The 53,474-nt window shown below is 71.9% G+C and carries 61 protein-coding genes, 1 tRNA gene and 1 pseudogene (2 of these 63 cut by a window edge); 33 read left to right on the forward strand and 30 right to left on the reverse strand.

Going from position 1 to position 53,474, the window contains the following annotated elements:
- The 6 genes from tmk to GA0070609_RS31060 form a co-directional block, all read left to right on the forward strand.
- Positions 1-291 carry the end of a dTMP kinase gene (gene tmk, locus GA0070609_RS31035; protein ID WP_269459264.1) on the forward strand. Its footprint begins 1,959 nt before the window's first position, so the window shows 291 of its 2,250 coding nt (coding positions 1,960-2,250); its start codon lies off the left edge, out of view; the stop codon is at positions 289-291.
- Complete coding sequence (locus tag GA0070609_RS31040) at positions 291-1,568, forward strand: DNA polymerase III subunit delta' (protein ID WP_088997071.1); 1,278 nt, start codon at positions 291-293, stop codon at positions 1,566-1,568. Before tmk ends, GA0070609_RS31040 begins: the two co-directional genes overlap by 1 nt.
- 152 nt (positions 1,569-1,720) lie before the next feature.
- On the forward strand, positions 1,721-2,050 hold the full coding sequence (locus GA0070609_RS31045) for a YbaB/EbfC family nucleoid-associated protein (RefSeq protein ID WP_088997072.1): 330 nt from the start codon (positions 1,721-1,723) through the stop codon (positions 2,048-2,050).
- Between the two features lies 1 nt (position 2,051).
- Positions 2,052-2,357, forward strand: a complete 306-nt coding sequence (locus GA0070609_RS31050) for a hypothetical protein (protein WP_088997073.1) — start codon at positions 2,052-2,054, stop codon at positions 2,355-2,357.
- Positions 2,357-3,040, forward strand: coding sequence for a hypothetical protein (locus GA0070609_RS31055; protein ID WP_088997074.1), 684 nt, complete (start codon positions 2,357-2,359; stop codon positions 3,038-3,040). The genes GA0070609_RS31050 and GA0070609_RS31055 overlap by 1 nt, the downstream gene beginning before the upstream one ends.
- Before the next feature lie 491 nt (positions 3,041-3,531).
- The gene (locus GA0070609_RS31060; RefSeq protein ID WP_088997075.1) at positions 3,532-4,392 is read left to right on the forward strand and encodes a PSP1 domain-containing protein; all 861 of its coding nucleotides are present in this window, start codon (positions 3,532-3,534) and stop codon (positions 4,390-4,392) included.
- A 134-nt stretch (positions 4,393-4,526) separates the two neighbouring features.
- On the opposite strand, the gene GA0070609_RS31065 is transcribed toward GA0070609_RS31060, so the two are convergent.
- A complete protein-coding gene (locus GA0070609_RS31065; RefSeq protein WP_408630617.1) occupies positions 4,527-6,269 on the reverse strand; it encodes a metallophosphoesterase family protein in 1,743 nt (580 codons plus the stop codon).
- Positions 6,270-6,408: 139 nt separating this feature from the next.
- Between GA0070609_RS31065 and GA0070609_RS31070 the strand changes: the two genes are divergently transcribed.
- From GA0070609_RS31070 to GA0070609_RS31080, 3 genes and pseudogenes are all read left to right on the forward strand, one after another.
- Positions 6,409-6,482 (forward strand) — tRNA-Thr (locus GA0070609_RS31070).
- 366 nt (positions 6,483-6,848) lie between these two features.
- The gene (locus GA0070609_RS31075; protein ID WP_088997076.1) at positions 6,849-7,370 is read left to right on the forward strand and encodes a hypothetical protein; all 522 of its coding nucleotides are present in this window, start codon (positions 6,849-6,851) and stop codon (positions 7,368-7,370) included.
- A gap of 627 nt (positions 7,371-7,997) precedes the next feature.
- Positions 7,998-8,198, forward strand: a pseudogene (locus GA0070609_RS31080) (ASCH domain-containing protein); the annotation flags it as partial.
- Positions 8,199-8,216: 18 nt separating this feature from the next.
- Here GA0070609_RS31080 and GA0070609_RS31085 read toward each other — a convergent pair.
- Positions 8,217-8,861: a dihydrofolate reductase family protein gene (locus GA0070609_RS31085; protein ID WP_088997077.1), complete on the reverse strand. Its 645-nt coding sequence runs from the start codon at positions 8,859-8,861 to the stop codon at positions 8,217-8,219.
- A 74-nt stretch (positions 8,862-8,935) separates the two neighbouring features.
- On the opposite strand from GA0070609_RS31085, the gene GA0070609_RS31090 reads away from it, so the two are divergent.
- The gene (locus GA0070609_RS31090) at positions 8,936-9,469 is read left to right on the forward strand and encodes a winged helix-turn-helix transcriptional regulator (protein ID WP_088997078.1); all 534 of its coding nucleotides are present in this window, start codon (positions 8,936-8,938) and stop codon (positions 9,467-9,469) included.
- A gap of 57 nt (positions 9,470-9,526) precedes the next feature.
- Here the strand turns inward: GA0070609_RS31090 and GA0070609_RS31095 are convergent, their stop codons facing one another.
- Positions 9,527-9,991 carry a hypothetical protein gene (locus GA0070609_RS31095; protein WP_157748337.1) on the reverse strand — a complete coding sequence of 155 codons (465 nt, stop codon included), beginning with the start codon at positions 9,989-9,991 and terminating at the stop codon, positions 9,527-9,529.
- Positions 9,992-10,161: 170 nt separating this feature from the next.
- Between GA0070609_RS31095 and GA0070609_RS31100 the strand changes: the two genes are divergently transcribed.
- Complete coding sequence (locus tag GA0070609_RS31100; RefSeq protein ID WP_157748338.1) at positions 10,162-10,524, forward strand: hypothetical protein; 363 nt, start codon at positions 10,162-10,164, stop codon at positions 10,522-10,524.
- 29 nt (positions 10,525-10,553) lie between these two features.
- The gene (locus GA0070609_RS31105; RefSeq protein WP_088997081.1) at positions 10,554-10,937 is read left to right on the forward strand and encodes a VOC family protein; all 384 of its coding nucleotides are present in this window, start codon (positions 10,554-10,556) and stop codon (positions 10,935-10,937) included.
- 43 nt (positions 10,938-10,980) lie between these two features.
- Here GA0070609_RS31105 and GA0070609_RS31110 read toward each other — a convergent pair whose 3' ends face one another.
- Positions 10,981-11,496 (reverse strand): CGNR zinc finger domain-containing protein, encoded by a 516-nt coding sequence (locus GA0070609_RS31110; RefSeq protein WP_088997082.1) that lies wholly within the window; start codon positions 11,494-11,496, stop codon positions 10,981-10,983.
- A 48-nt stretch (positions 11,497-11,544) separates the two neighbouring features.
- On the opposite strand from GA0070609_RS31110, the gene GA0070609_RS31115 reads away from it, so the two are divergent.
- Both GA0070609_RS31115 and GA0070609_RS31120 read left to right on the forward strand, forming a co-directional pair.
- Positions 11,545-12,699, forward strand: a complete 1,155-nt coding sequence (locus GA0070609_RS31115) for an MFS transporter (protein ID WP_157748339.1) — start codon at positions 11,545-11,547, stop codon at positions 12,697-12,699.
- Between the two features lie 116 nt (positions 12,700-12,815).
- Positions 12,816-13,490, forward strand: coding sequence for an MOSC domain-containing protein (locus GA0070609_RS31120; protein WP_088997084.1), 675 nt, complete (start codon positions 12,816-12,818; stop codon positions 13,488-13,490).
- Between the two features lie 87 nt (positions 13,491-13,577).
- Here the strand turns inward: GA0070609_RS31120 and GA0070609_RS31125 are convergent, their stop codons facing one another.
- The 4 genes from GA0070609_RS31125 to GA0070609_RS31140 form a co-directional block, all read right to left on the reverse strand.
- On the reverse strand, positions 13,578-13,985 hold the full coding sequence (locus tag GA0070609_RS31125) for a hypothetical protein (RefSeq protein ID WP_157748341.1): 408 nt from the start codon (positions 13,983-13,985) through the stop codon (positions 13,578-13,580).
- A gap of 250 nt (positions 13,986-14,235) precedes the next feature.
- Entirely contained in the window at positions 14,236-15,531 is a 1,296-nt protein-coding gene (locus tag GA0070609_RS31130) for an MFS transporter (protein WP_088997086.1), read from the reverse strand.
- Positions 15,528-16,286, reverse strand: a complete 759-nt coding sequence (locus tag GA0070609_RS31135; RefSeq protein ID WP_088997087.1) for a winged helix-turn-helix domain-containing protein — start codon at positions 16,284-16,286, stop codon at positions 15,528-15,530. The genes GA0070609_RS31130 and GA0070609_RS31135 overlap by 4 nt, the downstream gene beginning before the upstream one ends.
- A 123-nt stretch (positions 16,287-16,409) precedes the next feature.
- Entirely contained in the window at positions 16,410-17,027 is a 618-nt protein-coding gene (locus GA0070609_RS31140; RefSeq protein ID WP_088997088.1) for a pyridoxamine 5'-phosphate oxidase family protein, read from the reverse strand.
- Between the two features lie 149 nt (positions 17,028-17,176).
- Between GA0070609_RS31140 and GA0070609_RS31145 the strand changes: the two genes are divergently transcribed.
- From GA0070609_RS31145 to GA0070609_RS31155, 3 genes are all read left to right on the forward strand, one after another.
- Positions 17,177-17,680, forward strand: coding sequence for a DUF2231 domain-containing protein (locus GA0070609_RS31145; RefSeq protein ID WP_088997089.1), 504 nt, complete (start codon positions 17,177-17,179; stop codon positions 17,678-17,680).
- A 96-nt stretch (positions 17,681-17,776) separates the two neighbouring features.
- A complete protein-coding gene (locus GA0070609_RS31150) occupies positions 17,777-18,313 on the forward strand; it encodes an Hsp20/alpha crystallin family protein (protein WP_088997090.1) in 537 nt (178 codons plus the stop codon).
- A 10-nt stretch (positions 18,314-18,323) separates the two neighbouring features.
- On the forward strand, positions 18,324-19,445 hold the full coding sequence (locus GA0070609_RS31155) for a glycosyltransferase family 9 protein (RefSeq protein WP_088997091.1): 1,122 nt from the start codon (positions 18,324-18,326) through the stop codon (positions 19,443-19,445).
- An 18-nt stretch (positions 19,446-19,463) separates the two neighbouring features.
- On the opposite strand, the gene GA0070609_RS31160 is transcribed toward GA0070609_RS31155, so the two are convergent.
- Both GA0070609_RS31160 and rfaE2 read right to left on the reverse strand, forming a co-directional pair.
- Entirely contained in the window at positions 19,464-20,339 is an 876-nt protein-coding gene (locus GA0070609_RS31160) for a glycosyltransferase family 2 protein (protein WP_088997092.1), read from the reverse strand.
- Positions 20,336-22,153 (reverse strand): D-glycero-beta-D-manno-heptose 1-phosphate adenylyltransferase, encoded by a 1,818-nt coding sequence (rfaE2, locus tag GA0070609_RS31165; RefSeq protein ID WP_088997093.1) that lies wholly within the window; start codon positions 22,151-22,153, stop codon positions 20,336-20,338. The genes GA0070609_RS31160 and rfaE2 overlap by 4 nt, the downstream gene beginning before the upstream one ends.
- A 199-nt stretch (positions 22,154-22,352) precedes the next feature.
- Between rfaE2 and GA0070609_RS31170 the strand changes: the two genes are divergently transcribed.
- Positions 22,353-22,892 carry a type 1 glutamine amidotransferase domain-containing protein gene (locus GA0070609_RS31170; RefSeq protein WP_088997094.1) on the forward strand — a complete coding sequence of 180 codons (540 nt, stop codon included), beginning with the start codon at positions 22,353-22,355 and terminating at the stop codon, positions 22,890-22,892.
- A 122-nt stretch (positions 22,893-23,014) separates the two neighbouring features.
- A complete protein-coding gene (locus tag GA0070609_RS31175; RefSeq protein ID WP_088997095.1) occupies positions 23,015-24,691 on the forward strand; it encodes an MDR family MFS transporter in 1,677 nt (558 codons plus the stop codon).
- A 41-nt stretch (positions 24,692-24,732) separates the two neighbouring features.
- Here GA0070609_RS31175 and GA0070609_RS31180 read toward each other — a convergent pair whose 3' ends face one another.
- The gene (locus tag GA0070609_RS31180; RefSeq protein ID WP_088997096.1) at positions 24,733-25,224 is read right to left on the reverse strand and encodes an NUDIX domain-containing protein; all 492 of its coding nucleotides are present in this window, start codon (positions 25,222-25,224) and stop codon (positions 24,733-24,735) included.
- Positions 25,225-25,307: 83 nt separating this feature from the next.
- Here GA0070609_RS31180 and GA0070609_RS31185 point away from each other — a divergent pair, with 83 nt between their 5' ends.
- Positions 25,308-26,957: a fatty acid--CoA ligase gene (locus tag GA0070609_RS31185; RefSeq protein WP_088997097.1), complete on the forward strand. Its 1,650-nt coding sequence runs from the start codon at positions 25,308-25,310 to the stop codon at positions 26,955-26,957.
- Positions 26,958-27,238: 281 nt separating this feature from the next.
- On the forward strand, positions 27,239-27,661 hold the full coding sequence (locus GA0070609_RS31190; RefSeq protein WP_088997098.1) for a DUF1801 domain-containing protein: 423 nt from the start codon (positions 27,239-27,241) through the stop codon (positions 27,659-27,661).
- Between the two features lie 36 nt (positions 27,662-27,697).
- Here GA0070609_RS31190 and GA0070609_RS31195 read toward each other — a convergent pair whose 3' ends face one another.
- The 3 genes from GA0070609_RS31195 to GA0070609_RS31205 all read right to left on the reverse strand — a co-directional run bounded on the left by GA0070609_RS31195 (position 27,698) and on the right by GA0070609_RS31205 (position 29,778).
- A complete protein-coding gene (locus GA0070609_RS31195) occupies positions 27,698-28,708 on the reverse strand; it encodes an NADPH:quinone reductase (RefSeq protein WP_088997099.1) in 1,011 nt (336 codons plus the stop codon).
- A 129-nt stretch (positions 28,709-28,837) separates the two neighbouring features.
- Positions 28,838-29,491, reverse strand: coding sequence for an HAD family hydrolase (locus GA0070609_RS31200; RefSeq protein WP_088997100.1), 654 nt, complete (start codon positions 29,489-29,491; stop codon positions 28,838-28,840).
- A gap of 26 nt (positions 29,492-29,517) precedes the next feature.
- Complete coding sequence (locus GA0070609_RS31205; RefSeq protein ID WP_088997101.1) at positions 29,518-29,778, reverse strand: YciI family protein; 261 nt, start codon at positions 29,776-29,778, stop codon at positions 29,518-29,520.
- Between the two features lie 50 nt (positions 29,779-29,828).
- Between GA0070609_RS31205 and GA0070609_RS34970 the strand changes: the two genes are divergently transcribed.
- Positions 29,829-30,470 (forward strand): Crp/Fnr family transcriptional regulator, encoded by a 642-nt coding sequence (locus tag GA0070609_RS34970; protein ID WP_088997102.1) that lies wholly within the window; start codon positions 29,829-29,831, stop codon positions 30,468-30,470.
- Positions 30,471-30,666: 196 nt separating this feature from the next.
- Here GA0070609_RS34970 and GA0070609_RS31215 read toward each other — a convergent pair whose 3' ends face one another.
- The 5 genes from GA0070609_RS31215 to GA0070609_RS31235 all read right to left on the reverse strand — a co-directional run bounded on the left by GA0070609_RS31215 (position 30,667) and on the right by GA0070609_RS31235 (position 33,850).
- The gene (locus GA0070609_RS31215; protein ID WP_088997103.1) at positions 30,667-31,524 is read right to left on the reverse strand and encodes an SCO6745 family protein; all 858 of its coding nucleotides are present in this window, start codon (positions 31,522-31,524) and stop codon (positions 30,667-30,669) included.
- A gap of 148 nt (positions 31,525-31,672) precedes the next feature.
- Complete coding sequence (locus GA0070609_RS31220; protein WP_088997104.1) at positions 31,673-32,266, reverse strand: FKBP-type peptidyl-prolyl cis-trans isomerase; 594 nt, start codon at positions 32,264-32,266, stop codon at positions 31,673-31,675.
- Positions 32,267-32,431: 165 nt separating this feature from the next.
- A complete protein-coding gene (locus GA0070609_RS31225) occupies positions 32,432-33,076 on the reverse strand; it encodes a DUF4241 domain-containing protein (RefSeq protein WP_088997105.1) in 645 nt (214 codons plus the stop codon).
- Positions 33,077-33,137: 61 nt separating this feature from the next.
- Positions 33,138-33,488, reverse strand: coding sequence for a thioredoxin (trxA, locus tag GA0070609_RS31230; protein ID WP_088997106.1), 351 nt, complete (start codon positions 33,486-33,488; stop codon positions 33,138-33,140).
- Entirely contained in the window at positions 33,458-33,850 is a 393-nt protein-coding gene (locus GA0070609_RS31235; RefSeq protein ID WP_088998076.1) for a MerR family transcriptional regulator, read from the reverse strand. The genes trxA and GA0070609_RS31235 overlap by 31 nt, the downstream gene beginning before the upstream one ends.
- A 108-nt stretch (positions 33,851-33,958) precedes the next feature.
- Here GA0070609_RS31235 and GA0070609_RS31240 point away from each other — a divergent pair, with 108 nt between their 5' ends.
- Complete coding sequence (locus GA0070609_RS31240; protein ID WP_088997107.1) at positions 33,959-34,351, forward strand: PPOX class F420-dependent oxidoreductase; 393 nt, start codon at positions 33,959-33,961, stop codon at positions 34,349-34,351.
- 92 nt (positions 34,352-34,443) lie between these two features.
- On the opposite strand, the gene GA0070609_RS33445 is transcribed toward GA0070609_RS31240, so the two are convergent.
- Entirely contained in the window at positions 34,444-34,653 is a 210-nt protein-coding gene (locus GA0070609_RS33445; RefSeq protein WP_157748342.1) for a PASTA domain-containing protein, read from the reverse strand.
- Between the two features lie 558 nt (positions 34,654-35,211).
- Positions 35,212-36,228, reverse strand: a complete 1,017-nt coding sequence (gene ku / locus GA0070609_RS31250; RefSeq protein WP_088997109.1) for a non-homologous end joining protein Ku — start codon at positions 36,226-36,228, stop codon at positions 35,212-35,214.
- Between the two features lie 85 nt (positions 36,229-36,313).
- Here ku and ligD (GA0070609_RS31255) point away from each other — a divergent pair, with 85 nt between their 5' ends.
- The 3 genes from ligD (GA0070609_RS31255) (at position 36,314) to GA0070609_RS31265 (ending at position 39,284) form a co-directional block, all read left to right on the forward strand.
- Positions 36,314-37,255 (forward strand): non-homologous end-joining DNA ligase, encoded by a 942-nt coding sequence (gene ligD / locus GA0070609_RS31255; RefSeq protein ID WP_088998077.1) that lies wholly within the window; start codon positions 36,314-36,316, stop codon positions 37,253-37,255.
- Complete coding sequence (gene ligD / locus GA0070609_RS31260) at positions 37,245-38,159, forward strand: non-homologous end-joining DNA ligase (RefSeq protein ID WP_088997110.1); 915 nt, start codon at positions 37,245-37,247, stop codon at positions 38,157-38,159. Before ligD (GA0070609_RS31255) ends, ligD (GA0070609_RS31260) begins: the two co-directional genes overlap by 11 nt.
- A gap of 225 nt (positions 38,160-38,384) precedes the next feature.
- Entirely contained in the window at positions 38,385-39,284 is a 900-nt protein-coding gene (locus GA0070609_RS31265) for a GNAT family N-acetyltransferase (protein WP_088997111.1), read from the forward strand.
- A gap of 28 nt (positions 39,285-39,312) precedes the next feature.
- Here the strand turns inward: GA0070609_RS31265 and GA0070609_RS31270 are convergent, their stop codons facing one another.
- Together GA0070609_RS31270 and GA0070609_RS31275 are read right to left on the reverse strand one after the other, a co-directional pair.
- A complete protein-coding gene (locus GA0070609_RS31270; protein ID WP_157748343.1) occupies positions 39,313-40,470 on the reverse strand; it encodes a hypothetical protein in 1,158 nt (385 codons plus the stop codon).
- Positions 40,471-40,648: 178 nt separating this feature from the next.
- The gene (locus tag GA0070609_RS31275; protein WP_088997113.1) at positions 40,649-41,698 is read right to left on the reverse strand and encodes a hypothetical protein; all 1,050 of its coding nucleotides are present in this window, start codon (positions 41,696-41,698) and stop codon (positions 40,649-40,651) included.
- Positions 41,699-41,878: 180 nt separating this feature from the next.
- On the opposite strand from GA0070609_RS31275, the gene GA0070609_RS31280 reads away from it, so the two are divergent.
- The 3 genes from GA0070609_RS31280 (at position 41,879) to GA0070609_RS31290 (ending at position 44,166) form a co-directional block, all read left to right on the forward strand.
- On the forward strand, positions 41,879-42,397 hold the full coding sequence (locus GA0070609_RS31280) for a SigE family RNA polymerase sigma factor (protein WP_088997114.1): 519 nt from the start codon (positions 41,879-41,881) through the stop codon (positions 42,395-42,397).
- 6 nt (positions 42,398-42,403) lie between these two features.
- Complete coding sequence (locus tag GA0070609_RS31285) at positions 42,404-43,291, forward strand: hypothetical protein (protein WP_088997115.1); 888 nt, start codon at positions 42,404-42,406, stop codon at positions 43,289-43,291.
- A 119-nt stretch (positions 43,292-43,410) separates the two neighbouring features.
- Positions 43,411-44,166, forward strand: a complete 756-nt coding sequence (locus GA0070609_RS31290) for a TIGR03089 family protein (protein WP_088997116.1) — start codon at positions 43,411-43,413, stop codon at positions 44,164-44,166.
- Positions 44,167-44,179: 13 nt separating this feature from the next.
- Here the strand turns inward: GA0070609_RS31290 and GA0070609_RS31295 are convergent, their stop codons facing one another.
- A complete protein-coding gene (locus tag GA0070609_RS31295) occupies positions 44,180-44,401 on the reverse strand; it encodes a hypothetical protein (protein WP_088998078.1) in 222 nt (73 codons plus the stop codon).
- A gap of 374 nt (positions 44,402-44,775) precedes the next feature.
- On the opposite strand from GA0070609_RS31295, the gene GA0070609_RS31300 reads away from it, so the two are divergent.
- Positions 44,776-45,735, forward strand: a complete 960-nt coding sequence (locus tag GA0070609_RS31300; RefSeq protein WP_088997117.1) for a zinc metalloprotease — start codon at positions 44,776-44,778, stop codon at positions 45,733-45,735.
- A 91-nt stretch (positions 45,736-45,826) separates the two neighbouring features.
- Here GA0070609_RS31300 and GA0070609_RS31305 read toward each other — a convergent pair whose 3' ends face one another.
- Entirely contained in the window at positions 45,827-46,072 is a 246-nt protein-coding gene (locus GA0070609_RS31305) for a hypothetical protein (RefSeq protein WP_088997118.1), read from the reverse strand.
- The gene (locus GA0070609_RS31310) at positions 46,069-46,335 is read right to left on the reverse strand and encodes a DivIVA domain-containing protein (RefSeq protein WP_331716946.1); all 267 of its coding nucleotides are present in this window, start codon (positions 46,333-46,335) and stop codon (positions 46,069-46,071) included. The genes GA0070609_RS31305 and GA0070609_RS31310 overlap by 4 nt, the downstream gene beginning before the upstream one ends.
- A gap of 381 nt (positions 46,336-46,716) precedes the next feature.
- Here GA0070609_RS31310 and GA0070609_RS31315 point away from each other — a divergent pair, with 381 nt between their 5' ends.
- A complete protein-coding gene (locus GA0070609_RS31315) occupies positions 46,717-46,944 on the forward strand; it encodes a winged helix-turn-helix domain-containing protein (protein ID WP_172899438.1) in 228 nt (75 codons plus the stop codon).
- Positions 46,945-47,332: 388 nt separating this feature from the next.
- Here GA0070609_RS31315 and GA0070609_RS35320 read toward each other — a convergent pair whose 3' ends face one another.
- On the reverse strand, positions 47,333-48,205 hold the full coding sequence (locus GA0070609_RS35320; protein WP_157748345.1) for a DUF4231 domain-containing protein: 873 nt from the start codon (positions 48,203-48,205) through the stop codon (positions 47,333-47,335).
- A gap of 261 nt (positions 48,206-48,466) precedes the next feature.
- Here GA0070609_RS35320 and GA0070609_RS31325 point away from each other — a divergent pair, with 261 nt between their 5' ends.
- Positions 48,467-49,675, forward strand: coding sequence for a hypothetical protein (locus GA0070609_RS31325; RefSeq protein WP_157748346.1), 1,209 nt, complete (start codon positions 48,467-48,469; stop codon positions 49,673-49,675).
- A gap of 145 nt (positions 49,676-49,820) precedes the next feature.
- Here GA0070609_RS31325 and GA0070609_RS31330 read toward each other — a convergent pair whose 3' ends face one another.
- The 3 genes from GA0070609_RS31330 to GA0070609_RS31340 form a co-directional block, all read right to left on the reverse strand.
- Positions 49,821-50,285, reverse strand: coding sequence for an SIR2 family NAD-dependent protein deacylase (locus GA0070609_RS31330; RefSeq protein ID WP_197700201.1), 465 nt, complete (start codon positions 50,283-50,285; stop codon positions 49,821-49,823).
- 1 nt (position 50,286) lies between these two features.
- Positions 50,287-51,186 carry a TIR domain-containing protein gene (locus GA0070609_RS31335; RefSeq protein ID WP_088997122.1) on the reverse strand — a complete coding sequence of 300 codons (900 nt, stop codon included), beginning with the start codon at positions 51,184-51,186 and terminating at the stop codon, positions 50,287-50,289.
- 194 nt (positions 51,187-51,380) lie between these two features.
- On the reverse strand, positions 51,381-53,060 hold the full coding sequence (locus GA0070609_RS31340; protein WP_088997123.1) for a DNA repair helicase XPB: 1,680 nt from the start codon (positions 53,058-53,060) through the stop codon (positions 51,381-51,383).
- A gap of 174 nt (positions 53,061-53,234) precedes the next feature.
- On the opposite strand from GA0070609_RS31340, the gene GA0070609_RS31345 reads away from it, so the two are divergent.
- Positions 53,235-53,474, forward strand: the start of a protein-coding gene (locus GA0070609_RS31345) for a L,D-transpeptidase family protein (RefSeq protein ID WP_088997124.1). It continues 633 nt past the right edge of the window; the window shows 240 of its 873 coding nt (coding positions 1-240); the start codon lies at positions 53,235-53,237; its stop codon lies beyond the right edge, outside the window.

Below are 53,474 nucleotides of genomic sequence, written 5' to 3' on the forward strand. Positions count from 1 at the left end.
GTGGCGCAGCGCAACGAGGAGGCCGACCACGTGGAGGCCGAGTCGGTCGCCTTCCACGAGCGGGTCCGGTACGCCTTCCTCGACCTCGCCGCCGCCGACCCGAAGCGCTACCTGGTGCTGGACGCGTCCCGGCCGATCGAGCAGATCGCCGAGCAGGTGGCCCGCCGGGTGGAGGAGCTGCTCGGCGCCCCCGGCGGCATCGTGCACCCGCGCCCGGCGCAGGGGCCGGACACTTCGGTGCAGCCGGAGTTATCCGAAACGGAGCTGGTGACGATGGAGCATCGGACCTGATGCCGGACGTCTTCGCCGATCTGGTCGGGCAGGACGAGGCGGTCGAGACGTTGCGCCGGGCCGCCGCGGCGGCGGCCGCCGTGCTGCGCGTCCCCGCCGCCGGGGCGGTGCCCGACCCCGCCGACGACGAGCTTGCCGCCCTGGTCGAGGAGGCCGACGCCGGGGCCGTCCCGGGTCCGGCGGGCGATCCCGGTGCGGGGATGACGCACGCCTGGATCTTCACCGGGCCGCCGGGATCGGGTCGGTCGGTGGCCGCCCGCGCCTTCGCCGCCGCGCTGCAGTGCGCGTACGGCACCGGCTGTGGCGAGTGCCCGGGCTGCCACACCACCATGGCGGGCACCCACGCCGACGTACGGCTGGTGGTGCCGGAGGGGCTCTCGATCGGCGTCGGCGAGATGCGCGCCCTGGTGCTGCGGGCCGCCAGCACGCCGTCCGGCGGCCGTTGGCAGGTGGTGATCATCGAGGACGCCGACCGGCTCACCGAGGCGGCCGGCAACGCCCTGCTCAAGGCGGTCGAGGAACCGCCGCCCCGGACGGTCTTCCTGCTCTGCGCCCCGTCCACCCACCCGGACGACATCTCGGTGACGATCCGGTCGCGCTGCCGGGTCGTACCGCTGCGGCAGCCGCCGGCCGAGGCGGTGGCCGAGGTGCTGGTGCGCCGGGACGGCATCGCGCCCGACGTGGCGGCGTGGGCGGCGGCGGCCGCCCAGGGGCATGTGGGGCGGGCCCGGCGGCTGGCCCGCGACCCGGAGGCCCGCGGCCGGCGGGAGGCGGTGCTGGCGGTGCCGCGCCGGCTCACCGGGGTGGGTGCCGCCTTCGACGCGGCGTCCGCGCTGATCGAGGCGGCCGAGGCGGAGGCCGAGGCGTCGGTGGCCGAGGCCGACGCGGCGGAACGGGCCGCGTTGGAGACCGCGCTCGGCGCCGGCGGCACCGGCCGGGGTGTGGCGGGCGCCCTGCGGGGCGCCGCCGGGCAGCTCAAGGACCTGGAGAAACGGCAGAAGTCGCGGGCCACCCGGGCCCAGCGGGACGCGCTGGACCGGGCGCTGGTCGACCTGGCCGGGTTCTACCGGGACGCGCTCACCAAGGCGCTCGGCGCCCCGGTCGCGCCGGTGCACACCGACACCGCCGCCGTGGCCGAGGCCGGCGCCCGGAAGTGGGAGGCCGAGGGTGCGCTGCGCCGGCTGGAGGCCGTGCTGGCCTGCCGGGCGGCGATCGAGGCGAACGTGAAGCCCCGGATCGCCGTCGAGGCGATGATGCTCGCCCTCTGGAAGGGCTGACCTCCCCGAGGATTGCCGGTCGGGGCGTGGTCCCGCGCGCCGGACCGGTCGTCCACAGGCATCGACAGGTGCGATTGCTGTGCGGTACGGTCCGGTGTGCCGTGACGGTGGCGGCACGCAGAGTGATGACTGTTCCGGGGAGGAGCCCGCCGATGCCACGGGGGGAGATCGACGAGGCCTGGATCGAGGAGGCGGTGCGGCGCTACCGCCGGATCGAGTCCCTGCAGGCCGAGTTCGACCAGGCGGTGTCGACGGTCGAGGTCACCGTCCGGTCGCCGGACGGGTTGGTCGAGGTGGTGGTGACTGCCGGTGGGCGGATCACCGACGTGCGGTTCCTCGGCCCGCTGCACACCCGTCACCCGCGCGACGTCGCCGGTTCCGTGCAGGCCGCGGTCACCGCGGCGGCAGACGCGGCCCAGTGGGCTCGGGAGAAGTTGCACAACGAGACGTTCACCGCCTACCGGCCGCTGGCGGGGGCCTGACGTGGAGACGCTGCGCGCCCTCGCCAGCCGCCTCGACGAGGCCGGTGCCACCCTGGCCGCCCTCTCCCGCACGGTCACCGTCGGCGACCCGCCGCAGGCCGCGTTCGGCGCCGACGCGCCCGGCCGCCCCGGCGAGATCGGCCGGGCGCTGCACCGGCAGTGGGTCGCCGCCACCACCGACCGGGCCCGCGAGGCGCACGCCGCCGCCGCCCGGTTGGCCGAGGCCGCCACCGCCGTGCGGGGCGCCGCCGACGGTTACCGCGCCGCCGACGACGCGGCCCGCCGCCGGCTGACCGGGGAGGCGTGATGGACGCGCTCGACCGGCTCGCCGAGCCCGGCCTCGACCTGCTGCGCCGGGTCGACACGCTGCTCGCCGCCGGGGCGCCGGAGGGGCACCCGGTCTGGCCGCTGCTGCGCCGGATGCAGGTGCTTCCCGGGGAGGCGGTCCGCGGCTTCCTCGACCTGAGTCCCGCGCCGCTGGCCACCGCCGGCCACGCCGTGCGCCGGCACGTCCGGGCGTACGACGAGGTCGGCGCCGCGCTGACCGACCCGGTCCTCTGGTCGGGGCCGGCCGCCAGGGGGTACGGGCAGGCGCGCACGGCCCTGCTGCGCCACCTCGACGAGGGGCCGGAGAGCCTGGTCGGGCGGCTGGAGTCGACGGCCGGCTACGCCGACGCCCTGGCCGACTGGGTGGAGGGCAGCCGACTCACCCTGGCCCGGGCGCTGGCCGACGTGCTCCGCTCGGCCGAGGCGGTGACCGTGGTCGCGGCGACCGCGCTGCCCGGTGCGGTGAACCAACCTCGGCCGACCGGTTCCGGCGCGGTGGCGGCGGCCGAGATCGCCACCCGGGTGCTCGCCGTGCTCTGCGTCGCGTACGACGGCGCGGAGACGCTGCTGCGCCAGTGGGGGCCGAGCCTGGCCGAGTCCCGCTGGCGGGCGCCGGTGGTCGAGCGCACCCGCTACGACAGCCCCACCCGGGTCGGCTGGTGACGGCCCGCTGATCCCGGCCGACGGTGGGGCTGGAATGCCCGGCGGCGGGTTGCCGGTCGCTCCTCGCGGGGCCGGACCGCCGGCAAGGACGCCAGCGGCCAGGTGCTCGCCACGAACCTGGACGCCGCCGTGGTGGCGGGTCGCGGGCGGGTCGCGGCATTGCCGGCCGGGGCCGGCGAGTGAGGAATTCGGATGGGCCGGCGGGTGCACGGCACACGGCGTCGCGCTCGGGAGCCCCGTTCGATCGGGCTCCGGCGGCGACGCCGTGGCCTTTCCCCCTGCACCCCCCGCAGGTCTGTCTTCACTCAACGCTTCCGGAAAGCGTTTGTCCCCCACCCGCGGCAGGATTCAGCCGTCCGGGCGAGCATCAACGGCACGACGAGATGGGCGGGGCATCGGTCGAGTCGACGAACATGAATGGCTGCACGGTGTAGTCGGTCGACGACTCCCGGGACGGGCCAGGGTGCGGCGACCGTCGTAGGGTGGGAGCCATGGGCATGCTCTGCGCGGTCAGCTTCCAGCGGTACGGGCGCCTCTACTACCTCGACCCGGGCGAGCTGAGCCCGCAGGTGGGCGACAAGGTGCTGGTGCCCACCGACGACGGCCCCGAGGTGGCCGAGTGCGTCTGGGCCGCCCAGTGGGTCGCCGAGGACACCGCCGGCTTCCCGAGGCTGGCCGGCCTGGCCCAGGAGGAGGACCTGCGCCGCGACGAGGCGCTGCGCCGCCGCAAGGCCGAGGCGAAGGTCGCCGCCAAGCGGCTGATCCGGGAGCACGGGCTGCCGATGAAGGTGGTGGCCGTCGACCACGTGCTCGGCGGAGGTGAAGGCGGCGGCGAACGAAGCACCATCTACTTCACCGCCCCGCACCGGGTGGACTTCCGGTCGCTGGTCCGCGACCTCGGCGCGACCCTGCACTGCCGGGTCGAGCTGCGCCAGCTCTCCGCCCGCGACTCGGCGCGGGTGCAGGGTGGCATCGGCTCCTGCGGCCGGGACCTGTGCTGCGCCACCTTCCTCACCGACTTCGAGCCGGTCACCATCCGGATGGCCAAGGACCAGGACCTGCCGCTCAACCCGCTGCGCATCTCGGGGGCGTGCGGCCGGCTCATGTGTTGCCTGAAGTATGAACATCCCCTGTATCAAAAATTTCAGGAGTCCGCGCCGGCGACCGGCGAGCGGGTCACCACACCGCAGGGCGGCGGTCGGGTGGTCGGGCACAGCGTGCCAAGAGACGCGGTGCTCGTGCGGCTCGACGCCGACGGCTCGCGCTCCATGTGCTCCCGCGCCGACGTCTGCGGCTCCCGCCGCGCCTACGACACCCGCAACCAGCCGAACCCGGAGAACACCGCGCCCTGACCCCCGCGCCTCACCACCCACGCCGCCAGGTAACGGTCTCCCCACTCCGCGTTGATCATGGAGTTGGCGGCGAAGTTGATCGCGGATTGCGCCGCTAACCTCATGATCAACGCGCTGGTCGCCGGGGACCGGGGTCAGCGGAGGGTTATGGGGGGTTCGGCTAGGTGGGGGGTTAGGGAGGGTTTGGGGGTTAGCCAGGAGGCTTGGGGGGACTGGTCGGGGTTGACCTGCCAGTCGCGGGCGACGCGGTCCACCGCGATCGGGTAGATCGTCAGGGTGCCGTCGGGGTCGATGCGGAGCCGGAGGAACGCCTTCGAGTCCTCGATGCCCTGGCCGGCGAAGAGCTCGTTGACGTTCACCCCGAACGCCCCCGCCACCAGCAGGTACGCGGCCACCAACTGGCTCGCCACCAGCCCGCTCACCGGCCCGTACAGCACCGCCGCGGCGACCACCGGCAGCGGCCACGGCCACTCCTGGAAGGGCAGCGCCAGCCAGCCCCAGGTGCCGGCGGCGGCCAGCCCGATGTGCGCCAGCCCGTGACCGACGCCGAGGATCCAGTGCCGGGCGTGCCGCTTGCCGCCGGAGCTGGGCGGCTTGGCGAAGAAGGCCGCGCCGAGCAGCGTCACCAGCAGCATCAGCACCAGCGGCAGGCTGAACAGCCGCTGCTCGGTGCCGCTGCGGTTCTCCACCACCCCCACCATGGCGAGCATCAGCAGCGTGTGCAGGGTGCCGAGCAGGGTGGTGAAGCCGGGGTTGCGCAACGGCAGCCGGGGGAAGATGCCCCAGGCGTAGCGCCGGGAGCGGGCCGCGTCCGGGTAACGGCCGGCCAGGTCGTACGGGCGGCTCGGGCTGGCCCGCCGGGCCAGGGTGTCCCGCGGCGGCACCTCGATTCGCTCCGGGAGCTTGTGCGTCGGGTAGAGGTACGCGCCGCCGCTGCCGCAGGTGATCAGTTGACGGTCCGGGCCGGCGTACCGGGCGTAGTGGTGCAGGTCGCCGGAGATGAGCAGCCGCACCTGCGCCCCGGTCGGCGCCACGATGGTCCGGATGAAGTAGTCGATCGAGTCGTACGCCGTGGGGTGGTCGACGGCCTTGACCCAGGTCGGGGCCGGCACGGCCACGATCACCCTGCTCTGCGGGCCCAGCTTCTCGGCCACCGTGTCGAAGTAGGTCAGCTGCGGGTCGTCCAGGTACGAGCCGGACTGGTCGTCGAGGCCGAGCAGCCACCAGTCGGCGGGCAACTCGACGGCGAAGTAGGACCGGGACTGCCCGGTCGCCCAGCCGCCGAAGTGCCGGTCCCGGGACCGGACGAAGAGCCGCAGGAAGGCGGTCAGCCCGTCGTACCAGTCGTGGTTGCCGGGCACCGCGAAGAGGGTGGGCCGCTCGGGCGGGGTGCCCGGCAGCGCGGCCTGGTAGGGCCCCTTGCAGCGGTCCTCGTACGCCTCGAAGGCGGCCGACGGGTAGACCTGGTCGCCCCCCATCACCAGGGTCTGCGCCCGGGGCAGCCGGTGCCCGTCCACCTCCAGCTCCGGCTGCGCGAGCAGGTACGCCACCGAGTAGGTGGCGTTGAAGCCGTCGCCCAGGTCGGCCACGTAGTCCAGCCAGAGCCCGCCGTCCGGCCCGACCTGCCGCTCGATCCGGGCCTCGAGCGAGTTCTGCAGCTCCCGCTTGTCCAGGTACGCCCCGAAGAGCATCGCCAGCAGCGTACGGATGCCGGTGCTGATCAGCAGGAACGGCGCGAGCCACGGCACCGGCTTGCGCGGGGTGAAGCCCAGCTCCAGCGGGTCGGTCGAGCGTGGCCGGCGGGCGGGCCGCCCGCCCGCCGCCTCGCTGCCGTGCGGGTCGTCCGGGGCGGGCACCGGGGGGTGATCGTCGGTCACCCGCCGCAGCGTAGTCCCGCCCGGCCGGCATCGCTGTCCGGCGAACGTACGGAACGTGCCGGGTGTCCCGGTCGCCCGGGCGGGGTGGGGCATCCCGTTCGGCCGGGGCCGGTCGGGTGCCGTACACTTGACGATCGTTGCCGCCTTAGCTCAGTCGGCTAGAGCGACGCACTCGTAATGCGTAGGTCGACGGTTCGATTCCGTCAGGCGGCTCGGCACAGAAGCCCAGGTCAACGGCCTGGGCTTCGCCGTTTCCCGAGGTCGACAACGCCGCCGCTGGCGGTGCCAGTCCGCGGGCCTGGTCGTCACCCTGACCGCGCTTGTCGAAGTCCGTCACCGGCTCCACACCCAGACACAGCGCACCGTGCGGGAAGACGTAGTCGAACGGAACCGGAACCTTGATCGTGTTCGGGACCATGCCCACTCCTCCTTGGTTACGTCGGCGTTTCACCGACACCGCATCGCTCGACATCGGCCGACACCAGTCTTGATCTTTGCAAGACAGAGTTCGGAGTGGGCCATCGGCGGCGCGCGCCTGGGTACGCGCGAGGTTGTCCACCTGCTGTAGCTTCTCCGACCATGAGGTGGGTTCGTCGGATTGCGCTGGCCGAGATCGTCTGGTGCGCGGGCCTGCTGGCAGCATCGACGCTGCTGGGAGGAATCCCGCTGCCCACACCCATCGTGATGTCGGCATTTCTGCTGGCGCTGCCGGTCCTTGGCGTCACAGTCTTCGCAGCCCGACGTCTCGAGATCAGAGAGACCGGCAGGGCGGCAACGAGCGGCTACTGGTTGTGGCGTCTGTTGCGCGAAACGATGCCAGGTTGGTTGCTCATCGCGAGCTTGCTGCTGTTCGTCGGCTTCTGGGTGGTCGGAGCTTTCTATATGGGTTCGAGTGTGAAGGAGCTGGGTGCCGGAACGTACGCCGTGCAAAACCATGGCCAGTGGACGGTCATCAGCAAGGCTCAGTACCTGCACTTGAAGGCGCAGCAGCAGCGAGGTTTTCTTTCGGTACCGGGGGGCTTATGCGTGGCCGCTGCCGTCCTCTCCACCGCCCTGCTTCGCCGAGAGGCGCGGCGCGAGGCGGTGCGTCCGAAATCGTAGGCCCCCGGGAGCAGGCTTCTGCGCGGCATCCCGGCCGGCGGGCCACTCGCGAGCCACAAGCCGGTGTCACCAGGGGTCGAACCAGGCCAACGGGGATCCGTGTCGACGAGGGGAACGCGTGCATCGACCCAATCTTGTGCGATTCTCAGGCTGGCGCTGCGGGCCGCCCCGACAGCGGGCGGTCCGCATCCAGTCCGCATGAGGCCCACGGACAGTGGGGGAGCGGTGAGAGATGTCGGAAGGCGTTTCCGCTGCTAGACCACCATGTGCCCAGGTCGGCGGGTCGCCCATTTTGATCTCGTAATGCGTAGGTCGATGGTTCGATTCCGTCAGGCGGCTCAGTGCAGAAGTCCAGGTCAACGGCCTGGGCTTCGCCGTTTCTCGAGTCGAGCACGCCGCCCGCCGGCGGTGCCGGTCGCAGCGGTCGCGGTGCCGAGGCGTCGACTCTCCACCGCTGATTCACATATGGCAGCCGGCAGAGAGAAAGCCTGCCCAGATCCAGGAGCCGGTGGTGCGAGCGAACCGGCAGGCCGTCATGCAGCAGACGACCTGAGGTCGGCCGGCTACCAGCGTTGTCGAGGTCTCGGTGCCCCGTACGTGGCTGTCCGGTTCCCGTACCCTCTCCGGATGGGATTAGATGATCTTCCGCGTGCTGAGTTCGCGTTTCCCGGGCCGTTGCGGGACAAACTGGTGAGCGCGATCCTGTCCGGCGCGAAGACCTCCACCACCGCGCTGCTGGTCGGATACGAACGCGCGAACGAGCCGCTGCCCGAAGTCGGACAACGATCGGCGGTGGTGGACTCCGCGGACCGGCTGGTGCACACCGTCTGAGCGGCGGACCGTTGGTCATCGCCTCCAGAACAGGAGGTGAGTGACTCCGCTGGCGCTCGGCACCGACTCCAGGTGGAAGCGGTCGAGCAGATCGGTGTGGCTGTCCCACAGCCGTTCACCTCGGCCGAGGTCGACGGGTGCGACGGCGATGTGCATGGTGTCGACCAGATCGGCCTCGATGAACTCGCGGATGGTGGCGACTCCACCACCGAGGCGTACGTCCCGACCGGCGGCGGCTTCCTTGGCACGGGCCAGCGCCTCGGCCGGGCTGGCGTTGAGGAAGTGGAACGTGGTGTCAGACAGGGTGAACGACGGGCGTTCGTAGTGGGTGAGGACGAAGACCGGGGTGTGGAACGGCGGGTTGTCTCCCCACCATCCCTGCCAATCGTGGTTCTCCCAGGGACCGCGCTGGGGGCCGAACTTGTTCCGACCCATGATCTCCGCGCCGATGTTGTGGTCGTGGTCGCGGGTCAGGTAGTCGTCCAGGCCGCGAGTGCCGCCGGGTTCGGTGCGGTACACGAAGCTGGCGGTAGCGGCGCGCCAGGAGAACAGGGGAGTCGGGTCGGCGTGGCCGAAGGGTCGCTCCAGGCTCTGCCCCTCGCCGGTACCGAACCCGTCCCGCGACACGTTGAAGCACTGCACCCTTAACAGCTGCGGCACGGATCCTCCTTGGGCAATCACCGAGCAATTCCGATTGCAACTTACAACCGGTAGGACCGTACTACACTGGTTGCATGTCGCAAGCAGTAAGGGTTGGGCGTCTACCCGTGCCCGACGGGAAGTCGGGGTGCCCGATCAATCTGACCGCCGAACTGTTGGGCGACCGATGGAGCCTGGTCGTGCTACGGGATGTCATGTTCGGCGGCCACCGGCACTTTCGTGAGCTACTCACGAATTCGATCGAAGGCATCGCTTCGAACATCCTCGCCAGCCGTCTGTCGAAGCTCGTGGACGCGGGCCTGCTCAGTCGGCACGACGACCCGAGCCACCGACAGAAGATCGACTATCGCCTCACCGAGGCGGCGATCGAACTCGTTCCGGTCATGGCGCAGCTCGGCGCCTGGGGCTCCCGATGGCTCCCCACATCACCCGAGCTGTCGATCCGCGCCGAGCTTCTCGCCGCCGGCGGTCCCGACATGTGGCAGCGGTTCATGGACGAACTCCGCGCCACCCACCTCGAGGGCCATCCGCAACGTGCCGACGGCGTCCTCGCCGAGCTCGCCCTGGCCTATGAGCGCGCTGCGGCTAAGGCTGACCGGCCTCGGTAGCGCGCGGGCCCGCAGCAGGTCCCATCCCGCCGGCGACCGCCTCGTCCAGATCGCCGGTTACCGGCCGTCGGGGCACTCGAGGGACAGCACGCCGTCGGCCGCCGTGAGCCTGCAGTCCGCCATCCGCCCGTCGGGAAACTTCACCTCGATCCGGTCCGACCCTTCGTCGGGCACGAACCAGTACCGCACGATCTCGACCCCGTACGCGTTCTCGACGGCCGTGATGGTCCGCTCCTCGATCTGCCGCGTCTGCGCCGACCACGCCGCGCCGAGTTCGTCGTGGCGGGCATGCGCCGCGCGGTCGGCGAGGTACGCGACCCCGCCGGCGGTCACCGCCACGAGCACGGGCACCACGAGAAGCACGGCCGGGAACCGACCGTGCTTCCGAATGACGCCCGGCGCCCCGAGACAGAACCACACGAAGACGACCATCGACACGACCGCGACGACGAGCCCGGCCACGGTGAGCGCCGGCACCGCGTAGTCCGGGACGAGCGGCGGGTACACGGGAGCGGGAACCATCGGTCCTCCTGGTCGGCGACGCCGTGACGCTACCGGGCCCGGCCGGTTCCCATCACTCCCGACCGTGTCCGGCCGGACCGTGCTCGTACCGCTGTCCTGACGGGCGCGGGCCGCCGATCCGGCGGCCGGCGGCGGTGGTGGACGGGACGACCGACACCTACCATGAGCCGATGATCGAGCAGAGCCGACGACGCGTCCCGGTGCCGGTGGCCGTGGCCGCCGTCGCGATACTGCTCGCGGCCACCGCGATCCTGCTGGGGGCGATGTCGTCGACCGGTCCGTCCACCGTGGTCGGGTTGGTGGTGGGGCTGCTCGTCCTGGCCCTGGCGTACGGCCTGTGGCGCGGCAGCGGTCGGGCTCGGTTCTGGACGACCGTCTTCGCGACCGCCGGCGCCGTGTACGCCGTCGTGCCGTTCACCGGGCTCGGTGTGACGACGCTGCTCCAGATCGTCGTCGCGGCACTGGTCGTCGTCCTGCTGCTGGTGCCCGCGTCGTCCCGGCGGTGGTTCCATGACCTGCCGGTGACCGAATAGCAGCCGGTTCGTCGACGAGGAGGCGTCCGATGTTCCGAACCCCTCAGGTCATCCTGTTCAGCGAGGACGTCCCGCGCGCAGCGGCGTTCTACTCGCGGCTCGGGTTCACCGAGACCTTCCGGGTGCCGGCCGAGGGCGAGCCGATCCATGTCGACCTGGTGCTCGACGGCTACAAGGTCGGTATCGCGTCGGTCGCGTCCACCCGGGACGACCACGGCTTGGACCCGGTGCCGGAGGGCCAGCGGGCCGCGGTGATCCTGTGGACCGACGACGCCGCCGCTGCGTACGCGGAGCTGACCGCCGGCGGCGCTCCGGCCCTGGCCGCCCCGCACACCTGGCTCGACCGGCTCCTGATCGCCTGGACCGCCGACCCGGACGGCAACCCGATCCAGCTCGTCCAGCACCTTCGCTAGCTGTGCTGCCCGGGGATGTCGATTGATGCGGCGGGATGGCTTGCTAGATGCGGGAGCGGTGGCTGGCGACGCGGGCGCGTGAGGAACAGGTGGTGGAGCAGTAGCGGCGGGGGCGTCCAGGGCTGTGCGTGGGGTAGACGCGGTCGCACCCCGGTGCCTGGCAGACGCCCAGGGGTGGCTGCTGGGTCTCGGTGACAAGGATGGCCAGGGCCATCGCCGAGGAGGCGGTGAACCACTCGCCCCAGTCGGCGTCATCGCTGGTGTCGACGTGCAGGTGCCAGGGGGTGTCCTGATGTGCCGTCAGCCGCGGTGGCCGGCAGGCGGCGAGTACCTCGTTCAGTCGCGCGCAGGCCTCTTCGAGTGAGCTGGCCCGGGCAACTGGGCGAAGGCGGGCGGCGGCGTCACGCAGTTGGCGAGTCTCGTCGGGCGTCAACGACGAGACCTCTTCCCCGTGGGCCTCAAGGGCGGCGCACAGGCTTGCGTCATCAGTGTCGGCCGCGTTGATCACGTCAGCGCAGCGCCGTACCGCGGCTTCCGCCCCCGCCTTGAACATCGCCATGCCGCCAGTCTATGTAACGTAATCGGAGTGATAAAGCGTTACGCTGTCATGGCTCCGCTCGGTGCCCTCCTGGCGCGCACCGGGGACGAGATGGCCGGCACCGCGATCCTCCTGTTCGCCTACGGCGATTCCTACCCCGATGAGGGCGCCGCCGTGTTCGGGCTCCTCGCCGTCGCCGCAGCGGTGGGCGGTCCTCTGCTCGGGGTCTGGTTGGACCGAGCTCGGTCCAACGGCCCCCTGGCCCTGTCCCTGGCATCGTTCACGGTCGGGCTCGCGGCGGTTGGGGGCGCGCTGTATCACCGGCAAGGGGGACTGGCCATGGTGTTCGCAGTCATGGCCGGTCTCTTCGGACCGACCGTCGCGGGCGGCTGGTCGGCGTCGCTCACCGACCCCGATGCTGCTCGGGCGCAGCGGTTGGCCGTCTTCGACGCGAGCTCCTACAGCCTCGCCGGGTTGGTCAGCCCGGCCCTCGCCGGTGCCGCGTATGCGATCGCGGGGTCGAACGCACCGCTGGTCCTGACCCTTCTCCTACTCGGGGCGGGCACCGCGTGCGCGCCCTTCGCACGCGTCCTTCGGCAAGCGGACCCCAACGAGGAGACCCGTCCGCCTCATCCGCTGGCTGACCTGCGCCGAGGCATCACCGCGATCACACACCAGCCCAGGCTGCGGGCCGCGACCGGGTCATCATGCGTGGCCTGCTTCGGCTTCGGCCTGTTCGCTGTCCTCGTCCCCGCGATCGGGCAGGAGCAATTCGGCAGTCCCGCCGCCGGGGCGATCCTGCTGGCCGTCCTGGCCGCAGCGGCTCTGGCATCGAACGCTCTCCTCGATCGACGTGGAGCGCTACAGCGTCCGGGACGAGTCCTGACCTGGGCCACTGTGCTGGTCGGACTCGGCATCGCGATCGCTGCGGCCGGGCACCCGGTCACCGCGATCCTTGCAGCCGTTGTCATCGGCGCGGGTGACGGACCCCAGCTCGCCGGGCTGATCCAGATCCGCCACCAAGAGGCATCCACCCACCTGCGCACCCAGGTCTTCACGACCGGAGCCAGCCTCAAGATCACCGCCTCAGGCGTCGGCGCGCTGGCAGCGGCCCCCCTCATGCACACCGGCCTGACCGTCGCACTCCTCACGGCTGCCGCCGCTCACCTCATCGCGGCCTACATCGCCAGCAACGCCGGCGACCACTCGGGCGGCGATGCCTGATGTCGCACCCGAATGCCACAGACGAACGGGGAGATCCACGTCAGCGGAACGAACCGACGACCGCCGCCGTGGCTACGATCGTGGACGGCACGTCCAGGACGCTCGATGGGGGCCGGATGCGGGTCGATCAACTGTGGCGGTATCCGGTGAAGTCGGTGGGCGGCGAGCCCCTCGCCTCCGCCGCCGTCGGCGCGTACGGCATCGAAGGCGACCGGATCGTCGCCGTGCACGACGAGCGGGACGAGGTCACCTGGGCCGGTGCGGTCCCGGGGCTCATGCGGGTGCGGGCCGTCGCGGTGGGCGCGGACGTGGCCGAGCTGATCCTGCCGGACGGCAAGCGGTTCCGCTCCGACGCGCCCGACGCCGACACCCGGCTCAGCGCCGCGGTCAACGCCAAGGTCACCCTGGCCGGGCACCGACCGGACCAGCCGGACGCCGCGCTGCACGTCCTGACCACCACCTCGCTACGCAGCCTCGACCGGGCGCTGCCCGACAGCGCGATCGACGCCACCAGGTTCCGGCCCAACCTGGTGCTGGACGACGTGCCCGGGACCGGTTTCCCCGAGCACGACTGGCTCGGCCGCCGGCTGGCGATCGGCGCGCTGCGGCTGCGGTTCACCGAGGGCTGCGACCGGTGCGTGATGATCACCAAGGAGACCCCGAGCGTCCCGCACGACCGCGCGGTGCTGCGCTGGGTCGCCCGCGAACTCGGCAACACCCTCGGCGTGTACGCCGCCGTCGAGTCACCCGGTCCCGTTCGCGTCGGCGACGAGGCCCGCTGGCTCGACTGAACGTGGGGTCGGCCCGCACCGGGTCGCGCCCGGCAGTCGAGCGCGGACGGCGGCCCGACCGGGACCGGCCGCCCGTGCGGCGGCGGGTCAGCAGTCGTAGTTGTGCTCCCGCAGCAACTGTCGCACCTTGTCGGGGCCCGGGCTGTTGCCTCCCCAACCCTCGACGTCGGTGTCGTTGACCTCCTCGATGTTCCAGTGGTCGCCCCGGAGGGAGTCCGAGTTGTACGCGGGGTGCCGGAGGGTGACCTCGCAGCTCGTCGGGTCCGCGTCGGTGTTCACGGTCCACGTGAAGACGTAGGCGACGGTGCTCTTGCGCTTCCGGTTCTTCCGCATGGAGGTCTTCGTCTCGGCGGAGACCCGCACCGAGTCGAACCCGGCCTTGGTCAGTTTGTTCGCGTAGTCCTTCCCAGCGTCACCGTCGCTGCCGCAACCGGCGAGGGCCACCAGGGCCATCGCGACCGGCACCGCCACCGGGACGTACTTCCTGCTTCTCACACGGCCTCCTGCGTCGCTCTGGCGAGGGGTCCGCGGGATGGGCCGACCGAGTGCCCCCGACCGCGGCGCCATCAAGGTAGAAGGCCCCGGCAACCGGTGCGGTCACCAGCACCGCCGAGGGAACGGTGGCGATGCGATGCGCCTGCTCGGGTAGCCGCTGCCGCTCGAGGCCAGCGCCATCGCTCGTGCTGAGCGGCCTGCGTCGTGGCCGGCCGCGGCCCTTCCCGAGCCGCTGCGCCGTCGGCTCGGGTCAGGTCGCCTGCTCGGGCAGGTCGCGTAGCCGGCGGACGGGGGAGAAGAGCACCCAGAGCACCCCGGTCAGCGCGCCGGCCGTGGCGATCCAGAGCGCCTCGCGTACCCCGAGGGCGGTGCCGAGCGCGCCGCCGAGCAGCGCGCCGATCGGCCGGATGCCGTAGTTGACGGTCCGCCGGGCCCCGGTCACCCGGGCCAGCATCGCGTCCGGGGTGAGCGCGGTCTGCACCGAGCCGGCGACGATGTCGAGCAGCATCACCCCGACGGCACAGAGGAACTCCGCGGCGAAGAGCATGCCGAGCACCAGCGGCGTGGGGCCACCCGCGAGCGGCACGAGCAGCAGCGGCGCGGGGAAGAGCACGAAGCCGGTCACCAGCATCGGCCCGATGCCGAAGCGCCGGGTCAGCCGACCGGTGACCGCCGCCCCGCACAGCCCGCCGACCGCGCCCGCGCCGAGCACCAGGCCGAGCATGCCCGGCGACAGGCCCAGCTGCCGGGTGGCGTAGAGCACGAACAGCGCGGCGAACATGAAGTTGAACAGGTTGACAGTGGTGGTGCCGAGCAGGATCGCGCGCATCATCGGCACCCGGGCGAGGAAGCTCAGCCCGGCGCCGATCCCCAGGCCGCCGCCGCGCGCCGGCGCCGGCTCCGTCGGCCGGATCCGCGCCAGGAAGTACGCGGACACGAGGTACGACAGCGCGTCGGCGAGCAGGGCGATCGGCGCGGTGAGCACCTGCACCAGCACACCGCCGATGCTCGGCCCGGCGACCAGGGACATCGCCCGGCTGCCGTTGATCAGCGTGTTCGCGTCGACGTAGTCGCGTCGCTGCACCAGCGACACGAAGAGCGGCCCGCGGGCCACCTCGAAGAGCACGGCGAGCGTGCCGATCCCGAAGGCGACGAGATAGAGCTGCGGCAGGGCGAGCAGGTCGAGCAGGTACGCCACCGGCACGGTGGCGAGCAGCAGCGCCCGGCCGAGGTCGGTGAGGATCATGACCCGCCGCTTGTGCGGGTACCCGTCGACCCAGGCGCCGGCGAGCAGCGAGAAGAGCAGGTTCGGGGCGAGCAGGGCGGCGGTGAGGTAGCCCATCTCGGCGGGCCCGGCGCCGGTGCCGAGCACGGCCAGCAGCGGCAGCGCCAGGGTGGAGATCTCGTCCCCGAAGTACGACACGGTCTGCGCCGACCAGTAGCGGCGGAACGCCCGCTCGCGCAGCAGCCGGGGCAGGTAGGGCAGCCTGCCACGGCGGGCCGGGCCGGCGGGCGGAGCCGCGACCGGGGCGCCGGTGCCGCTCATCGCGGGCCGCCGTCGTCGCTCCGGTCGGTGGAGGTGGCGGTCGGCTCCGGCTCGACGGCCGCGCCCGGCTTCGGTTTCGCCGCGGCGGCGACCCGCTTCCGGGTCGACTCGGTGGGCGGCTTCGGCCTCGGCTCGGCGGAGGCAGACGCCGGTGCCGGCTCGGCGGAGGTCGGCTCCGGTTCGGCGGGGGCCGGGTCGGGCAGCAGCGCGAGCTGGATCAGGCTGACCTTGCGGCTGCCGGCGGGCCGCCGGCCCGGATCGGTGAGCCGGTCCTCGTACTCGGCGAGCAGGGCGTCGATCCGGCGGGTCAGCTCGCCCAGCTCGTCGGGGGTGAGGTGCAGCGTCATGTCGCTGAACCCGGTGACCGCCCGCCAGGCCGTCGGCTCGTCGGCCCGCCGGGCGAGGAACTCCTCGGCGCGCCGGGTGTACTGGGCCAGCTGCGTGGCCGTCAGTTCGTCGGTGGCGGCGCGCAGCACCGGGTCGTCGGAGGCGTCGTCCCACGAGGTGACCTGTGCGGTGGCCCGCCACGGGCGCTCCCGGGCGTCGGCGCCGGGCACCCGCTCGGCGAGCCCGTACTTGGCCAGCTGGCGCAGGTGGAACGAGCAGCTCGGCACGCTCTCGCCGAGCCGGGCGGCGGCCTGGGTGGCGGTCATCGGGCCGTGCTGACGAAGCAGGCCGACGAGGGTCATCCGCAGCGGGTGGGCGTACCCGCGCAGGGCGGTCGGGTCGGTCAGCTTCACCCGGGACAACGACATACGCTAAAGCTATCTTTATAAAGATGTCTTTAGCAATCACGCACGCGGCACCTGCAGGAGGCGCAGCGACGGGGAGCGGCGGCGCCGGCCGCATCCGGGACGGCGCGGCCGGCGCGTCGAAGGTCAGGCGTAGATGCTCTTGACGTAGTCCGGGCCGTAGTGGCGTTCCAGGTCGGCGAGGTCCGCAGCCGGGTACTCCACCTCCTTGACCAGCCGGGCCCGGGACGGCAGCGCGTCCGGCTGCCAGGTCTCCGGCCGCCACAGCTCGGACCGGAGGAACGCCTTCGCGCAGTGGTAGAAGATCTGCTCGATCTCCACCACCACGGCGAGCACCGGCCGGTGCCCCTTGACCACCATGTCGTCGAACCAGGGCGCGTCACGCACCAGCCGGGCCCGGCCGTTGATCCGCAGCGTGTCGGTCCGGCCGGGGATCAGGAAGATCAGCCCGACGTGCGGGTTCTCCAGGATGTTGCGGTAGCCGTCCGCCCGCCGGTTGCCCGGCCGCTCCGGGATGGCGATGGTCCGGTCGTCCAGCACCAGGGCGAACCCGGGCGGGTCGCCCTTCGGCGAGACGTCGCAGCTGCCGTCCGCGCCGGCCGTGGCCACGAGGCAGTACGGCGAGGCCGCCAACCACTGCCGGTCGCGTTCGTGCAGGCTGGTCCGCTCCTTGCCCTCCGCCCGCGCGGTCGGTGTGCCGAGCAGCTCGCGCAGTTCCTCCGCCGAAGTGATCTCCACCAGCACGTCGTCCTCCCCGTCGTCGACCCCCGTGGCGGCCCGGTCCCGGACGCGCCGTCGGTTACAGCCTAGGCAGCGGCTCGGCGCGAGGTTTGCCCCGAGGTGTCGGGGGTACCGCCTCAGCACACTCGCCGGCGGACAGTGGAGGCCCGGAGATGGAGAGCCGACTCAAGGTGCTGGGCCACCCCGTGCACCCGATGCTGGTCATGTTCCCGGTCGCCCTGCTGGTCACCGCGGTCCTCTTCGACGTGGTCGACACCGTCGGCGGCCCGGACTTCCTCGGCGAGGTGGCGTACTGGAACATCGCCGTCGGGTTGATCGGTGGCCTGCTCGCCGCGGCGGCCGGCGCGTTCGACCTGCTGGCGATCCCGACCGGTACCCGGGCCAAGCGGGTGGCGCTCACCCACGCCGCCGCCAACGTCGCGGTGATCCTGCTCTTCGCCGCGATCTGGGTGGTCCGGCTCAACGCCGACTCCCGGGCCGCCGGTGGCGCGCTGATCGCGATCGAGGTGGTCGCCGTGGCGATCCTCGGCATCAGCGCCTGGCTCGGTGGCGAACTGGTCGACCGGCTCGGCGTCGGCGTCGACCGGGACGCCGACCTGAACGCGCCCAGCTCGCTGCGGTCCCCGGCGTCCACCCGGGTCGGCGAGGCGCGATGAGCGGGCACGACGGACGGATCAGCAGGCACGGCGCGGCCGGGCGGCAGGCCGTGGCCGACCGAGGGGAGGCGTTGGCATGAGCGAGCGTGAGCGAGCATGAGTGAACAGGGCGGCGGGTTCGGCCGCGGCTGGCGGGGACGGCAGCAGGGCTGGGACCCGATGGGCGAGCTGCAGTCGCTCCGCACCGAGCTGCGGCGACTGGTCGGCGGTCGGTCCGGCCCGCCGGAGGTCGAGCTGGCCGAGACCGACGACGGCTGGGAGGTCGTCGTGCGGCTGCCCGGAGTGGCGCCGGAGGAGGTGGCCGTGGAGCTGGACGACCGGGAACTCTGCGTCCGCGCCCGCACCGAGGCCGAGGTGAACGCCGACCACGGCATCCCCGGCGGCTTCGAGACCCGGGGCTTCGAGTACCGCGTCGACCTGCCCTCCCGGGTGGACCCCGACGCCATCGACGCGGTGATGGACCACGGCCTGCTGCGGGTGCGGCTGCCCCGGGCCGCCCGGCCGGCGCCGCGCACCATCACCGTCGGCCGCACCGGCTTCCGCGCCGACAGCGGCGGTACGCCGATCGACCCGGCCGCGGACCGGGAGCTGCACCGCCCGGACACCGCCGCCGGCGGGCTCGACCGGCCGTAACGGGGGCCGCGTGGTCACCCCGGCCCTGCTCGGCCCGACCGCCGAGCCCGTGCCCGACGTCGAGCGGATCGCCGTGCTGCGGGCCAACGCGCTCGGTGACTTCCTCTTCGTGCTGCCGGCGCTGGACGCGCTGCGGTCCGCGTACCCGGAGGCGGAGATCGTGCTGCTCGGCGCGCCGTGGCACGCGAAGCTCTGGCGCGACCGCCCCGGCCCGGTGGACCGGGTGCTGGTGGTGCCCCCGGCCCCCGGGATCCGCGGTCCCGAGCCGGGCGAGCCGGAGTCCGGGCTGGACGACTTTCTCGCCGCGGCCCGCAAGGAGCGCTTCGACCTCGCGTTGCAGGTGCACGGCGGCGGCGCCAACTCCAACCCGCTGGTCAGCCGGCTCGGCGCCCGGGTCACCGCCGGGCTGCGGACCGAGGGGGCGGCGCCGCTGGACCGCTGGATCCGGTACGTCTACTACCAGCACGAGGTGATCCGCTACCTGGAGGTGGCGGCGCTGGTCGGCGCCCCGGCCACCACCATCGTGCCCACCCTGGCCGTCACCGACGCCGACCGGGCCGAGGCGGCCGAGGTGCTCGGCCCACCGGAGCGACCCCGGGTGGCGCTGCACCCGGGTGCCACCGACACCCGCCGGCGCTGGCCGGCCGAACGGTTCGCCGAGGTTGCCCGGGAACTGGTCGGTGACGGGTACGAGGTGCTGGTCACCGGGACCGCCGCCGAGCAGGACGTGGTGGACCGGGTGGTGGCGGCGGCCGGGGTGCCGCTGCGGCCGCAGGTGGGCACGCTCAGCCTGGGCGGGCTGACCGGCTGCTACGCCGGCTGCGAGCTGGTCGTGTCGAACGACACCGGGCCGGTGCACCTGGCCGCCGCGGTGGCCACCGCCACGGTCGGCATCTTCTGGGTCGGCAACCTGATCAACGTGGCGAACCCGCTGCGCGGCCGGCACCGGCCGATCAGTTCCTGGACGGTGCACTGCCCGGTCTGCGGGGTGGACTGCACGCCCGGCATCTACCCGCACCGGCCCGGCGACGGCGAGTGCCCGCACCGCGACTCGTTCGTCACCGACGTGCCGACCGTCGAGGTGCTGGAGGCCGCCCGCGAGCTGCTGCGCCCGGAACCCGGCGCGCCCTGACCCGCCGGTGCCCTGTGGTCAGGCCGGCTGGGCGTCGGTCTCGGCGAGGACGACCTCCCACGCCTCCACGTCCCGCTCGGTGACCGTGGTGGGTGACTCCAGGTGGTACGCCCCGCTGGGCAGGACGCCCGCGCCGCCGTGCCGGGCCAGCACGGCGAGCTGCGCCGCGACGTCCTCGCCCTGGTGCTTCTCCTGCACCCGCCGCCAGAAGTCGAAGCCGCCCGAGTCGATCAGCTTCGCCCGGTCGTAGAGCACGCAACCGCCGATCCAGGAGACCTTGTACGCCCGCCACGCCCCCGGCGGCAGGTCCAGCTTGCCGGTGACGTGCAGCAGGTTCGCCGCCGGGTGGATCTGCGCCCGGTCCCACTCCGGGGTGCCGGGACGGATCCGCTCCGGGGTGGGCGGGCCGATCCACTCCTCGTAGTGCCGGTGCGTCTCCGGCCGGACATCGTCGAGGTAGGAGAGGCCGTGCACCGCGTTGCCGACGAAACCGCAGCCCAGCTCGCCGATCGCGGTGACCAGCCGGTGCAGGGTGCCCGGCTCCAGCCAGACGTCGTCGTCGAGGCAGAGCACGTACCGGGCGGTCGAGGCGGACAGCAGGTAGGCCCGGTGCTCGGCCAGGCCGCGCCGGGGCAGCCGGCGGGTCAGCAGCACCGGGTGGCCCCGGTGCCGCAGCGCCCGGACCATGGTGGCCGCCGCCGGGTGGGTGAACGCGGGATCGTCGTCGGACTGGTCGCTGACCACCACCCCGAACCCCGGCACGCCCTCCTGGGCGGCCAGCCCGGAGAGGGTGACCGCCAGCTCGGCCGGCCGGTTGCGGGTCGGGATCAGCACGTCGAGCACGCGGTCGGCGCGGAACCCGTCGGCCGAGCCCGGGTCGAGCGGCCGGTTCACGACCGCTTGCTCGTCAGCGACGGGTCGGTTTCGCGGTCCTGGCTGTGCGCCCGGATCCGGTCGATGATCGCCGAGGTGGACCGGTCCGGCACGTAGCCGAGGGTGCGGACCTGGCCGCCGAGCCGCCGCACCAGCGGGGCCTCCGGCACCAGCTCCGGCGGGTAATCGCCGCCCTTGACGTAGACGTCGGGGCGGACCGACTCGATCAGCGAGGCCGGGGAGTCCTCCTCGAAGACCACCACGTGGTCCACGCAGGACAGCGCGGCGAGCAGCGCGATCCGGTCCTCCACCGGGTTCACCGGCCGGTCCGCGCCCTTGAGCCGGCGTACGCTGCCGTCGGAGTTGACCGCCACCACCAGCAGGTCGCCGAGGGCCCGGGCCTGCTCCAGGTAGCGCACGTGGCCGCGGTGCAACACGTCGAAGCAGCCGTTGGTGAACACGATCGAGCGGCCGGCGGCGCGGTGCTCGGCGGCGATGGTGGTCAGCTCGTCGGCGCCGACCAGTGCCGGGTGCCCGGTGTCGGCCGGCACGTCCAGCGCGTTGAGCAGGTCCTCCCGGCCGCACACGCAGGTGCCGGTGTCCGAGACGGTGATGGTGGCGGCGAGCTGGGCCAGTTGGGCGGCGGTCGACAGCGGCGCGTCGGCGGCCAGGGCCAGCGTCATCGCGGCCAGGTACGCGTCCCCCGCGCCGACCGCGTGGCTGGCCGGCACCGGGGTGCTGTGGCTGCGCCGGGGTTCGCCGTCGGCCCCGCCGACCACCGCCCCCTCGGTGTCCAGGGTCACCGCCACCACGTCCGCGCCGGTGTGCGCGCGCAACTCGGCCAGGCGCGACTCGGCCAGCACCGCCCGGTCGACCCCCTCGCCGGCCGTGGCGTTCACGGTCACCCCGGTGCCGGTCACGCTGAGCCCGTCCCCGGTCATCGCCACCCGGCCCTCGCCGGGTGTCGGCTCCCCGGTCGGCCCCAGCCCGGCGGCCAGGCCGACCGCCTCGTCCGGGCGGTCCGGTACCGGGCTGTCGGGCAGGCCGGCCCCGCCGGGCGCGGCCCCGACGGTCAGCTCGGAGGGGCCCTCCGCCGGGTCCCCGTCCGGATGGTCCAGGTGCAGCGCGGTGCCGCGGGACCGGGTGCCGGCGGCCCGGGCGAGCAGCCGGGTGGCCTCGGCGAAACTCGGCGTCACCACGGTCGGCGCGAGGCCCCGCCAGTCGGCGAGGTCGTGCGCGTCCAGCGCCACGGTGGCGTACCGGTCGCGGTTGGCGACCAGCCAGGCGCGTACCGGCGCGGGCAGCGCGCCCAGCGCGTAGTCGCAGACCACCAGGGTCGGCGCTACGCCACCGGCGGCCGCGCGCAGCTCCTCGGTGGCGCAGTCCAGCGCGGTGAGCAGCCGGGCCACCCCGTCGTCGGTGAGCGGGTCGTCCGGGTCGCCGGAGTCCTCCCGCAGCAGGATCTGGTTGCCGGCCAGCATCCGCCGCTTCACCGGCGTGGGCCGGCCCGGCTGGTTGACCGTACGGTCCCAGACGCCGGCCCGGTCGAGACAGTCGTGCAGTTCGTCGCCGGCGACGTCGGCGCCGATCGGGGCGACCAGCACGGCCCGGCCGCCCAGCGCGGCGATGTTCACCGCGGTGTTCGCGGCCCCGCCGGCCGCGGAGATCCGCCGGCGCAGGGTGAGGACCGGGGCGGGTGCCTCCCGGCAGAGCCGGTCGGACTCGGCGAACCGCCATTCGTCGAGCATGGCGTCGCCGATCACCAGGACGGGACGACCCGACCAGCTCTCCACGACGGTGGCGAGCCGGCGCTGTTCCGCTGCTGCTCCTGCCATGCCCTTCGGGGTCCCCCCGGTCCGGCGGGTCAAACCTGCGGGGCCCCCGGGCCGCGCGCCGCACCGGCGCGGCTCGGCCGATCGACGGCCGTCAGCGGCGTGGGTGACCGCGAACTCACCGGCCGACGGTGGTCCGACGGTTTCGGGCACCTCGGTGCGGGAAGGGATTTCGGGTACCCCGGAAAGGAGAAGCACCCAGATGGCAGCGACGACACTTCAGGGCAAGCGGATCGCCTTCCTGGCCGCCGACGGCGTGGAGGAGGTCGAGTACGTCCAGCCCCGCGAGGCGGTCGAGCGGGCCGGCGCGACGGTCGAGCTGGTCTCGCTGAAGCCCGGCTCGATCCAGTCCTTCAACCACCTGGACCAGTCGAAGACGTACGACGTCGACGTGGCCGCGGCCGACGCGGACGCCGGCGGGTACGACGGGCTGGTGCTGCCCGGTGGTGTGGCGAACCCGGACTTCCTGCGGACCGATCCGGACGCGGTGCGGTTCGTGCAGGCGTTCTTCGAGGCCGGCAAGCCGGTGGCGGTGATCTGCCACGGGCCGTGGACGCTGATCGAGGCGGACGTGGTGCGCGGCCGCCGGATCACCTCCTGGCCCAGCCTCCGCACCGACCTGACCAACGCCGGCGCCACCTGGGTCGACGAGCCCGTGGTCACCGACGGCAACCTCACCAGCAGCCGCAAACCCGGAGACCTCCCCGCCTTCTGCACCGCCCTCCTCACCCAGTTCGCCTGACCCACTGCGTTGATCATGAGGTTGACGGTGAAGTCGATCTCCGAATGCGCCGTCAACCTCATGATCAACGTAGAAGTGGCCAGTGCGGGGCATGTTCTGCGGGGGGTGGGAAAGGGGCGGGGATGACGACGGAGGAGCACGCCCCACCCGCGCTGAACAGTCGCCAGATCCGCCTGCTGATGCTCGGCCTGATGACCGGCATGCTGCTGGCCGCGCTCGACCAGACCATCGTCGGCACCGCGCTGCCGACCATCGTCGGCGAGCTGGGCGGGATCAACCACTACTCGTGGGTGGTGACCGCCTACCTGCTCGCCTCGACCGCGTCGACCCCGCTGTACGGGAAGATGGCCGACCTGTTCGGCCGCCGGCCGGTCTTCCTCTTCTCGATCGGCACGTTCCTGGTCGGCTCGCTGCTCGCCGGGTTGTCGCAGGACATGACCCAGCTGATCGTCACCCGCGGCATCCAGGGTCTCGGCGCCGGCGGCCTGATGACGCTGGCGTTCACCATCATCTCGGACGTGGTGCCGCCCCGGGAGCGGGGCCGCTACCAGGGCCTGTTCGGCGCGGTCTTCGGCATCTCCTCGGTGGCCGGCCCGCTGGTCGGCGGCTACTTCGCGGAGACCGACTGGCGGTGGATCTTCTACATCAACGTGCCGCTGGCGATCCTGGCCATCCTGGTCTGCTCCCGGGTGATGCGGCTGGTCCCGTTCACCCGCCGCGAGCACGCCATCGACTGGCTCGGCGCAGGGCTGCTGGTCGCCGGGGTGAGCTGCCTGCTGCTCGCGCTGAGCTGGGGCGGCAACGAGTACGCCTGGGGCTCCGGGGTGATCGTCGGGCTCCTGGTGGCGGGCGCGGTGCTCGGTGTGCTCTTCGTGCTCCAGGAGGCCCGGGTCGCCGAGCCGATCCTGCCGCTGCGGCTGTTCCGCAGCCGGACCTTCGCCCTGGCCAACAGCGCCGGCTTCGTGCTCGGCCTGGTGATGTTCGGGTCGATCATCTTCATCCCGCTCTACCTGCAGATCGTCAAGGGCGCCTCGCCCACCCGCAGCGGTCTGCTGATGCTGCCGATGATGGCCGGCATCATCGTCACCTCCGTGCTCACCGGGCGGGCGATGAGCCGGATCGGCCGCTACAAGTGGTTCCCGGTGATCGGCTCGGCCGTGCTGCTGGTCGGCATGCTGCTCTTCACCCAGCTGCACGTGGGCACCTCGCTCTGGCTGGCCTTCGGCTTCATGGTGGTGATCGGCGTCGGCCTCGGCCTCTGCATGCAGTCGCTGATCCTCGCCGTGCAGAACGCCGTCTCGATGCGGGACCTGGGCGCCGGCACCTCGGCGGCGACCTTCTTCCGGTCGCTGGGCGGCGCGTTCGGGGTGGCCATCCTCGGCGCGGTGCTCTCCGCCCGGCTCACCTCCGGGCTGGCCGACCGGCTGCCCGCGGCGATCGCCCAGCTGCCGCCGCCGGAGCAGGCCGCGGTCGCGGCGAGCGGCGGCGCGGACATCTCGGTGAACGACCCGGCCACCATCATGGCGCTGCCCGCCCCGGTACGTGCAGCGGTGCAGACGGCCTTCGTCGAATCGTTGGACCGGGTCTTCCTGACCGCCGGGGTGATCGCCATCCTGGCCGTGCTGGTCACCCTGGCGCTGCCGGACGACCGGCTGCGCGGCGCCGGCCCGGAGGGGGCCACCGGCGGCACGGACGGCCTGGGCGGCGAGGCGCCCGCCCCCGGCGGCAAGCCGCTGACCAGGGAGTCCAAGGAAGAGGCCGCCGCCGAGATGGAGGCGAAGAGCCAGACCCTGCTCTGATCCGACCCGGGCGGGCCGGTGGAGCCCTCACGCCGCGCCGGTCACTTCAGGATCAGGCGGTTGGTCTGTTCGAAGACGTCGAGGTCGGCGAGGGTCTCGTTGACGCTGGCCGAGAGCGGGGCCGGGAGCTGGTCGCGGCGGAAGAAGCTGGCGTCGATCGTCTCGTCGGTCACCCGGGCGAGCTGGCCGTCCCACTCCTCCACCCGGAACGCGGTGGTGAAGATCTGGTAGGTGTGGCCGTACATGTTGGTGTGGGTGCGGTCCGGGCCGGTGTAGAGGGCGAACGCGCTGACCCGCAGCGCCCGCAGCCCGGTCTCCTCCCGCACCTCGCGGACCGCGCAGTCGGCGATCGACTCGCCCAGCTCCATCGCGCCGGCCGGCATCGCCCACTGTCCGTTGTCCGAGCGGCGGATCAGCAGCACCCGTCCGGCGTTGTCGCGCACCACCGCGCGGGCGCCGACGAACATCAGCGTCCGGTCGCCGGCCAGGGCGCGGAGCTGCCCGACGTACGAATCAGCCCAGGAGATGCTCACCCGGACAATTTACGGGGCCGGCCGAGGGTGGACGGGTTTTCCAGGGTTCCCAAGGTGTGACCGGCGACACTAGCTTGTTACCCATGCGTAGCACGATGATGGACGCCCCCCTCCAGGTCTCCCGGATCCTCGACCACGGCTCCACCGTGCACGGCACGGCCGAGGTGGTCACCTGGACCGGCGCCGAACCCCGCCGGATGACGTACGCCGAGGTCGGCCGGACCGCCGCCCGGCTCGCCCACGCGCTGCGCGACGAGTGCGGCGTGACCGGCGACGAGCGGGTCGGCACGTTCATGTGGAACAACAACGAGCACCTGGTCGCCTACTTCGCGGTGCCGAGCATGGGCGCGGTGCTGCACACCCTCAACATCCGGCTCTTCCCGGACCAGGTCGCCTACATCGCCAACCACGCCGAGGACCGGGTGGTGCTGGTCGACACCACGCTGATCCCGCTGCTGGCCCGGGTGATCGGCGAGCTGCGCACGGTACGGCACGTGGTGGTGGTCGGCGGCGGCGACCCGGCCCCGCTGGTCGCCGCGGCCGGCGACCGGATCACCGTCCACCACTGGGACGAGCTGCTGGCCGGCCGGCCCGAGACGTACGACTGGCCCGAGGTCGACGAGCGGGACGCCGCGGCGCTCTGCTACACCTCCGGCACCACCGGCAACCCGAAGGGCGTGGCCTACTCGCACCGCTCGATCTACCTGCACTCGCTCCAGGTCTGCATGCCGGAGGGCTTCGGGCTCGGCCCGACCGACCGGGAACTGGCCATCGTGCCGATGTTCCACGCGATGTCCTGGGGGCTTCCGTACGCGGCGTTCCTCTCCGGCGCGTCGCTGATCATGCCGGACCGGTTCCTCCAGGCCGCGCCGATCGCCGAGATGATCGCCGCCGAGCGGCCCACCCTGGCCGGCGCGGTGCCGACCATCTGGACCGACCTGTTGGCCTACTTGGACAGCCACGACGTGGACACCTCCTCGCTCAAGGAGGTCATCGTGGGCGGCTCGGCCTGCCCGCCAGCGTTGATGCACGCGTTCGCCGACCGGCACGGCATCGACGTCATCCACGCCTGGGGGATGACCGAGATGTCCCCGCTCGGCTCGGTCTCCCGGCCGCCCGCCGGGGCGACCGGCGACGACGCCTGGCGCTACCGCTACACCCAGGGCCGGGTGCCGGCCGGCGTGCAGGCGCGGATCGTCGGCCCGCTGGGCGAGCCGCTGCCCGCCGACGGCACGTCCGTGGGGGAGCTGGAGGTCCGCGGGCCGTGGGTGACCGCCCGGTACGTCGGCGACGACGCCCCGGACGAGGAGAAGTTCCGCGACGGCTGGCTGCGTACCGGCGACGTCGGCACGCTCTCCGCCGACGGCTACATCACCCTGACCGACCGAGCCAAGGACGTCATCAAGTCCGGCGGCGAGTGGATCTCCTCGGTCGAGCTGGAGAACGCGCTGATGGCCCACCCGGCGGTGCTGGAGGCCTGCGTGGTGGGCGTACCGGACCAGCGTTGGGACGAGCGTCCGCTGGCCACCGTGGTGGTCCGCGAGGGGGCCAGCGTCACCGTCGAGGAGCTGCGCGACTTCCTCGGCCGGTCGGTGGCCCGCTGGCAGTTGCCGGAGCGCTGGGCCTTCGTCGACGCGGTGCCGAAGACCAGCGTCGGCAAGTTCGACAAGAAGGTGGTCCGGTCCCGTTACGCCGAGGGTGGGCTCGATGTACGGGAACTGGCAACGCCGTAACGTTTTTTCGGGCACCGTCGCCTACTGGGTAGGGACACACTCCTGAGAGACATCCCTCCCCAGGGGCGGCCCCGGCGTTCGCACCGCGCCGGGGCCGCCCGTTCCATGCGGGGCGACCCGCACCGTCATTCTTGCGAAACTTGTTCGCCTCTGTCCTGCGGAACGACGAAATACGTTCGGATTCCCGCAGCTCAGGGGCTTGCCGGCGGATCTGTCGGGGTGCCCTCGTACGATCCGGGCGGACCGGGTCCACCGGTCGACCGCAGCCCAGGAGGCGTCCCATGGCCACCCTCAAGACCGCCCCGACCGCCGCCAGCGTCGACGACTTCCTGGCTGCCGTGCCCGACGAGGCCCGCCGCGACGACGCGACGGCGGTGCGGGACCTCATGCGGGAGGTCACCGGCGAGTCGCCGACGATGTGGGGCGACAGCATCGTCGGCTTCGGTCAGCGGCGGCTGCGCTACGCCACCGGGCGCGAGCTGGACTGGTTCCTGGTCGGCTTCTCGCCGCGCAAGGCGGCCACCACGCTCTACCTGCCCGAGGAGTTCCCGGGCAAGCCGGAGCTGCTGGCCCGGCTCGGCCGGCACACCGTCGGCAAGGGCTGCCTCTACGTCAAGCGCCTCGCCGACGTCGACGTCGAGGTGCTCACCGAGCTGGTCCGCGCGGCCGCCACCCAGGCCCGCGCCGGCAACGCCGCCGGCTGACCGGGCCGCGCCAGCGGCCGACCGCCGGGCCCGCCGTCACTCGCTGGTGGTGATCAGCACCTTCCCGACCACCGAGTTCTCCACCGCCCGGTGGGCCGCCTGGGTGGCCGAGAGCGGGTGGTGGTGCAGCGGCAGGCCGGCCTCCTCGCCGACCCGGATCCCGCCCTGGGCGGCCGCCGCGGCGACGTCCCGGACGGCCTGCGCCTTGGCCGCCTTCGGCTCGGTGTAGACCAGCACGAACTGCCACCGCGCGTTCGGCACCATCAACGTCCGGATCGGCAGGGTGACCTCGTCACCGCCGTCGTCGGCGTACACGCAGACCGCGCTGCCGGCACGCAGCAGTTGGACGTCGGTGGCGGCGTTGCGCGCGGCGGAGACCTCGACGATGGTGTGCACCCCGTCGGGCGCGATCTTGCGGACCTCCTCCACCACGTCCTGCTCCTTGTAGTTGACCACGAAGGAGGCGCCGGCCGCCGCCGCGAGCTGCGCCTTCTCGGCGCTGCTGACGGTGGCGATGACGCAGGCGTCGGCCCAGCGGGCGAGCTGGATGGCCGCGTTGCCGACCGCGCCCGCCCCGCCCTGCACCAGCACGGTGTGGTCGCTGAGGGCGCCGGCGTGCAGCTTGTCCGGCATGTACTCGCCGGCGGTCAGGCAGCGGTGCGCGGTGAGGAACGGGATGCCCAGGCAGGCGCCCAGGTCGAAGGAGGCGTCGCCGAGGCGTACCGCCTGCCGGACCGGCACCACCGTGTACTCGGCGGCGGTGCCCCACGGCCGCTGCCAGGCGGCCTCCCAGAGCCAGACCCGCTCGCCGATCAGCTCCTGGTCGACCCCCTCGCCGACCGCCTCGACCACCCCGGCGCCGTCCTGCCCGGGGGTCTGCCAGCCGGCCGGCAGCGGCCACTGCCGGCGGGCCTTCCAGTCCGTCGGGTTCACCCCGGAGACGGCCACCCGCACCAGCACCTCGCCCGGCCCCGGCTCCGGCACCGGCCGGTCCACCAGTTGCAGCACCGAGACGTCGCCGGTGCGCTCGTACACGATCGCCTTCATCGCCGTCTCCTCACTCCGACCGCCCGGCGGGCCGGCTCGGCGCGCCGTCGGCTGCGGTACCCGACCGACCCGCGCTCATGCCGGCCGCCTCGCAAACCGTACAACCGGACAGTGCGGGGGAAAGACCGGTCAGCCGAGCCGGTCGACGGTCTCGGTGGTCAACTCGTCGACCGAACCCAGCACCACGGCCGCCAGCTCGGCGGCGTCGTCGTCCAGCGGGTACGCGCCGTGCGGGATCGCCACCACGGCCATCCCGGCGGCCGCCGCCGAGCGCACCCCGTTCGAGGAGTCCTCCACCGCGACGCAGCGGGCCGGGTCGACGCCGAGCCGCCGCGCCACGGCCAGGTAGACGTCGGGCGCCGGCTTGCCCCGCTCGGTCTCCTCGGTCGACAGGGTCGCCCGGAACTGGTCGGTAAGGCCGGTGGCGGCCAGCGCCGCCGCGATCAGCCGGGTCGGTGACGAGCTGGCCAGGCCGAGCGGCCACCGCCCGGCCAGCCGGCGCACCACCGCCGGGGCGTCGTCGATGACCGGTACGCGGGCCGCGTACCGCCGGGTCATCTCCTCCACCACCTCGGTGGCGACCTGCTCGGGGCTGCGCCCGACGCCCAGCTCAGCGCTCAGGTAGCGGGACCACTCCCCGGTGCTCATCCCCATCAGCCGACGCTGGGTGTCGGCCTGCCACGTCCCGCCGTGCTCCGCCACGTACGCCCGCCGGACCTCCTCCCAGACCGGCTCGGAATCCACGATCACGCCGTCCAGGTCGAAGACCACCGCATCCACCACGTCCCCATCCTGCCCGACCGGCCGGCTCAGGTGAGGAACGGCGTCCACTCCCGCGCCCCGACCACCCGCACCCCCGGCGTCGAGTAGTACGGGTCCTGGGCGAGCAGCCGGTCCAACGCCGCCCGGTCCGGCACGTCGAAGACGAGCACCGCGCCGGAGTCGTCGGCCAGCGGGCCGGACATCCGGACGATCCCGTCGGCGTGCAGGGCGGTCAACAACTGCCGGTGCGCGGGCCGGGCGGCGAGCCGCTCCGGCGCGTCGGTGAAGGCGAGTTCCACGATCCACATGTGGGGCACGATAGGGGCAGCCCGGCGCGGGGCGCTGTATCAAGGGATACATGACGGCGATCTCCGACATCCCGGCGTTGCGGCACGCCGACCCGGCGACCCTGCGGCAGCTCGTCCGGTCCAGCCGGCCGGTCCGCTTCCCGGCCGGTACGGTGCTGCGCCGGGCCGGTGAGCCGTCCCCGTTCCTGCTGCTGCTGACCGGCACCGTGGTCAGCCGGCACGTCACCCCGGCCGGCGGCGAGGTCTGGCCGGCCCGGTGGACCGGCCCGGCGATCGTGGACAAGCCCGCGCTGCTCGCCGACACCGTCCCGGCGACCGACCTGCTCGCCGTCGAGGCCGGCACCGCGCGGCTGCTGCCCCGGGCCGACTTCCGGCTGCTGCTCGACCGGGAGGAGGGCGTCCGCGCCCATGTCCTGCGCCACCTGGCCCGGGACGCGCTCGCCGGCCGGGACCGGCTGGCCACGACCACCACCCAGCCCGCCCCGGTACGGGTGGCCGCGTTCCTGCTGGCGGCCGGCGACGTCGGCTGGCGCGGCTCCCAGGAGGACCTGGCGCGGGTGCTCGGGCTGAGCCGGGTGACGGTCAACCGGGCGCTGCGCCGGCTGGCCCTGACCGGGGCGGTGCGGGCGGGCCGGCGGGGCGTCGTGGTCACCGACCCGTGCCGGCTGGCCGACCTGGCCGGGGCAGGGTGACGGCGGCGGTCGGCGGGGCGTCGTGGTCACCGACCCGCGCCGGCTGGCCGACCTGGCCGGGCAGGGTGACGGCGGCCGGCGGAACCAGCGGCCGGGTCATCCTGGGGAACGGCCGGGGGCCGGTCGGGCCGCCAGCGCGGGAACCGGTCGGGGCCAGCCGGGGCGAACCCGGCAGGGATGTCGGTCGACCGGCCGGTCAGGCCGGCAGCGCGGGAAGGCCGATCGGGCTGTTCGGCGGGATCACCGTGTGCCCGGCGCGGGCGATCGGGTCGAGCAGCTCGCGCAGCCGGGCGGTGCGGTCCGGGCCGAGCAGGCGCCAGGGGCGTGACGCAGCGGCGTCGGTGGCGTCCTCGACGGCCTGGAACCCGGCCCGGCCGCGCTCGGTCGGCTGGCCGTCGGGGGTGAGCCAGCCGCGCTCGACCAGCCGGTCCCGGGCCGCCGCCCACTGCTCCTCCGACCATCCCCGACCCGTCAGGTGCTGCGGGGACAGGTCGACCGTCACCCGGAAGGCCAGCGTCTCGACCGGGTCGAGGTCGGCGGCGACCAGCGCGGCCACGTGCCCGTCACCGCGGTGCTCGCGCAGCGTGGTGGCGGCCTGCCAGAGCCGGGCCAGCGGGTACTCGCCGGCGGGCAGGGCGGCGTTGGCCGCGCCGAGCACCCGGCCGGCGGGCTCCAGCGTGCCGGCCGCCGCCTCCAGCAGGTCGGCGGCCTCGGCCAGGTGCGACTCGGGCAGTTCGTAGGTGAGTTCGGCGAGCGCCTGCACCGCGCCGGTGAGCCGGGCCCGCAGCGCCTCCACCGGGGTGGCCAGCCGCCAGACGGCCGGCAGCGCCCGGGCGACCATGTGCGGGGCGAAGCTGAAGAACGCGGCGATCACCGGGGCGGCGTCGGTCGGGCCCAGCGGGGCGGCCCGGCCGGCGAAGTAGCCCCGCCAGTAGCCGCGCAACCCGACCGCCTCGTACGCGGCGCGGGCCCGCGGGTGGAAGTAGGTGACCGCGTGCACCGGCTCGAAGTGCGTCCACATCAGCCGGGCGGTCCGCCCTGGGTCGTCCGTCACGGGCCCCTCCACGTCCGGTCCGTCGTCACCCCGGGACGGCGCGGCCGCCCGGGGTGACGCTGAACCTACTGCCGGCGGGTGACGGCTCGGAAGCCCTGTGTGGGCAACTGCATCGATCTGTGGTGACAAGCCGGGCGTACCGGTCGGGTCACTGGGCGGAGAGCACGTCCACGACGAAGCGCAGCGGGCCGGCCGGGCGGCCGCCGGAGGAGTCGTTGCCGTATGCCAGGTCGGCCGGGATGTCGAGCTGCACCCGGCTGCCCACGGTGACCCCGACCAGGCCCTGGTCCCAGCCCTTGATGACCTGTCCGACGCCGATCGCGAAGCTGACCGGCTGGCCGCCCTCCCAGGACGAGTCGAACTCCTTGCCGTCGGAGTAGAACACCCCGACGTAGTTGGTGCTGATGGTCTGGCCCGCCTGCACGGCCGGGCCGGTGCCCTTGATCAGCGGGGTCACGGTGAGCTTGGTCAGCTCACCCTGACCCGGTCCGACCGTCGGCTTGGTCTTCAGCGCCGGGTCCAGCGCGGACGCGGAGGCGGACGCGTCGCCGCCGGCCTTATCGCCGGAGTCACCCCGGTTGACGACGACGAAGACCGTGATCAGCACCGCCACCACGGCGATACCGGCGAGACCGCCGAGCCACGCCTGCCGGCGGCGCTTCGCCTCGGCCGCCTTCTGCGCCGCCAACTGGGCGGCTAGCCGCCGCTCCGACTTCGACCGGTTCTGCGTGCGCTCGCTCACTCGTCGACTCCCTGCTGCGAGGTGGTGGCCGGCATCGCTGCCGGGGGGAAAGCCGACGCACACGGTACCCGCCCGGACGCCCACCGTGCCGCATCCGGCTGGCCCGAACGGACGCCGGTGCCGGGCGGGCACGAACCGCCGCAGCCGGGCGGGTGGGAGCGTTGGTCAGTCCGGGTCGGGGACCACCATGAAGTCGATCACGAACGAGGTGATCCGGCCGTCCTCGGCCCGCCCGATCCAGGTGCCGTAGCAGCCGTCACCCCAGCCCGAGGAGACCGTCACCACGTTGGCGCCGGACGTCTCGTCCAGCACGGCGGTGATCAACCCGGGCACCGGGGCCTCGGGCAGCTCGGCCGGGATGAACACGTCCTCGACCTGGTCGTAGTCCCACCCCGACAGCACCTCCAGCGCGGTCGGGTCGGCCAGCGTGGCCGTGCCGGCGTCCACCCCGAAGCCGAAGTAGCCGTCGTCGTCGAGGGTCGCGGCGTTTTGGTCGCCGACCAGCGCCAGCTCCCACCGCACGGCCGGCTCGTCGTGCACCACCAGCTCCAGCGCGGCCACCCGCCGGTCCGCCTCGGCGCCGTCGCGCAGCACCACCGCCACCCAGGCCCGCGCCGGGTAGCGGCCGGGCGGCACGGTGACGGTGAACGGCTCGGCCTCCGGGCAGACCAGCGGGTCGCAGCCGACCACCTGGCCGGTGGGGAGCACGACGTCGTCGACCGGATGTGCCTCGATGACGTACGTGCCGTGCTCGTCGGCGTAGCGGGCGCCGGGGGTCAGCAGCCGGTGCAGGTCGGGGGCGTACGGCATGACGGTCCTTCCGGGGGCGGTGTCGGCCGGCGGAGCGTAACCGGCCCGGCCGACACCCCGGTCAGGCGTCGCCGACGTGTCGGCCCAGCGCCGCCCGCAGGTGGTTCTTCGGCCGCGCCCCGACGATCGAACCGACCAGCTCACCCCGGTCGAACACCAGCAGGGTGGGCAGCGACATCACCCCGTACCGGCGGGTGGTCTCCGGGTTCTCGTCCGAGTTGATCGTGGTGATGTCCAGCCGGCCGGCGAACTCGTCGGCCAGTTCCGCCAGGCTGCGCGAGATGGCCCGGCACGGCGGGCACCAGTCGGCCCAGAAGTCGACCACCACCGGCCGGTCGGCGGCGAGTACGGCGGAGTCGAAGGTGGCGTCGGTGACCGCGGTCAGCGAGCCGCTCTGCGCAACCTCAGGCATGTTTCCTCCCGTTGGGCGATGGCGTGGGCGAGCTGGTCCCGCAGCTCCTGCCGGACCGTTTGCAGCCGGTCGATGCCGGCGTCGACCTCGGCCAGTTTGCGGCGCAGCACCGCCACCGAGTCCGGGCAGACGTGGCCGGAGCTGTTGCCGGCCCGCAGACAGGCGACGAACGGCCGGATGTCGTCGAGGCCGAAGCCCACCGCGAGCAGCGACCGGATCTCCCGTACGACGGCCAGCTCGGCCTCGTCGTAGACCCGGTAGCCGTTCGCCGAGCGGCCCGGCCGGACCAGCCCGTGCGTCTCGTAGTAGCGCAGCGCACGCGTGCTCGTGCCGGCGCGCTCAGCCAACTCGCCGATCAGCATCCGACCTCCCTCGCCGGTGGCGTCGCGGCCCACGCTAGACCTTGCCGCCGACGTCAAGGCAACGTCGGATACCGGGTGGCCGGGCGGTTGCGCCGGTAGATTCCGACCATGGCGATCCTCACCGACGAAGACCTTGCCCTGCTCGCCGAGCCGCAGCTGGCCCACGTCGCCACCGTCGAGGCCGACGGCTCGCCGCACGTGACCCCGGTCTGGGTGGACACCGACGGCGAACACATCCTGTTCAACACGGCCAAGGGCCGGGTCAAGTACCAGAACATCCGGCGCAACCCGGAGGTCGCGGTCTCGGTGGCGGACAAGGCCAACGACTTCCGCACCCTGTGGGTGAAGGGCACCGCCGAGCTGGTCGAGGAGGGGGCCGACGAGCACATCGACCGGATGGCGCAGAAGTACCTCGGGCAGGACCGCTACCCGTTCCGGCGGGCCGGTGAGGAGCGGGTGATCGTCCGGATCACCCCGACACAGAAGCTCGGCCGGGGCTGAACGCCACGGCGGCCCCGGCCGGGGCGATGTGCCTCGACCGGGGTCGCCGTTGTGGTAGTCAGCGGACAACAGTTGGGGCGGTCCCTCGGCGGTCAGCGCTGCTTCGTGCAGGTCAACACGACGAGCTCGTCCAGGCCGACCTTCGTGCCCTTCTTGTGCGACTGCTTGGTCACCGTCCAGTTCTGCGGCAGGACCACGAAGGTGTCGTTCGGGTCCTGGCTCCCGAACCGGATGTTGGTCAGGCCCAACTGCTTGAGCTTGTCCTCCGCCACGGCAGCGTTCATGCCGACCAGGTTCGGCATGACCACAGTGGTAGGTGCTGGCGGGGGCACTGGTGCCGTCGTCACCGGAGCGGTCGGGGAGGCGGCAGTCGTCGTCGGGGCCACCGGCGTCGTCGGTGCGACCGAGGTGACGGCGGGAGCGGCCACTGCCTGGGCGGAGGGCTTTGCCGATGCCTCCGGCGTACTGTCTCCGCCGACGATCGCACCGATTCCGGCCAAGCCGCAGCAGCCAAGTAGTACCGCGCCGACGACGATTCCGATGATGGCGCCGGCGCCGAGCTTGCGCCCGTTCGTGGGCGGTGGTGCCGCCATTGGCTGGTGGCCGTCAGGCCCGACCAGTGGCGGCTGTTGCCCGGGCCAAGGGGTGGTTGGAGGGTTACTTGTCACGGAGCGATCTTTGCTACGCCAGGCAACTACTGGCATTAGCCGCTTGGCCAGTGAAGATTGGCTACGGGGTCGAGCTGTTCCTACAACCGGACGTCAATCCAAAACCGCAGGTGGAGCGCGCACTGCCGGTTCTACGGGTCGACCAGTTCACGGTGCGCAGGCCATCCGGGCGTTGGCGGGCGTGGCTCCGGGTCAGGCGGTCTTGCGGGCGGCCTTCTTCGGGGCGGCCTTCTTGGCCCCGGTCTTCTTCTCCGCCGCGGCGGCCTTCTTCGGCGCGGCCTTCTTCTCCGCCGCCTTCTTCGGGGCCGCCTTCTTCTCGGCCGCCTTCTTGGTCGGCGCCTTGGCGGCCTTCTTCTCGGCCGCCTTCTTCGCCGAGCGGGCCGCCGAGATCGGGGTCGGCTCGGCGCCGCCGCCCCGGGCCGGCGCCTCGCCCCGGGCCGCCTTGGCCCGCTCCACGGACGCCTTGAGCGCGGCCATCAGGTCCACCGCCGCCGCCGGGGCCTCCTCGACCTCCTCCGGCTGGACCACCTCGCGACCCTCCACCTTGGCGTCGATGACCTCCTGCAACGCCGCCCGGTAGTCGTCGGTGAACTCGTCCGGCTGGAAGTCCCCGGCCATCGAGTCGATCAGCGAACTGGCCATCGCCAGCTCCGGCGGCCGGACCTTGAGATCCTCGTCCAGGAAGCCGAAGTCGGGCTTACGGATCTCGTCCGGCCAGAGCATCGTGTTGAGCAGCAGCACGCCCTCACGGACCCGCAGCGTGGCGAGCTGTTCCCGCTGGCGCAGCGCCACCTTGACGATGGCCACCCGCTCGGAGTCGGTCAGCGCGTCGCGCAGCAGCACGTACGGCTTGGTGGCCGCGCCGTCCGGCTCCAGGAAGTACGCCTTGTTGTAGAGGATCGGGTCGACCTGCTCGGCCGGCACGAACTCCAGCACGTCGATCGCGTGCGAGGTGCTCAGCGGCAGCTCGGCGAAGTCCTCGTCGGTGAGGATCACCATCTCGCCGCCGCCGATGTCGTAGCCCTTGGCGATGTCGTCGTAGCTGACCTCTTCACCGCAGACCTGGCAGGTGCGCTTGTAGCGGATCCGGCCGCCGTCGTCCCGGTGCACCTGGTGGAACCGGATGTCCTTCTCCTCGGTGGCCGAGTAGAGCTTCACCGCGATCGAGACCAGCCCGAACGAGACGGCACCCTTCCAGATGGCTCGCATCCCGTGCTCCTCTCCCCGGTACAGCCCAGGATCGCAAATGATCGAAGCGGGCGCGAGCGCTTCCGCCGGCAACTACAGTCATGAGGTGCCCGGCGCGCCGTTGAAGCCGATGCTCGCGATGACCGGGCAGCTCCCGGCGGGTGACGGCTGGGCGTACGAGTTCAAGTGGGACGGGGTGCGCGCCCTCGCCGACATCTCCGGCGGGCGCCAGCACCTGTACGCCCGCTCCGGCGTGCAGATCACCCTGGCGTACCCGGAGCTGGCCACCCTGCGTACCCAGGTCGACGACGCGCTGCTCGACGGCGAGGTGGTGCTGCTCGGCGAGACCGGGCAGCCCTCGTTCACCGCGCTCGCCGAGCGGATGCACGTGCGGGACCGGAACAAGGCCGCCCGGCTGGCGGCGGTCATGCCGGTGACGTACATGATCTTCGACCTGCTCCGGCTCGACGGCGAGGACCTGACCGGCTGGCCATACGCCCGCCGCCGGGAGGCGCTGGACGGCCTGATGCTGGGCGGTGCCCGGTGGGCGGTGTCGCCGCTCTTCCTCGACGGCCCGGCCACCTACGAGGCCGCCGGTGAGCACGGCCTGGAGGGGGTGATGGCCAAGCGGGTCGAGTCGGCCTACCGACCGGGGGTGCGCTCGCCCGACTGGGTCAAGGTCAAGCTGGAGGTCACCGGGGACTTCGTGGTCGGCGGCTGGCGGCCGGGCGCCCGCAAGATCGGCGGGCTGCTGGTCGGGGTGCCCCGCCCGGACGGCCGGCTCACCTACCGGGGCCGGGTCGGCGGCGGCATCGGCGCCGCCCTGGAGCGGGAACTGCTGCGCGAACTGGAGCCGCTGCGCGCCGGCGCGTCGCCGTTCGCCGGCGACGTGCCGCGCGAGGATGCCCGGGGGGCGATCTGGGTAACACCCACCGTCGTGGTGGAGGTGAAGTACGGCCAGCGCACCCCGGACGGGCGACTGCGGTTCCCCCGGGTGCTCCGGCTGCGACCGGACAAGCCCGCGGAGGAGGTCGACGATGCCGGCTGACCGGCTCCGGGTGGAGGTCGAGGGCCGCTCGCTGGAGCTGTCCAACCTGGACAAGGTGCTCTACCCGGCGGCCGGGTTCACCAAGGGCGAGGTGATCGACTACTACACCCGGATCGCCCCGGTGCTGCTGCCGCACCTGACCGACCGGGCGCTGACCCGGATCCGCTTCCCCAACGGGGTGGACGACAAGTCGTTCTTCGAGAAGAACAAGCCGGCCTCGACCCCCGACTGGGTACGGGTGGAGACGCTGCCCGCGCCCGGGTCGACCAAGGGCCGGGAGACGATCGACTATGTGGTCGCCGACGACCTGCCCACCCTGGTGTGGCTGGCCAACCTGGCCGCGCTGGAACTGCACACGCCGCAGTGGAAGATCGGCGAGCACCCGGACATGATGGTCGTCGACCTGGACCCGGGCGCGCCGGCCGCGTTGAAGCAGTGCTGCCAGGTGGCGCTGCTGATGCGCGACCGGCTGGCTGCCGACGGCATCTCGTCCTATCCGAAGACGTCGGGGAAGAAGGGCATGCAGCTGTGCTGCCCGATCGCCGGCACCCAGGACTCCGACTTCGTCTCCGGTTACGCCAAGCGGATCGCCCAGGAGCTGGAGCGGGCGCACCCGAAGCTGATCGTGTCGAAGATGGCGAAGAACCTGCGGCCCGGGAAGGTCTTCATCGACTGGAGCCAGAACAACGCGGCGAAGACGACCGTCGCGCCGTACTCGCTGCGGGCCCAGGCGGTGCCGTCGGCGTCGACCCCGCTGACCTGGGACGAGGTCGCCGCCGGGGCGGCCGGCAAGCGTCCCGCCACCCGCCCCTACACGGCCGGCGAGGTGCTCCAGCGGGTGGAGAAGTCCGGCGACCTGCTCGCCCCGCTGCTCGACGGCGGCCCCGAACTCCCCGCCCCTTGACCCCCTCCGCCGCCCCGGTTTCCGCTCCGCCCCGGCTTCCGCCCGGCCTGGTACGCGTCCGTCCCACTCCCGCGCTCTTCGGGCCCGAGTCCTTCCGCTGCATGTCCGCGGTGCTCGGGATCGTGGTCGGGTGAATCCGGTTGACGGGGTCGGCGGTCCCGGTGCCTACTGACCGCCGGACGCGTGGCCGGAGGCGGCCGCGGGCGGGGACGAGGAAGTAGCACGGTGGATCGGATCGACACGCTCAGCTGGCGCGAGTTCGACGCGGACGACCTTCCGGCCCTGACCGGGCTGGCCGAGGCGTGCCTCGCCGCCGACGGGGGACTGCCGCTGTTCGCCCAGCCGCCGCTGCTGCGGGCCCGCCTGCTGCAGACCCGTACCCTCGCCGCCTGGCACGGGGACAGCCTGGTCGCCGCCGTCGGCGTCGGCGTCCCGGAGCGGCCGGACACCACCACGGACGCCACCGCGCGGCCGGCCACCGCCACCGGGATCGTGCACCCGGACTGGCGGGGTCGCGGCCTCGGCAGCCGGCTGCTGAGCTGGGCGAGCGAACAGGCCGGCGACGCCGACCTGGTGGTGACCACCGAGTCGTGGAGCCCGGGCGCGGACCGGCTCTTCACCGCCCATGGCCTGCACGAGACCTTCGCCGAGTCGGTGCTGCGACACGACCTGACCGCGCTCCCGGCCGTCGCGCTGCCCGACGGGTTGCGCACCGAGCCGGTCACCCCACAGGTCGGGCCGGAACTCTTCGCGACGTACCACGCGTCGTTCGCGGACCGCCCCGGCTTCGCCGCGCCGACCGCCGAGGAGTGGCTCGGTGACCTGGCCGACGACGACGAGTACCGGCCGGACCTGTCGCTGCTGGCCCGCGACCCGGACGGGCAGCCGGTCGGCTTCGTCAACGTCATCGGCGTGTGGATCGACCAGGTCGGCGTGGTGCCGGCCTGGCGGAAGCGGCGGGTCGGGGCGTACCTGGTGGCCGCCGCGCTGCGGTCGCTCGCCGCCGACGGCGCCCGGGACGCCTGGCTCTGCGTCAACGACGACAACCCGGCCGGCGCGCTCTACCGCCGGCTGGGCTTCGCCGACGCCGGCCGGCGCGCCCGCTACCTCCTCCGCCGCCACTGACCGGGGCCACCGCCGGCCGCCGGACGCGTCAGGCGAACGGCCAGGTGGTGTACGAGATGCGCGCGTTCAGGTTCGCCGGCACCCCGAGCCAGCCGTAGCAGTTGACCAGGACGACCGTGTCCGCGCCGGAGCGGAACCAGCTCGCCAGCACGCAGTGGCCGCGGATCGGCTGGCTGTCGAAGTGCGGCGCGTGCGCGTTGACGAAGGCGGTGCCGTAGGTCGTCCCGGTGCCCTGGAAGGTCATCTGGTAGCGCCCGGTGCCGAGCAGGGTGCCCCGCGCACCGCCGTAGTCGGCCAGCACCGAGTTGTACGAGTCGCCGCTGATCAGCCCGCCGCTGGCGTACTCGCCGTAGAGGGTGCCGCTGGCGAAGCGCGGGCCGGCCGAGTGGCCCAGCAGGTCGATGCGCACCCCGTAGGTGACCGTGAAGCGGGCGTCGACCGGGATGCCGGCCGCGTTGGCGCAACGGACCTGCAAGTGGTCCGGCCAGGAGATCTGGCAGTTCACCGCGCTGGTGCCGAGGGCTGTGACGTGGGTCAGCGGGAAGTACGGGTGCCCGTACTCGCTGGGCGGGTGGGGGTTCATGTGGAACTGGTAGCGGCCGGTCGCCAGCCGCTCGTACCGGATCTCCCCACCGGTCGAGTCGTACCGGTAGGTGGCGGGCAGCGTGCGTACCCCGGTGGGCGCCGCCTGGTCGGTGACGAACCAGGCCAGCCGGCCCTGGTGGATCTGCTTGCGGTTGGTGAAGGTGGCCACGAACCGGCTGTCCACCGGCGCGCCGGTCGCCGCGAAGCAGCGCACCTGGATCAGCAGGTCGGGGGCGACCAGGCTGCGGTACCAGCCGGCGATCGTGCAGTGCACGGGCCCGCCGCCGTACGCCACCGCGTGCGCCACCCCGCCGGTGGTCGCCCCGCCCTCCAGGGTCACCGTGTACGCCCCGGTGCCGGTCCGCCGCACGATCACGTCGCCCTCGGCGGAGTTGGCGCTGTAGCCGCCGGTGATCCGGTACTCGGCGGTGGTCGGCGAGTGTGCCCAGACGGTGGCGGTGACCGTCGGGTTGATCGGTAGCGGGTCCGCGGCGGCCGGCGCCACCCGGGCCGCCGAGCCGAGCAGCACCGCCGCCAGCACCACCGCCGCGCCGGTACGCAACCGCCGACGCGCCCCGCCTCGTTCCCGTGACCCCAGCATCCCGGACCTCCCACCAGAACCAGCCGGCGGGTCGGCCCGCCGGGTGCTGCCCGATTCTGGCAACCCTCGTCAATGGACGCTTCGCCCAGCGCGGCATCGACTCGGTGGCCAGCTACCGGCGGCGCCAGCCGACCTGTCGTCCGCTCGGTTCGGCGACGGAGGCCGGCAGGCGCGAGCATCAGCCGGCGGGTGGGAGATCCGGGGAGGTGGGCCGGCGCAGCCGCCACCAGGCGCCGCCGACCAGGGTGAGTGTGACGACGCTGATCGCCACGTCGCCGACCAGGGCCGCCGTCGGCGTCGCCGGGGCGTAGGTCGGCACGGCGTACGCGAACCCGGCGGCGACGACGAGGCTGGCCGAGGCGGCGGCCAGCACGTGCCGCTGCCCCCAGCCGGCCCGGCCGGACCAGCGGGCGACCAGCCCGCCGGCGACGGCGGCGACCGCGACCGCGACGGCGATCCCGGGCCAACCGGGCACCAGGCCGAGGCCGAGATAGCCGATCATCCCCAGCAGGCCGACCAGCACCGGCCGCGGCACCCACCCGCCGGCCGGCGTCGCCGTGACCAGCGGTCGGCGCGGGCGGTGCCGCCAGCGGGGCAGCAGGGCCGTGCCGATCAGCCCGAGGGCCAGCGCGGCGGCGAAGGCCAGCTGGACCGGGCTGGCCAGGAAACCCTCGCTGCCACGCGTGTCGGAAAAGATCAGCGCGCTGCCGGCCAGGTAGAGCAGCGCGACCACGGCGAGACCGGGTCGGCCCAGCCAGGGCCGTAGCCGCCGGCCTGCCCCGAGGTACGACTCGACCAGCGCGATCGGCGCGCAGATGCTCAGCAGCACGTGGTTGCCCACGTAGTCGACCGCCTGCCGGGCACTCAAGCCGAGCCCCGGCACCCGGGTGGCCTCGGCGGCGGCCTGCGTGTCGGCGAACCCGGTGTCGTCCAGGAAGTCGGGGTTGAACAGCGACTGGTCGACCAGGCCGGCCTGGACCACCCCGAACGCGGCGGCGAGCAGCACGATCGCCGGCCAGCCCGCGCCCAGGTGCCGGGCGGTCTCCCGGATCAGCAGCGCCGCCCCGCCGTACATCGGGGCGAGCACGATGATCACCAGCAGGAACTCGTCGGCGGTGAAGCCGCCCCAGGAGCATTCGGCGGCCCAGGGCGCGAGCAGCAGCAGCGCGACGGCCGGCGGGAGCCGGCGGCGCAGGGGAAGGCGGTCGGGGTGGCGCTCGGCCGGCATCGGCACTCCTCGGCGGCGTTCCGGTGGGGTCATCCGCACCCTGCCCTGGTTAGCCGGACCGCCGATACGGCCAGCCGGACCGCCGATATGGCCACCGGGCCGCCCGGGCGGTAACCAAAGTCGACGCACCGTTACGAGAACCGGTGACAACCTTCCGTGGCACCGCCACGTGTTAGGGGCGTGACCGACCAACAAGAACCGCACTCCAGCGCGGACCGGTCGTACGTGGCGTTCGTCGAGGTGGCCTGGCAGCGACATATCCGGCTGGCCATGCTGCTGACCGGCGACCGGTGGCGGGCCGAGGAGCTGCTCCAGGACAGCCTGGTCAAGGTGTACGAGCGGTGGCGGCGGCTGTCCCGGCTCGACGACCCGCACGCCTACCTGCGCCGGGCCCTGGTCAACAACCACACGTCCGCCTGGCGGCGGCGGCGCCGGGAAAGCCTCGTCGGGGAGGTCCCCGACCGGGCCGCCCCGTCCGGCGACATCGGCCCGGACGCCGTCGTCCTGCGCGCGGCGCTGATGTCGCTGACCGCGAAGCAACGCGCGGTGGTGGTGCTCCGCCACTACGAGGACCTGACCGAGCGCGAAGTCGCCCGGGTGCTCGGCTGCTCGCAGGGCACGGTCAAGAGCCAGAACGCGCGGGCCCTGGACAAGCTCCGCCACCTTCTCGATGAACCCACCTACCAGGTAAGCAGGTGATCAGCCATGGACACGCTCGATGAGCGACTCGCCCACCAGCTGCACGACATGGTCGACGGCGAGCCGGACTCCGTACCCCCGGTGGGGGCGCTGCTCGACCGGGGCCGGCGGGCCCGGCGGCGCCGGACCACGACGATGGTCAGCGCGACCTGCGCGTTGCTGGCGCTGGGCATCGGCACGGCGGCGACCGTGGCGACGCTGCCGGGGACGGACCGCCCCGCCGGCACCACCGCCCAGGAGGCGCCGCAGCCGGCCCCGGTCTCGCCGGAGCTGAAGCTGGTCGCGGCGGTCACCGCCAGCGAAAACATCAGCTACGGCATGCGACTGAGCTACGTCGGGGGACTGACGTACGAGGGCGCGTTCGACCCGAGGACCAGGACCGGGTACGTCCGTGCGCCGCAGGACGACTCGGTGATGACCGAGTTGCTGATCAACGGCACCCGGTACGAGGGCGGGGAACGACCGCAGGGCAAGCCGCCGGCCGACAAGCGCGGCCCGGGTGAGACGTACGGCCGGTACGGCCAGTACCCCGGCACGTACGACCGGCTGTCGCTGTACGACGACGGCAGTGGCGTGCTGGGTGCCGCGGCACCCGACCCGGCGGGCCTTTTCAGGGCGTTGAAGGGCGCGAACGCGACGATCAGCGAGAACCCGGACGGCACGCTGCACTTCGAGTACGGCACGCAGTCGAAGGACGGGTCGACCAGCACGGTCGGCGACATCACCATCGACACCGACGGCCGGATCGCCAAGGTGGTGCTCAACAGCACGTGGCAGTCCACCCTGAAGGGCCGGCTGGACACCGGCACGTCCGTCGCGACGCTCGAACTCTACGACTACGGCGTCGAGGTGACGGTGAAGCGCCCGACCGACGTGGTCATGGTCAAGGAGTAGTCCGGTACGGCGACGAGGTGCCCGCGGCCCGACGGTCGCGGGCACCTCTCGGCGGTCCGGGAGCGGGTCGGACGGCCGGCGGTGGTTAGGGTGGGGGCACCGGCAGGGAGGAGCGCCCGATGGCTGCCAGTACGCCCGTCACCGTCGCGCCCGACGCGCCGCGGACGACCGATGTTCCGCTGCTCAGCTGGTGCGACGAGGCGACCGGCGAGCGGGTCGACCTGACCGCCACGCAGCTCGGCGACTGGGCGGCACGCAGCGCGGGCCTGCTGCGGGACGGCTGCGGGCTGCGCCCCGGCGACCGGGTGGCGGTGCTGCTGCCGCCGCACTGGCGTACCGCAGCGGTGTTGCTCGGGGCGTGGGCGGCCGGGCTGGCGGTGTCGTTCCGGCCGCGGGCCACCGCCGGGCTGCCGGTGCTCGAGCCCGGCGGCGACCGGCCGTACGACGCGGTGTTCGTGACCCCGGAGCGGCTGGACGACTGGCTGGAGGACGTGCCGGACGGCACCCACCGCTACCTGGTCGGCACCGGGCCGGGCCGGCTGGCCGACGTGCCGGTGGGCTGGCTGGACTGGTCGGCCGAGGTGCTCCGGCACACCGACACGCCGCCCGACCACGCCGCCATCCGCGCGACGGACCCGGCCAGCCCGGACGGCACCAGCTACGACGAGTGGGGGCGACTCGCCCTGACCCTGGCCGACCAGCTCGACCTGCGCGCCGGCGACCGGCTGCTGGTCGACGCGGCCGAGCACGAGCAGCCGGTGACGTGGCTGCTCGCCCCGCTGAGCGTCGGCGCGTCGGTGGTGGTCTGCGCCAACCTCGACCCGGCCCGGCGGGACGCCCGGATCGCCGCCGAGCAGGTCACCCGGGTCCTCTGAGGCGCCGGCCGGCTCAGCTCTCGCCGGCGCGGCCCCGGCGCCACCTGGCGGCGTACGGCAGCGCGAACAGGTACAGGCCGGTGAAGAGCAGCAGGGCGAGCGGGAGCAGCGGCACGTAGGACACCCAGACGATCGGGTCCTCCTGGGCGAGGGCGATGAAGGTGACGATGACGGTCACCGTGAAGGTGATGGCCAGCCAGCGGTGGAACTGCCGGATCCACTTGTTCGCGTTCACTGCGACCTCCTCGGACGGCTTGCCGCGCCAGGTCACGGCGACCTGGCGGGTGGGCTGTCCCCGACGCTAGGTGCGGCTCGGCGGCCGATGCTTCTCGATTCCTGACCGGTCCGGTCACCCGCTCGGCGGGGCGGTCGACCCGTGATCCACCGGCGGCGCACCCCGCTCACCGTCGGGCGCTGAAAGGTCGCGGAAGGTCCAATAGCGCTGCCCGGCCCCGTGCCGTTACACCCCTGTCGGACCCTGTCCCGAGGTCTGTTGTCGACGCTTCTGACGTGGTCTTATACCGGGACGACGACGTCATCGACGTGGTCATGGCATACCCCGCGTCGATGTCGATGTCGCACCGTCTCCATCCCCTGAAAGGTGCACCGATGCACAGGAGACCGATCTTTCGACTGGCAGTCCTCACCGCCACCACCGCGACGCTGCTGGCGTCCGGTGGCGCCTACGGCGCGGTATCCGCAGCGCCCGTGACCGTCTCCCCGGGTGTTGCCGAGTGCGAGCCGGATGCGCACGGGCACAGCGCGGCCCGGGTCGCCGAGGGCGCCACCGCCCAGGAGCCGGAGCTCTACTCCAAGAACGAGGCGAACGCCTACGGCGTGATCAAGGACGCGCCGCGGCTGGCCAACGGCAGCGTCACCGTGCCGACGGTCTTCCACATGATCTCCGACCACCCGCTCACCGCAGCCGAGACGGCCCGGTGGAACACCCTGATCGCCGACCAGATGGAGGTGCTCAACGACTCGTTCTCGGGTAGCACCGCGGCGGACGCCTCCGACACGCCGTTCCGGTTCGACCTGGTCGACACCACTTGGACGGTCAACAGCGACTGGTACACGGTGGTGCCGGGCAAGAACGAGCGGGACATGAAGAAGGCGCTGTACACCGGCGACGCCCGCACCCTGAACGTGTACGCGGCGAACATCGGCGGCGGCCTGCTCGGCTGGGCGTACTTCCCGAAGGGCTACAACAACGGCCGTGACTACATCGACGGCGTGGTGATCCTCGACGAGTCGATGCCGGGCGGCACGGCCGGCAAGTACGCCCTCGGTGACACGCTGACCCACGAGGTCGGGCACTGGCTGATGCTGGAGCACACCTTCGCGCACGGCTGCTCCGCCTCCGGCGACTTCGTCGCGGACACGCCGCGCGAGGCGGCGCCGCAGTTCAACTGCCCGGTGGGCGCGGACAGCTGCACCGCTCCCGGGCTGGACCCGATCCACAACTTCATGGACTACACGCAGGACTCCTGCATGAACATGTTCACGCCGGGTCAGGCGGACCGGATGAGCGACGCCTGGGTCGCCTTCCGAGCCGGCGGCGGCAAGTAAGTCTCGATTGGGGGTTGGCGGGGCCGCACCGAGCGGCCCGCCAACCCCTTCCTCGTGCCCGGCTTGATCCACTCCATGTCGACCCGACCCCTCATCGGCGGGAGCAGGGCGCGGTGTGGTCGACCGGCAGGGTGCATCGCGCGCCGCCGGGCAGTGGCCGGTCGCAGAAGACCCAGTGGCGTACGCCCTGCTGGTCCTCGGCCGAGACGGTGACGCCGCCCGGTTCGACCCGCGCGGTGAGCCCGGCCAGCAGCCGCGCGGCGGACCGGGCGAAGATCCGGGCACGGTGCAGGTCGGGCGCGGTGACCGGCAGGTGGATCACCCAACGGTCGCTCATCGGTAGCGGTGGTGGGCCGACTGGGCGCTCTGCCAGGAGCGCAGGGCGTTCTTGATGCGTACGTTCTCCTCCTGCACCGCGGCCAGGGCGGTCTGCGCGACGGTGAGTTCGTCGGCCACCTGGTGCAGGAAGGCGCGGATCTCGACCGGGTCGAGGCCGCGCCGGCGGACGTTGAAGCACCGGTCGCGGATCTGCCAGGGCCTGATTCCTTGTGGTGGTCGGACATCTTCCGCCGGACGTGGTTCTTCGCCTCGGCGCGTCAGCCGACGGATCAGGTTGCGCACGGGTGACTGCCCTTCGTCGGAACGGCATCGACGGTGGAGGGGCGGCCTCCGCCGGTTGCGGGCGGCGGAGAACGCCCCGCCCTGCCACCTCGGGTGTGATGGTGCGGCGGCAGGGCCGCGCCGGGGGAGCGCGGTGGGTGAGGTCTCGGCGGCGATGCGAGACCGGCACGAGAGGCGCCAACCGACCGCAGCGGCACCGCATCACCGAGAGCGACGCTACCGATACCTATCACCTCTGTCAACGCTCTCTTACCTGTCGAATCTGGCCAGTGTGCCGCTGCCTCACCTACTTCAGTTATTGCCGCTCTTTCACCTGGTGCTCGATACTGGGAGGGCCAACCGACTGCAAGGGGCCTTCACGTGCCGATTCCTCCGACCATGGACGAGTTGATCAAGGATCTGCTGAGGCGGATCGAGGTGGGCGAGTTCCAGCCCGGGGGGCAGATCCCGTCCACTCAGGAGCTGTCCGACCACTACGACGTGTCGCTGTCGACCATTCACCGTGCCGTGGCGAAGCTGCGAGGGCAGGGCGTGCTCGTCGGTCGCCCGGGGCGTGGAGTGTTCGTGGCGGAGTACCGCCGGCGCTGACCCGGGCTATCAGAGCGCCGCCCGGCAGCTGAGCACGGCGCATATTGGACCCGACCGCGGTAAGGGCGAACCAAGCTCCTAGGCCACACCAAACACCAGGTCGTGCAGACGCCAGGGTTTTCGCAGGCGGCCAGGAGGACAGTCGGCTTCAGGCCAGGGGCGGTCCAAGACAGGCTCAGGCCGGGCGGCGGGGCAGCCTTGGCGGTGAAACCTCGTTCAGACGGCGCACCACCGGAGCCCTCAGCAAGCAGACAGCCTCCACTGCCTTGAGCGCTATATCCTCCGCGACGGCTACGCCGTCGTCCGCGCCGACCTCGCCGCCTCGCCCATGACCTCCGCAGGAGGCATCGGGATGCGGGGAGAGTGCAGTCAGAGTCAGCCCACTTGTTCAGTGCCGCCGCGCTCGCCACATAGTGTGCTCCCGCGAAATCGCTGCTTCCGCGTCGTCCACAAACTGGGAGATGTGGGGCTCAGAGTCTGCCTGCGGGACCATCGATGCGATGGCGGCAAGTTCCTGGCTCGCCAGGGCGTATGCGGTGGCCAATCCGTCGTGTTGCCGGGTTTGTAACCAGGCCGCGCCGGCTGCAATTGCGGCAGCAGCTATCCCAAGTAAATCAGCGCTTGTTAGTCCAGCAACCCGAGACACCGCAAAGACGACACCAGCTATCTCGAGTATGAGTAGGACAACCGACCAGCGTGTGGCTTGCGTGCGGTTCCACCGGGACCGATCGGCATACCACGATCTTTGCTTCTCAAGACGCCCATTCAAATAGGCATCCCGACGTGCCTGGAGAGGAGAGGAGCGCAGGACACGCATCCTTTCGGTGATTTGTTGGCCAGTTGCTGCCGGAGCCGCGAGTCCAGCCGACCTCATATCACTCGACAGGCCCAGCAGGCGACCCGCGAAATCCTCCGCGCACTCAAGTTCGCTTCTTGACCGAGGGAACGGCTCTGCCGCAACTGCAAAGCGCCACGACAAAGACTTGATAGATTCGGAGAGAGCTCTGCCGGCGTACCATCGCTGATTTGGGCGATGCGTAAGTAGGAAGACTTCGACGACTGAGGCGGCAGCGAAGGAGCAAGCGGCGAATATAGCAGCCAATGCCACGCCCCCGAGTTTCCAATTGATCGCCCCCATGGCGGCAGCCAGCAGCAGCAGTAGCAGTCTGAGCGCGACGACCCTGATAAACACGTGTTGCCCGCGCCGTGATTCAACGGAAACGGCGCGCTGGAACGGAGGAAAGTCTTCCGGCTCTAGCACGATGAACGACCTTCCAGGGAGATGGTCACTTTAGTCCTACTTACGTTGGTTCGACCCGAGTGGCGTGGAGCGAGCGTCGCATAGGTTCGTTGCGGGACAGGGACGCGAGGCTTCCAGTAGGGCCCACATAGAACTGCTGTTCGACAATATCCCGAACGGGCGTTCGAACCGCCACGTCGACGATGTCAGTTCCTTGTCAGTGGGACCTGACGGCCCCCTCCGCGCCTGTTGATCAAGGGAGTCCGAAGTTACCATCAACCAATGACGTCGGTCGAGGATGGGGCGCTGATTTCGGAATCCGTGGCCTCCAATGGAACAGTAATGGCTTCCGGCGCTGAGAGGCGGAAACGCCGGACGCGACCGGTTCCGCCAGTTACTTTCGACGAGGCGCTCACGCTTGGATTGGCCATTCAGGAGCATGCCGCCGGGCAGAGGGTGCGTCGCCTCACCTTGTTCGAAAACATGAATCGAGAGGCTGATAGCAACGCCAGCAGAGCCCTGATCACTGGCTCGTTCCAGTATGGAATCACTCGTGGAAGTTATAAGTCGGAGCATCTGGAATTAACTCCTGATGGCGCTACGGCAACCTCATCGGACACGTCTCCCTCTGATCGATTTGTAGCCCAGTTTGGCTTGGCAATCGAGAAGAACGAGATCTTCCGGAAGCTATACGACAATTTCAAGGGAAACCGCCTGCCCACTGCTTCCGTGCTTAAGGACTACATACTCGGGGAAGGGGTTGAGAAGGACTTTCTGAACGAATGCGTCGAAACGTTCGTCGTTAATGCAAAGTTCCTAGGTCTACTCCGGACGATCGCCGGCGCCGAAAGACTCCTAACCAAAGAGCACGTTCTCGAGGACATGGAGAACTTGGGCGCGCTCGCAGTGGCTAAGCGCACACCGCAGGTGATCGAGGGGACAGTCGCGACGGATCCAGTCCCCCGATCGGCTGCGGTGGTAGATGTGCAAGTGCGGGACTCAATGTCCGACACCTGCTTCTACATCGCCCCAATCGGGCAGCCGGACTCGGAGGAGCGACAGCATTCCGATCTCTTCATGGGGTCATTGGTCGAGCCGGCTCTTCAGGAGTTCGGGATGAGGCTTGTGCGCGCCGACCAGATCACTGATCCCGGCCTTATCTCAAAGCAAGTAATCGAATACATCGTCCGGGCGCCGCTCGTGATTGCGGATCTCTCTTTCCATAACCCAAACGTTTTTTATGAGCTCGCCTTGCGTCATGCTGTCCGGAAGCCGATCGTACAATTGAGCAGGGTTGCGGATCGCTTGCCGTTCGACGTGCGAGAATTCCGTACCGTGCAGATCGATACGACCTCGATCTACACTCTCGTCCCGAGGCTGGAGACGTATCGCAGCGAAATTGCCTCGCAGATCAGGATGACCATGGAGTCGGACGATCAGGGAGAGAATCCACTTACGATATTTTATCCAGGTTTCTGGTCGGGCGAGTAATAGCTGAGCAGGGAAGGTATTCGAATTTCATACCAGTATCTGCATCGGCGAGAGAGTGGTGTCCGAGTCAAAGCAACAGTGGTGGACATCGACCGGGACGGCTGAGGTTGGACGAGCGTGGACGGGTGTTCTTCCGACAGGCCACCTACACTGCGAACGGCGTTCCGCAGATCAGGCAATACAGCGGCCCCGGAGCGTCCTCCGAGACCTTCACCGGCTCATAGGAGTGGCACGGGGAGACGATGATCATCATGTCGTCTGGCTCCACTAGCGCGACCGGTTCGTCGGCCGCATCGAGGTGCCCTTTCATCTCGACTTTAAAGTACTTCGAGTTGCGGCCTTTGAAGGCGTCCCTAAGAAGGTCGTCGGCGTAGCGCGTCATCGCAGGCATAGCCACGCCTTCGATGTATTCGACCTGCTCGTCTGTGAACCAACGGTCCGGCTCAGCGGGCTGGCCGCAGAGCGGGCAGTGATACGCAGTGGGACTGTCGGCGGTCTCCGCCTCCTCGTTAGCGGGTCCGTGGTGCCACTTGAACATGCCGTTGCAGTTGGGGCACTGGCGACGGAGGAAGCCGTCGTTATCCAGAGGTAAGCTGATTCCGATCTCCACGTCAGGTCTCGCTTACGAACTCTTCGACGCCGATGGGAATGCCGTCGGCCGTCTTGCCGGTGATGGTCACGTAAAAGTGTGACTTCTGCGCCGAGCCGAACGACCCGGGCCGATAACACTGCACGCGGATGGACTTGCCGCTGGGCAGTCGGGAGAGCGGGAACTCGTCATTGTCGCGTATGAGTCCTGCGTCCTCGTTCGCCGACACGTCCAGGTCGTACACGTCGCCTGGGCCGTGATTGGTAACCTGCACGGCGTCGATCCTCCCGCGTCCGTTGTCGATGAACCGGGCCTCGAGGCGCGGCAAACCAGTGGCCTTCGAGGAAGGAAGTTTCCTGCCGAGCGGCAGACCGCCGCCCGGTGGGACCGGCGGGGTAAGGTCGCCTGCATCGTGCCAGTCGGTGCCGGTGAGCCGGACGGCGCACCCGGCCGTGTCGAGACGCTGAGCGAGTTCCTGCCGCTTCTTGACGCTGTTGTCGAGGCGGACGACGTGCCTGCCGTGAATATCGCTGAAGACTTTGATCTGGCCCATCTCGACGATCACGGTCCGGTCCTCGTCGCGGCCCATCGCCATTCCCGCTTCGAAGAGGACGTTCGGTCGCGGCTGCATCTGAGGAGAGCACTCCGGGTCCCCGACGTAGGTAAGACTCTCGTGGAGGTACGCGACGTCGTCGGGTGTCTGCAATACGACCACCGCCTGGGCGGCCCCGAACGCGGCGTCCAGAACCTGCCCGATGTACGGAGAACCCTTGCCGGTCAGGCGGATCGCCTCGGACCACTCAATCGGATCGAGCCCGATCGAGCGGAGGAAGTCAAAAAGCCCCTTCCTGGCTGCCTCGTTCCGGCCGTGGATGACGAACACCTTCCGCGAGTCCGCCCCGCTTCTGTTCTCCACCACCATGACGCTCCCTGCGCAACGCCCACTTGCTGCTCGATTTCACAAGACGCCTCCGACCGTACCCGGCGGTACCGACAAAGCCGGTTCCGCTCGTAGGCGGACCTGCTTCAGAGTTGCAAGCGAGATGAGGGTTTGAGGGCCGCCCCCTCGGTCCGGTCGGGTTCGGCCCGCGCGCTTGCGGGAAGGTCCGTTACGGGTCAGTCGATCGTCGGGAGCTTCGGGCCGAGGACGTCATCCGCGTCGACGATCGTGTACGCGTACCCCTGCTCGGCCAGGAAGCGCTGCCGGTGCGCCGCGTACTCCGTGTCGATCGTGTCCCGGGACACCACCGTGTAGAAGTGCGCCTGCCGCCCGTCGGCCTTCGGCCGCAGGACGCGACCGAGCCGCTGCGCCTCCTCCTGCCGCGACCCGAACGTCCCGGACACCTGGATCGCCACCGCCGCCTCGGGCAGGTCGATGGAGAAGTTCCCGACCTTCGAGATCACCAGCGTGCGCAGCTCACCCGAGCGGAACGCGTCGAAGAGTCGCTCCCGCTCCTTGTTGGTGGTCGAGCCCTGCACGATCGGCGCGTCCAGGTACTCGCCGAGCTGGTGCAGCTGGTCGATGTACGCGCCGATGACGAGGACCTGCTCCTCCGGGTGCCGCTGCACCAACGCGCGAACCACTGGCAGCTTGGTGCGGGCGGTCGCCGCCATCCGGTAGCGCTCCTCGGCCTCCGCCGTCGCGTACGCCATCCGCTCCGCGTCGGTGAGCGTCACGCGTACCTCGATGCACTCGGCCGGGGCGATCCAGCCCTGCGACTCGATGTCCTTCCACGGCGCGTCGTACCGCTTCGGGCCGATCAGGCTGAACACGTCGCCCTCCCGGCCGTCCTCGCGGACCAGGGTCGCGGTGAGGCCGAGCCGGCGGCGGGCCTGGAGGTCCGCGGTGAACCGGAAGATCGGCGCGGGCAGCAGGTGTACCTCGTCGTAGATGACCAGGCCCCAGTCGCGGGCGCCGAACAGGTCCAGGTGGGTGAACGCGCCGCCGCGCCGCGAGGTGAGCACCTGGTACGTGGCGATGGTGACCGGGCGGATCTCCTTGCGCTCGCCCGAGTACTCGCCGATCTCCTCCTCGGTCAGCGAGGTGCGGGCGATCAGCTCGCGCTTCCACTGCCGGCCGGCCACCGTGTTGGTGACCAGGATCAGCGTGGTCGCCTTCGCCTCGGCCATCGCCGCCGCGCCGACCAGCGTCTTGCCGGCGCCGCAGGGCAGCACCACCACGCCCGACCCGCCGGCCCAGAACGCCTCGACGGCCTCCCGCTGGTACGACCGCAGCGTCCACGGCTTGCGGCCCTCCTTGCCGGCCTCGGCCAGCTCGATCGGGTGCGCCTCGCCGTCCACGTAGCCGGCCAGGTCCTCCGCCGGCCAGCCGAGCTTGAGCAGCGCCTGCTTGAGCCGGCCCCGCTCCGAGGGGTGCACCTGGATGGTGTCGTCGTCGATCTTGTTGCCGAGCATGCCGGCGAGCTTCTTGCTCTTGGCCACCTCGACCAGCACCAGCCGGTCCAGCGCCCGCAGCACCAGGCCGTGCGCCGGGTCGTTGGCGAGCTGGAGCCGGCCGTACCGGTCCATCGTCTCGGCCACGTCCACCAGCAGCGCGTGCGGCACCGGGTAGCGGGAGAACTTGATCAGCGCGTCCACCACGCTCTCCGCGTCGTGGCCGGCGGCCCGGGCGTTCCACAGCCCCAGCGGGGTGAGCCGGTAGGTGTGCACGTGCTCCGGGGAGCGCTCCAGCTCGGCGAAGGGCGCGATCGCCATCCGGCAGGCCTGCGCGTCCGGGTGGTCGATCTCCAGCAGCAGGGTCTTGTCCGACTGCACGATCAGTGGTCCACCGCTCACGCCAGCGTCCTCTCCTCGGGCTGCTCGTCGACCCTCACGAACGGCGGTTACCCGCCGCAGGCCGACCATCCAGTGTTGCACGCACCGGGGTGAGCCAAGAAAAATGCTCACCGCACGCAACCGTCGCGGTACTCACATACGTCTACCAAGGGGACGGCTGTCCAGGGAGGGCACATGAAGCATGTCCGGATCACCACCCGGCTCGTCGCCCTGGCAGTCGTCACGGTGGTCGGCGCCGGTGCGTGTACGTTCGATCCGCAGGCAGGCAGGGGCGGGGGCGGGGAGCCCGTGCCGGCCGGTGCGGCGGAACAGGTAACGGGGGCGAGCGATGCGCCCGGGCCGGACCAGCCGGTCCAGCCCACCACGGCGCCGCCGAAGCCGACCCGCAGCGCCGCGCCGGAACCCACCAAGAGC

This window comes from Micromonospora echinaurantiaca, assembly GCF_900090235.1.
GTDB lineage: Bacteria > Actinomycetota > Actinomycetes > Mycobacteriales > Micromonosporaceae > Micromonospora > Micromonospora echinaurantiaca.

Excerpts from the sequence above, each read along its gene's own strand:
- GA0070609_RS31040 (WP_088997071.1), top strand. The coding sequence starts at position 291 with ATGCCGGACGTCTTCGCCGATCTGGTCGGGCAGGACGAGGCGGTCGAG.
- GA0070609_RS31045 (WP_088997072.1), top strand. The coding sequence starts at position 1,721 with ATGCCACGGGGGGAGATCGACGAGGCCTGGATCGAGGAGGCGGTGCGG.
- GA0070609_RS31055 (WP_088997074.1), top strand. The coding sequence starts at position 2,357 with ATGGACGCGCTCGACCGGCTCGCCGAGCCCGGCCTCGACCTGCTGCGC.
- GA0070609_RS31060 (WP_088997075.1), top strand. The coding sequence starts at position 3,532 with ATGGGCATGCTCTGCGCGGTCAGCTTCCAGCGGTACGGGCGCCTCTAC.
- GA0070609_RS31075 (WP_088997076.1), top strand. The coding sequence starts at position 6,849 with ATGAGGTGGGTTCGTCGGATTGCGCTGGCCGAGATCGTCTGGTGCGCG.
- GA0070609_RS31090 (WP_088997078.1), top strand. The coding sequence starts at position 8,936 with ATGTCGCAAGCAGTAAGGGTTGGGCGTCTACCCGTGCCCGACGGGAAG.
- GA0070609_RS31095 (WP_157748337.1), bottom strand. The coding sequence starts at position 9,991 with ATGGTTCCCGCTCCCGTGTACCCGCCGCTCGTCCCGGACTACGCGGTG.
- GA0070609_RS31100 (WP_157748338.1), top strand. The coding sequence starts at position 10,162 with ATGATCGAGCAGAGCCGACGACGCGTCCCGGTGCCGGTGGCCGTGGCC.
- GA0070609_RS31105 (WP_088997081.1), top strand. The coding sequence starts at position 10,554 with ATGTTCCGAACCCCTCAGGTCATCCTGTTCAGCGAGGACGTCCCGCGC.
- GA0070609_RS31110 (WP_088997082.1), bottom strand. The coding sequence starts at position 11,496 with ATGGCGATGTTCAAGGCGGGGGCGGAAGCCGCGGTACGGCGCTGCGCT.
- GA0070609_RS31115 (WP_157748339.1), top strand. The coding sequence starts at position 11,545 with ATGGCTCCGCTCGGTGCCCTCCTGGCGCGCACCGGGGACGAGATGGCC.
- GA0070609_RS31120 (WP_088997084.1), top strand. The coding sequence starts at position 12,816 with ATGCGGGTCGATCAACTGTGGCGGTATCCGGTGAAGTCGGTGGGCGGC.
- GA0070609_RS31130 (WP_088997086.1), bottom strand. The coding sequence starts at position 15,531 with ATGAGCGGCACCGGCGCCCCGGTCGCGGCTCCGCCCGCCGGCCCGGCC.
- GA0070609_RS31135 (WP_088997087.1), bottom strand. The coding sequence starts at position 16,286 with ATGTCGTTGTCCCGGGTGAAGCTGACCGACCCGACCGCCCTGCGCGGG.
- GA0070609_RS31145 (WP_088997089.1), top strand. The coding sequence starts at position 17,177 with ATGGAGAGCCGACTCAAGGTGCTGGGCCACCCCGTGCACCCGATGCTG.
- GA0070609_RS31150 (WP_088997090.1), top strand. The coding sequence starts at position 17,777 with ATGAGTGAACAGGGCGGCGGGTTCGGCCGCGGCTGGCGGGGACGGCAG.
- rfaE2 (WP_088997093.1), bottom strand. The coding sequence starts at position 22,153 with ATGGCAGGAGCAGCAGCGGAACAGCGCCGGCTCGCCACCGTCGTGGAG.
- GA0070609_RS31170 (WP_088997094.1), top strand. The coding sequence starts at position 22,353 with ATGGCAGCGACGACACTTCAGGGCAAGCGGATCGCCTTCCTGGCCGCC.
- GA0070609_RS31175 (WP_088997095.1), top strand. The coding sequence starts at position 23,015 with ATGACGACGGAGGAGCACGCCCCACCCGCGCTGAACAGTCGCCAGATC.
- GA0070609_RS31185 (WP_088997097.1), top strand. The coding sequence starts at position 25,308 with ATGCGTAGCACGATGATGGACGCCCCCCTCCAGGTCTCCCGGATCCTC.
- GA0070609_RS31190 (WP_088997098.1), top strand. The coding sequence starts at position 27,239 with ATGGCCACCCTCAAGACCGCCCCGACCGCCGCCAGCGTCGACGACTTC.
- GA0070609_RS31195 (WP_088997099.1), bottom strand. The coding sequence starts at position 28,708 with ATGAAGGCGATCGTGTACGAGCGCACCGGCGACGTCTCGGTGCTGCAA.
- GA0070609_RS31205 (WP_088997101.1), bottom strand. The coding sequence starts at position 29,778 with ATGTGGATCGTGGAACTCGCCTTCACCGACGCGCCGGAGCGGCTCGCC.
- GA0070609_RS34970 (WP_088997102.1), top strand. The coding sequence starts at position 29,829 with ATGACGGCGATCTCCGACATCCCGGCGTTGCGGCACGCCGACCCGGCG.
- GA0070609_RS31225 (WP_088997105.1), bottom strand. The coding sequence starts at position 33,076 with ATGCCGTACGCCCCCGACCTGCACCGGCTGCTGACCCCCGGCGCCCGC.
- trxA (WP_088997106.1), bottom strand. The coding sequence starts at position 33,488 with ATGCCTGAGGTTGCGCAGAGCGGCTCGCTGACCGCGGTCACCGACGCC.
- GA0070609_RS31235 (WP_088998076.1), bottom strand. The coding sequence starts at position 33,850 with ATGCTGATCGGCGAGTTGGCTGAGCGCGCCGGCACGAGCACGCGTGCG.
- GA0070609_RS31240 (WP_088997107.1), top strand. The coding sequence starts at position 33,959 with ATGGCGATCCTCACCGACGAAGACCTTGCCCTGCTCGCCGAGCCGCAG.
- GA0070609_RS33445 (WP_157748342.1), bottom strand. The coding sequence starts at position 34,653 with ATGCCGAACCTGGTCGGCATGAACGCTGCCGTGGCGGAGGACAAGCTC.
- ku (WP_088997109.1), bottom strand. The coding sequence starts at position 36,228 with ATGCGAGCCATCTGGAAGGGTGCCGTCTCGTTCGGGCTGGTCTCGATC.
- ligD (WP_088997110.1), top strand. The coding sequence starts at position 37,245 with ATGCCGGCTGACCGGCTCCGGGTGGAGGTCGAGGGCCGCTCGCTGGAG.
- GA0070609_RS31270 (WP_157748343.1), bottom strand. The coding sequence starts at position 40,470 with ATGCTGGGGTCACGGGAACGAGGCGGGGCGCGTCGGCGGTTGCGTACC.
- GA0070609_RS31275 (WP_088997113.1), bottom strand. The coding sequence starts at position 41,698 with ATGCCGGCCGAGCGCCACCCCGACCGCCTTCCCCTGCGCCGCCGGCTC.
- GA0070609_RS31285 (WP_088997115.1), top strand. The coding sequence starts at position 42,404 with ATGGACACGCTCGATGAGCGACTCGCCCACCAGCTGCACGACATGGTC.
- GA0070609_RS31290 (WP_088997116.1), top strand. The coding sequence starts at position 43,411 with ATGGCTGCCAGTACGCCCGTCACCGTCGCGCCCGACGCGCCGCGGACG.
- GA0070609_RS31300 (WP_088997117.1), top strand. The coding sequence starts at position 44,776 with ATGCACAGGAGACCGATCTTTCGACTGGCAGTCCTCACCGCCACCACC.
- GA0070609_RS31305 (WP_088997118.1), bottom strand. The coding sequence starts at position 46,072 with ATGAGCGACCGTTGGGTGATCCACCTGCCGGTCACCGCGCCCGACCTG.
- GA0070609_RS31325 (WP_157748346.1), top strand. The coding sequence starts at position 48,467 with ATGACGTCGGTCGAGGATGGGGCGCTGATTTCGGAATCCGTGGCCTCC.
- GA0070609_RS31335 (WP_088997122.1), bottom strand. The coding sequence starts at position 51,186 with ATGGTGGTGGAGAACAGAAGCGGGGCGGACTCGCGGAAGGTGTTCGTC.